The organism is Psychromonas arctica, assembly GCF_038155225.1.
Taxonomy (GTDB): domain Bacteria; phylum Pseudomonadota; class Gammaproteobacteria; order Enterobacterales; family Psychromonadaceae; genus Psychromonas; species Psychromonas arctica_B.
The window spans coordinates 1-57671 of the sequence record NZ_JBAKBA010000023.1 but is presented as its reverse complement, the minus strand read 5'-3'; the positions used below and the strand labels follow the sequence as shown (position 1 = coordinate 57671).

51 protein-coding genes and 1 tRNA gene (1 of these 52 running past the window's edge) are annotated in these 57671 nt (G+C 36.4%); 26 read left to right on the top strand and 26 right to left on the bottom strand.

Annotation, left to right across the window (positions count from 1 at the left end; genetic code table 11):
- Together V6255_RS10985 and V6255_RS10980 are read left to right on the top strand one after the other, a co-directional pair.
- A protein-coding gene (locus V6255_RS10985) for an energy-coupling factor transporter transmembrane component T (RefSeq protein ID WP_341628199.1) crosses the window boundary here: on the top strand, positions 1-535 show its 3' portion. The gene continues 302 nt to the left of window position 1, outside the view; only the last 535 of its 837 coding nucleotides appear in the window; its start codon lies beyond the left edge, outside the window; the stop codon is at positions 533-535.
- Between the two features lie 167 nt (positions 536-702).
- Positions 703-1488: a siderophore-interacting protein gene (locus tag V6255_RS10980; protein ID WP_341628198.1), complete on the top strand. Its 786-nt coding sequence runs from the start codon at positions 703-705 to the stop codon at positions 1486-1488.
- A 50-nt stretch (positions 1489-1538) separates the two neighbouring features.
- On the opposite strand, the gene V6255_RS10975 is transcribed toward V6255_RS10980, so the two are convergent.
- Positions 1539-1811 carry a SelT/SelW/SelH family protein gene (locus V6255_RS10975; protein ID WP_341628197.1) on the bottom strand — a complete coding sequence of 91 codons (273 nt, stop codon included), beginning with the start codon at positions 1809-1811 and terminating at the stop codon, positions 1539-1541.
- 12 nt (positions 1812-1823) lie between these two features.
- Positions 1824-2210, bottom strand: a complete 387-nt coding sequence (locus V6255_RS10970; protein ID WP_341628196.1) for a SirB2 family protein — start codon at positions 2208-2210, stop codon at positions 1824-1826.
- A 166-nt stretch (positions 2211-2376) separates the two neighbouring features.
- Between V6255_RS10970 and V6255_RS10965 the strand changes: the two genes are divergently transcribed.
- From V6255_RS10965 to V6255_RS10920, 10 genes are all read left to right on the top strand, one after another.
- The gene (locus tag V6255_RS10965; RefSeq protein WP_341628195.1) at positions 2377-2853 is read left to right on the top strand and encodes an NYN domain-containing protein; all 477 of its coding nucleotides are present in this window, start codon (positions 2377-2379) and stop codon (positions 2851-2853) included.
- A gap of 186 nt (positions 2854-3039) precedes the next feature.
- A complete protein-coding gene (locus V6255_RS10960; protein ID WP_341628194.1) occupies positions 3040-3387 on the top strand; it encodes a NirD/YgiW/YdeI family stress tolerance protein in 348 nt (115 codons plus the stop codon).
- 1037 nt (positions 3388-4424) lie between these two features.
- The gene (locus tag V6255_RS10955) at positions 4425-5633 is read left to right on the top strand and encodes an ABC transporter substrate-binding protein (RefSeq protein WP_341628193.1); all 1209 of its coding nucleotides are present in this window, start codon (positions 4425-4427) and stop codon (positions 5631-5633) included.
- 234 nt (positions 5634-5867) lie between these two features.
- The gene (locus V6255_RS10950) at positions 5868-6737 is read left to right on the top strand and encodes a branched-chain amino acid ABC transporter permease (RefSeq protein ID WP_341628192.1); all 870 of its coding nucleotides are present in this window, start codon (positions 5868-5870) and stop codon (positions 6735-6737) included.
- 8 nt (positions 6738-6745) lie between these two features.
- Entirely contained in the window at positions 6746-8560 is a 1815-nt protein-coding gene (locus tag V6255_RS10945; RefSeq protein ID WP_341628191.1) for an ABC transporter permease subunit, read from the top strand.
- Positions 8553-9251, top strand: a complete 699-nt coding sequence (locus V6255_RS10940) for an ABC transporter ATP-binding protein (RefSeq protein ID WP_025563241.1) — start codon at positions 8553-8555, stop codon at positions 9249-9251. The genes V6255_RS10945 and V6255_RS10940 overlap by 8 nt, the downstream gene beginning before the upstream one ends.
- A gap of 2 nt (positions 9252-9253) precedes the next feature.
- On the top strand, positions 9254-9415 hold the full coding sequence (locus V6255_RS10935; protein ID WP_341628190.1) for a hypothetical protein: 162 nt from the start codon (positions 9254-9256) through the stop codon (positions 9413-9415).
- On the top strand, positions 9402-10766 hold the full coding sequence (locus V6255_RS10930; RefSeq protein WP_341628189.1) for an amidase: 1365 nt from the start codon (positions 9402-9404) through the stop codon (positions 10764-10766). Before V6255_RS10935 ends, V6255_RS10930 begins: the two co-directional genes overlap by 14 nt.
- Positions 10767-10974: 208 nt before the next feature.
- A complete protein-coding gene (locus tag V6255_RS10925; RefSeq protein ID WP_341628188.1) occupies positions 10975-12126 on the top strand; it encodes a transporter substrate-binding domain-containing protein in 1152 nt (383 codons plus the stop codon).
- A gap of 25 nt (positions 12127-12151) precedes the next feature.
- Entirely contained in the window at positions 12152-12757 is a 606-nt protein-coding gene (locus tag V6255_RS10920; protein WP_341628187.1) for an ANTAR domain-containing response regulator, read from the top strand.
- A gap of 124 nt (positions 12758-12881) precedes the next feature.
- Here V6255_RS10920 and hemB read toward each other — a convergent pair whose 3' ends face one another.
- The 8 genes from hemB to ubiE all read right to left on the bottom strand — a co-directional run bounded on the left by hemB (position 12882) and on the right by ubiE (position 19674).
- The gene (gene hemB, locus V6255_RS10915; RefSeq protein ID WP_425355923.1) at positions 12882-13892 is read right to left on the bottom strand and encodes a porphobilinogen synthase; all 1011 of its coding nucleotides are present in this window, start codon (positions 13890-13892) and stop codon (positions 12882-12884) included.
- 120 nt (positions 13893-14012) lie between these two features.
- Positions 14013-14798, bottom strand: a complete 786-nt coding sequence (locus V6255_RS10910; RefSeq protein ID WP_341628186.1) for a TatD family hydrolase — start codon at positions 14796-14798, stop codon at positions 14013-14015.
- Positions 14798-15595, bottom strand: coding sequence for a twin-arginine translocase subunit TatC (gene tatC, locus V6255_RS10905; RefSeq protein ID WP_160063532.1), 798 nt, complete (start codon positions 15593-15595; stop codon positions 14798-14800). The genes V6255_RS10910 and tatC overlap by 1 nt, the downstream gene beginning before the upstream one ends.
- A gap of 3 nt (positions 15596-15598) precedes the next feature.
- Positions 15599-16060, bottom strand: coding sequence for a Sec-independent protein translocase protein TatB (gene tatB / locus V6255_RS10900; RefSeq protein ID WP_341628185.1), 462 nt, complete (start codon positions 16058-16060; stop codon positions 15599-15601).
- A gap of 143 nt (positions 16061-16203) precedes the next feature.
- The gene (gene tatA, locus V6255_RS10895) at positions 16204-16431 is read right to left on the bottom strand and encodes a twin-arginine translocase TatA/TatE family subunit (protein WP_025563249.1); all 228 of its coding nucleotides are present in this window, start codon (positions 16429-16431) and stop codon (positions 16204-16206) included.
- A 142-nt stretch (positions 16432-16573) separates the two neighbouring features.
- A complete protein-coding gene (gene ubiB / locus V6255_RS10890) occupies positions 16574-18214 on the bottom strand; it encodes a ubiquinone biosynthesis regulatory protein kinase UbiB (protein ID WP_341628184.1) in 1641 nt (546 codons plus the stop codon).
- Positions 18215-18871 (bottom strand): ubiquinone biosynthesis accessory factor UbiJ, encoded by a 657-nt coding sequence (locus V6255_RS10885; RefSeq protein ID WP_341628183.1) that lies wholly within the window; start codon positions 18869-18871, stop codon positions 18215-18217.
- Positions 18872-18918: 47 nt separating this feature from the next.
- Positions 18919-19674: a bifunctional demethylmenaquinone methyltransferase/2-methoxy-6-polyprenyl-1,4-benzoquinol methylase UbiE gene (gene ubiE / locus V6255_RS10880; RefSeq protein ID WP_341628182.1), complete on the bottom strand. Its 756-nt coding sequence runs from the start codon at positions 19672-19674 to the stop codon at positions 18919-18921.
- 677 nt (positions 19675-20351) lie between these two features.
- Here ubiE and pgi point away from each other — a divergent pair.
- Both pgi and V6255_RS10870 read left to right on the top strand, forming a co-directional pair.
- On the top strand, positions 20352-22004 hold the full coding sequence (gene pgi / locus V6255_RS10875; protein WP_341628181.1) for a glucose-6-phosphate isomerase: 1653 nt from the start codon (positions 20352-20354) through the stop codon (positions 22002-22004).
- Positions 22005-22210: 206 nt separating this feature from the next.
- Entirely contained in the window at positions 22211-23215 is a 1005-nt protein-coding gene (locus V6255_RS10870; RefSeq protein ID WP_341628180.1) for an NAD-dependent epimerase, read from the top strand.
- 137 nt (positions 23216-23352) lie between these two features.
- Here V6255_RS10870 and V6255_RS10865 read toward each other — a convergent pair whose 3' ends face one another.
- Complete coding sequence (locus V6255_RS10865) at positions 23353-24402, bottom strand: glycosyltransferase family 9 protein (protein WP_341628179.1); 1050 nt, start codon at positions 24400-24402, stop codon at positions 23353-23355.
- A 103-nt stretch (positions 24403-24505) separates the two neighbouring features.
- On the opposite strand from V6255_RS10865, the gene V6255_RS10860 reads away from it, so the two are divergent.
- Positions 24506-25210, top strand: coding sequence for a 3-deoxy-D-manno-octulosonic acid kinase (locus V6255_RS10860; RefSeq protein ID WP_341628178.1), 705 nt, complete (start codon positions 24506-24508; stop codon positions 25208-25210).
- Between the two features lie 14 nt (positions 25211-25224).
- Here the strand turns inward: V6255_RS10860 and pseI are convergent, their stop codons facing one another.
- From pseI to waaA, 6 genes are all read right to left on the bottom strand, one after another.
- Positions 25225-26274 (bottom strand): pseudaminic acid synthase, encoded by a 1050-nt coding sequence (gene pseI, locus V6255_RS10855; protein ID WP_341628177.1) that lies wholly within the window; start codon positions 26272-26274, stop codon positions 25225-25227.
- A complete protein-coding gene (gene pseG, locus V6255_RS10850) occupies positions 26271-27800 on the bottom strand; it encodes a UDP-2,4-diacetamido-2,4,6-trideoxy-beta-L-altropyranose hydrolase (protein WP_341628176.1) in 1530 nt (509 codons plus the stop codon). Before pseG ends, pseI begins: the two co-directional genes overlap by 4 nt.
- Positions 27801-27808: 8 nt before the next feature.
- On the bottom strand, positions 27809-28489 hold the full coding sequence (pseF, locus tag V6255_RS10845; protein ID WP_341628175.1) for a pseudaminic acid cytidylyltransferase: 681 nt from the start codon (positions 28487-28489) through the stop codon (positions 27809-27811).
- A gap of 2 nt (positions 28490-28491) precedes the next feature.
- Entirely contained in the window at positions 28492-29652 is a 1161-nt protein-coding gene (gene pseC, locus V6255_RS10840) for a UDP-4-amino-4,6-dideoxy-N-acetyl-beta-L-altrosamine transaminase (protein WP_341628174.1), read from the bottom strand.
- 2 nt (positions 29653-29654) lie between these two features.
- Entirely contained in the window at positions 29655-30668 is a 1014-nt protein-coding gene (gene pseB / locus V6255_RS10835) for a UDP-N-acetylglucosamine 4,6-dehydratase (inverting) (RefSeq protein WP_341628173.1), read from the bottom strand.
- 279 nt (positions 30669-30947) lie between these two features.
- A complete protein-coding gene (gene waaA, locus V6255_RS10830; RefSeq protein WP_341628172.1) occupies positions 30948-32210 on the bottom strand; it encodes a lipid IV(A) 3-deoxy-D-manno-octulosonic acid transferase in 1263 nt (420 codons plus the stop codon).
- A gap of 103 nt (positions 32211-32313) precedes the next feature.
- Between waaA and V6255_RS10825 the strand changes: the two genes are divergently transcribed.
- The 6 genes from V6255_RS10825 (at position 32314) to tkt (ending at position 39040) form a co-directional block, all read left to right on the top strand.
- Entirely contained in the window at positions 32314-33363 is a 1050-nt protein-coding gene (locus V6255_RS10825; protein WP_341628171.1) for a CDP-glycerol glycerophosphotransferase family protein, read from the top strand.
- A gap of 202 nt (positions 33364-33565) precedes the next feature.
- Positions 33566-34678 carry a glycosyltransferase gene (locus V6255_RS10820; RefSeq protein WP_341628170.1) on the top strand — a complete coding sequence of 371 codons (1113 nt, stop codon included), beginning with the start codon at positions 33566-33568 and terminating at the stop codon, positions 34676-34678.
- 20 nt (positions 34679-34698) lie between these two features.
- The gene (locus V6255_RS10815) at positions 34699-35775 is read left to right on the top strand and encodes a glycosyltransferase family 52 (RefSeq protein WP_341628169.1); all 1077 of its coding nucleotides are present in this window, start codon (positions 34699-34701) and stop codon (positions 35773-35775) included.
- Positions 35776-36046: 271 nt separating this feature from the next.
- Positions 36047-36358, top strand: coding sequence for a thiosulfate sulfurtransferase GlpE (gene glpE, locus V6255_RS10810; protein WP_341628168.1), 312 nt, complete (start codon positions 36047-36049; stop codon positions 36356-36358).
- A gap of 101 nt (positions 36359-36459) precedes the next feature.
- Positions 36460-36810, top strand: coding sequence for a DUF6572 domain-containing protein (locus V6255_RS10805; RefSeq protein ID WP_341628167.1), 351 nt, complete (start codon positions 36460-36462; stop codon positions 36808-36810).
- Between the two features lie 241 nt (positions 36811-37051).
- Positions 37052-39040: a transketolase gene (gene tkt, locus V6255_RS10800; RefSeq protein WP_341628166.1), complete on the top strand. Its 1989-nt coding sequence runs from the start codon at positions 37052-37054 to the stop codon at positions 39038-39040.
- Positions 39041-39426: 386 nt separating this feature from the next.
- Here the strand turns inward: tkt and ilvD are convergent, their stop codons facing one another.
- From ilvD to V6255_RS10780, 4 genes are all read right to left on the bottom strand, one after another.
- Positions 39427-41265: a dihydroxy-acid dehydratase gene (gene ilvD / locus V6255_RS10795; RefSeq protein WP_341628165.1), complete on the bottom strand. Its 1839-nt coding sequence runs from the start codon at positions 41263-41265 to the stop codon at positions 39427-39429.
- 101 nt (positions 41266-41366) lie between these two features.
- A complete protein-coding gene (gene ilvM / locus V6255_RS10790; protein WP_341628164.1) occupies positions 41367-41624 on the bottom strand; it encodes an acetolactate synthase 2 small subunit in 258 nt (85 codons plus the stop codon).
- Positions 41621-43267: an acetolactate synthase 2 catalytic subunit gene (ilvG, locus tag V6255_RS10785; protein ID WP_341628163.1), complete on the bottom strand. Its 1647-nt coding sequence runs from the start codon at positions 43265-43267 to the stop codon at positions 41621-41623. Before ilvG ends, ilvM begins: the two co-directional genes overlap by 4 nt.
- Positions 43268-44314: 1047 nt before the next feature.
- Positions 44315-44785, bottom strand: a complete 471-nt coding sequence (locus V6255_RS10780) for a hypothetical protein (RefSeq protein WP_341628162.1) — start codon at positions 44783-44785, stop codon at positions 44315-44317.
- Positions 44786-45310: 525 nt separating this feature from the next.
- On the opposite strand from V6255_RS10780, the gene V6255_RS10775 reads away from it, so the two are divergent.
- Positions 45311-46825 carry a YifB family Mg chelatase-like AAA ATPase gene (locus tag V6255_RS10775; RefSeq protein WP_341628161.1) on the top strand — a complete coding sequence of 505 codons (1515 nt, stop codon included), beginning with the start codon at positions 45311-45313 and terminating at the stop codon, positions 46823-46825.
- 57 nt (positions 46826-46882) lie between these two features.
- Here V6255_RS10775 and V6255_RS10770 read toward each other — a convergent pair whose 3' ends face one another.
- From V6255_RS10770 to pepA, 4 genes are all read right to left on the bottom strand, one after another.
- Positions 46883-47776, bottom strand: coding sequence for a transporter substrate-binding domain-containing protein (locus V6255_RS10770; protein ID WP_341628160.1), 894 nt, complete (start codon positions 47774-47776; stop codon positions 46883-46885).
- Positions 47777-48444: 668 nt separating this feature from the next.
- Positions 48445-51303: a valine--tRNA ligase gene (locus V6255_RS10765; protein ID WP_341628208.1), complete on the bottom strand. Its 2859-nt coding sequence runs from the start codon at positions 51301-51303 to the stop codon at positions 48445-48447.
- On the bottom strand, positions 51303-51791 hold the full coding sequence (locus V6255_RS10760) for a DNA polymerase III subunit chi (protein ID WP_341628159.1): 489 nt from the start codon (positions 51789-51791) through the stop codon (positions 51303-51305). The genes V6255_RS10765 and V6255_RS10760 overlap by 1 nt, the downstream gene beginning before the upstream one ends.
- A gap of 32 nt (positions 51792-51823) precedes the next feature.
- Positions 51824-53338, bottom strand: a complete 1515-nt coding sequence (gene pepA, locus V6255_RS10755) for a leucyl aminopeptidase (RefSeq protein WP_341628158.1) — start codon at positions 53336-53338, stop codon at positions 51824-51826.
- Between the two features lie 185 nt (positions 53339-53523).
- Between pepA and lptF the strand changes: the two genes are divergently transcribed.
- Together lptF and lptG are read left to right on the top strand one after the other, a co-directional pair.
- A complete protein-coding gene (gene lptF, locus V6255_RS10750; protein WP_341628157.1) occupies positions 53524-54642 on the top strand; it encodes an LPS export ABC transporter permease LptF in 1119 nt (372 codons plus the stop codon).
- Positions 54643-55707 carry an LPS export ABC transporter permease LptG gene (lptG, locus tag V6255_RS10745; RefSeq protein WP_160063474.1) on the top strand — a complete coding sequence of 355 codons (1065 nt, stop codon included), beginning with the start codon at positions 54643-54645 and terminating at the stop codon, positions 55705-55707.
- A gap of 213 nt (positions 55708-55920) precedes the next feature.
- On the opposite strand, the gene V6255_RS10740 is transcribed toward lptG, so the two are convergent.
- A complete protein-coding gene (locus tag V6255_RS10740) occupies positions 55921-56475 on the bottom strand; it encodes an RDD family protein (protein ID WP_341628156.1) in 555 nt (184 codons plus the stop codon).
- 182 nt (positions 56476-56657) lie between these two features.
- On the opposite strand from V6255_RS10740, the gene V6255_RS10735 reads away from it, so the two are divergent.
- Positions 56658-56742: transfer RNA gene (locus tag V6255_RS10735), tRNA-Leu, on the top strand.
- A gap of 340 nt (positions 56743-57082) precedes the next feature.
- Positions 57083-57640 (top strand): YbhB/YbcL family Raf kinase inhibitor-like protein, encoded by a 558-nt coding sequence (locus V6255_RS10730; RefSeq protein WP_341628155.1) that lies wholly within the window; start codon positions 57083-57085, stop codon positions 57638-57640.
- Positions 57641-57671: the final 31 nt, after the last annotated feature.

Sequence of the window (57671 nt, the reverse complement as noted above, 5' to 3'; positions counted from 1 at the left end):
AACTGTATTGCTACCGTTGGGTTTTTATTCTATCACGCAAGAAACCTTGTTCTATTTAGTGACGATCACGTTAAAGTATTTCAGTATGTTTCCTATCGCGTTAGTGTTTGTGTTTACAACACATCCTACTGAATTTTCTGCGAGTTTGAATCGATTGGGTGTGCCCTATAAAATTGCCTACGCAGTGAGTTTAACCTTACGTTATTTACCTGAAATCAAGAAAGACTACGTGAATATTATGCATGCTCAACAAGCGCGTGGTATTGAGTTGTCTAAGAAGGCTCCTTTCTTTGCGCGTTTAAAAAGTTTAACCAGTATTTTAGGGCCGTTGATTTTTAGTAGTTTGGATAAAACAGAAGAGATTTCAAATGCCATGACATTACGTGGTTTTGGCCGTCATCAATCACGTACTTGGTATAGTTTAAAGCCTTTGGCTACAAAGGATTGGCTGTGTTTGTTGAGTATTTTGGTTTGCGTCTCATTAGCTATTTTAAAACGACTCTTTGAAACGCAGTTGTTTTGGTATCCTTTTTAATACACCTTATCTCATAAGTGAAGTAATTCAATCTACCTAATAGCTGTCTCTATTTAGCTGTAAAATAAGATCTTATTGGGTTGCCAAACTTTTCTTTATAATGATAATCTAAGTTTAAATCTAAATGAAAACTATTATCGAGTGTTGAAATGGTATCAAGTAAAAAAATGTCAAAATCCCAACCTAAGGCTAAACCTCAACCTAAAAAAGCGACTGTGATTAAAACAGAAAAAATATCAGCCAATATGCAACGTGTGACGCTTCATGCTGATGAGTTTAAAGGCTTCCCTGAACACTGTGAAGGAAGTTATATAAAGCTGCTTTTTAATGCACAGGGAAGCACGGATCCAAGCGCGCTTGCAGAAGGTGAGCGACCTGTTATGCGTACTTATACCATTGCTGAATTGTCTCGAAGCGAATGTACGATTGATGTGGATTTTGTTCGCCATGAAACGTCCGACTCTGGCTGTGGGTTTGCTGCACGTTGGGCGATGAATGCGGTGGTTGGCGACAGTATTTATGTTGGCGGCCCTGGGCTTATTCTCGATATTAATAGTGATGCCGATTGGTTCTTTGCGGTGGCAGATATGACTGCGTTACCTGCGTTATCTGCAAAAATTCGCAACTTACCTAAAGATGCCAAAGGGTATGCGGTGATCAAAGTCATTGAGCCTGATGATATACGGTCAATTCAAGCGCCAGAAAATATTCAGGTTATGTGGTTGTTAGGGGGAGAGTCGCTTATTGAAAAAGTACAAGTGTTACCTTGGTTACCGGGGAAAGTGTCGGCTTGGGTTGCTTGTGAATTTGACGATATGCGTACATTACGCGGTTATTTCCGTAATGAAAAAGAAGTTGAGAAAGACAATATCTATATCAGCAGCTATTGGAAATCAGGTGTCACTGAAGATGGGCATAAAGTGATGAAAAGAGAAGATGCTGAGGCAAACTAATCTTATCAATCACTTTATTATGCAGTAATTACGGCTAGATGTGATTACTGCTATTTTCTATCGATACAACCTAAGTTTCTATCGGGCGCGACAATATCTCTCACCAATTTTTTAAGTTCGGCTATTTCGGGAAATCCCCCCATTTCTTTGCGCGACCAGATAAGTTGACCATTTGCTGTAATTTCAAAAATACCACCTGTTCCCGGTACTAATGAGAGTTCATCAACTTCTTCTTCAAAGGTGCTTAAGATCTCTTGTGCCATCCAACTAGAACGCAGTAACCAACGGCATTTCTTGCAATATTTAATCTCTATTTTATTCATATGAGTATCCTCTTAGCCTAATAAAATGGTTTGCTTCAATATTGCTATTTTTACTGCAATTATTACCCAGCCTATGGCGAAAATAGTACTTAATAATTGTGTTGGTAAAGTCGACGCGCGATAAAGGGCAATGTAAGCCAAAATAATATAGGCGATAAGGCAGAATACTTTTTCAGTTAACCAGTTATCAACTAGTGGTGATTGATGAATGATAAAGCAGAGCATAATAGCTGAGATTAATAAGAAGGTATCAACAATCCTTGCTAACATTTTAGCCCATTTTTGTTGGTGGATTGGTTTATGGATAAACATTAAAGCAGCACGAATAATAAAAAATAACACACTAAAAGCGACTAGTGTGATGTGTAGATGTTTAATCGGTAGGTAAAAATTTTCCATGAAAATTATCCAAAATAAGAGGGTAATGTACTTTACGCGTTTTATTCAAGAATGTTAATTTCAATTAACGGTATTGTCTTTTTACTTAATCAAACAATAAGCTTGCTGAAAAGATTGAAAAGCCTCATATTCTATTCATTAACTTATCGAATCTAGGTCATTTTCAATGAAAAAAATTGCAGTTTTTGCTGACGTTCAAAACATGTATTACACCACGCGTCAGGCTTATGGGAAGCAGTTTAACTACCGTAAGTTATGGCAAAAAATAGAAGCTCAAGGTGAGATTATTTACGCCTATGCTTACGCGATTGATCGAGGTGATAACCAACAACAGAAATTCCAAGAGGTTTTAAAATACGTGGGATTTGATGTAAAACTTAAACCTTTTATTCAACGTAGCGATGGTACAGCAAAGGGCGATTGGGATGTGGGAATTACCATTGACGTAATGGAAGTTGCACCTTCAGTCGATACGATCATTTTACTAACAGGAGACGGTGATTTTGCTATTTTGTTGGATAAAGTGAAAGACGTATATCACGTCACCACAGAAGCTTACGGTGTGCCTAAGTTAACGGCAAAAGCATTAATAGATGCTTGTAGCGTATTTCATCCTATTGAAAGTGAACTGTTATTAAATTGAGCTGGTTTGAACTTCAACCTTTAAATTAAACTTGAACGATCATTAATACCATTAGTCATAAATAATGAGTCCTTTAATCAACTTTTAATTTTAACTTATTGTTTAAATAACAATTATTAGTTAATAAAGTCAATTAGATTAAAGACTACTTTCACTTTTTATTTCTTTTAAAGAATGAGGATATTTATGTTTAAAGGTTTAATCGTAGTTCTATTCACTAGTTTATTTTCTCTTAGCGCTTTTGCTGCATTTGTTGGTCCCGGCGCTACCTCAATACAAACCTTGAGCGTTAAAGAAGCTATTGAATTAGCAGATGATAGTAAAGTTGCGTTACAAGGTAAGTTAATTAAACAAACGTCTTCAGAGCTCTATTTATTCAGAGATGAAACCGGTGAAGTGATGGTTGAAATAGAAGGTAAAGATTTCCGCCATATTACCGTGACACCTGAAGATAAAATCCGTGTTACCGGTGAAGTAGATAGCGATTGGTCGGAAACTAAGATTGATGTTGAACATTTAGAGCTTCTTAAATAATACCGATTACATTAAATAAGTGATCTAAATTTTGCGCAGAAAAAATGATTTAGTTTAAGGCGTAAATTGAGGCCTTTCTAAGATTAACTTCGTTAATCGTCTGTTGGAGAATTAACTAAAAAATATTAATTCTTAATAGTTCCCTTTACTAAATTTACAATGAAAAAATAAATCATTTTAACCAATAAAATAGATCAATTAATTAGTGTGATTGCTATAAGCTTTAATAAGTTTAAAAGAAAAATGCCGCTTTATTAAAGCGGAATTTTTAGTTATTCAGAGCACATTATTATATTGTTATTTTGGATTCACTGTTATACCGATGACCGTTCAAAGTGCCTTGTTATCGTTAGTTTGGGCTCCAAATCAAGGCGCAACATGAAACAACATGATAACGATGGCGAGCCCTTATCGAAAGTGGCAACGTGGAGTGGATTTTCAAGCTAACGACCCACAGGGCAAGCAACGAAGTAAACACCTTTGTTGTTAGAAAATGTCGATTTAACCTGTTAGATCTTTCACTATATGCCTAGCATTTTTTCTCTTCATCATTTGCTGAATGTTGCACTCTGAATGGCAACGGATACATATTAAATCTGTAATCTAAACATCGCACCCAAGAGTTAAACTTAGAGCATAAATTAACATAAGTAGCTCTTTGGTTTGTCAAATTTAGAAGAATAAGCTGGAGTAGTCAGCAAAGCTGAACAATGATTTGCAATGATTGATATTAGCTTGCTTGTGTCATTTTAAAAATAAAAGGTTACCTGAAAAGAATTAGAAGAACTGTTTCATTTTATAGTTAATCACTACTTTCAATTAATGAAAATATGATTATTTATGAATATAAAGTGTTTTATTCTGTTGATTAAAGAATTTAAATAAGATAGGGTAATTGCTCTTAATTTTTATTTTTATGTGAATTAAGCAAAGAATCAGCGACGCAGCTGAATAAATACAAAGTTTTAAACTTTGATTTATTCAGCTGCGTTTTTTTTTGCCTTAAATTTATAATTTAGCTAAGGAAGGACTAAGTAATGAAAAATTATATTATCAAAAGTATGTTTGTATGTGGTGCAGTTTTTGGAGCCAGCTCTACATTTGCAGATGTTAATGTCGGTGCTATTTATGATGTTACAGGTAGTTTTAGTATATTTGGAGTAATGCAAAGTAACGCAGTGAAATTAGCGATTGATGATATTAATGCTAAGGGTGGTTTGCTTGGAGAGAAGCTTAATTTAATCACTTATGATACACAATCGGAGTTGAGTAAATATACGCAATATGCGAATACCACTGTGCTTCGAGATAGACCAGCAGTTGTGTTTGGCGGCATGACAAGTTCATCTAGAGAAGCCATACGCCCTATTTTTAGAAAAGCTAATATTCCATATTTTTATAGTACTTTGTATGAAGGTGGTGCTTGTGACAAGCAAACATTTGTAACGGCTCCTTCAGCTTCTCAACAAATTAAACCATTGGTTGAATGGGCAATAAAAAAATATGGCCCGAAAATGTTTATCATGGCTCCTGATTACAATTATGGGACTATTTCTGCTCTTTGGTATCACGAATACGCAAAACAATTTAATGGTGAGGTTGTTGGAGAAGATTTCCTTGCACTTACCGTTACTGATTATACCCCTACTATTCAAAAAATTCAGCGAGCTAAACCTGATTTCGTTGTTGCTATCCCAGTCGGTCCAAATCAAGTGGGCTTTTTAGAGCAATTTACTTCAGCTGGCCTGAAAGACAGTATTCCAGTTGTATCGTCAAATTATAGTACTGCTAATGAGCAAGTATTACTTACGCCGAATGCAGGTAAAGGTATTGTCTCAAGCCATGTCTATTTTTCGAGTTTAGATAATCCTGAAAATAAAGCCTTTTTAAAGAAATGGACTGAAGTTTACGGAAAGGGTCAAACTATTTCACCTGAAGCTGTTACGGCTTGGAATGCCGTTCACCTTTGGGCTAACTCTGTTGAAAAAGCAGGAACATTTAAATCAAAATCTGTATACACAGCGTTAGAAAGTGGCGAAATTAACTTTAAGGGACCAAATGGTGATGTAAGTATGGAGCCCGGTTCTCATCATGTTAAGCAAAATACATATATAGCAATGGGAGATGACAACTATGGTTTTGAAGTTTTAGAAACTTTTAAAGCCGTTGCTCCTAGTTATGAAAATCAAAAATGTGACCTTATTGCGAATCCAAAACTAGTCAAACATTTTACACCAAAGGCTTAAATATTAACTGATCATGAAAATATGAATAAGCTTACAGCCATAGATTTTAAGTAAAATTCTCATTTATACATAGTGAATTTATTTCAATGGAACAAGGTATTCATTTTGATTTTAAAAGAATTGAAAATATACCTTAGCCGGCATCTTTAAAGGTGTTGGACACTAGTAGGCTTATTCTATTTTATTTAATTATTAATGATCTTTTTAAGCAAATAATTATAAATAAGGAAATTTATGGAACTCGATTATTTGGCGACCATATTATTATCGTCATTATCAAGCGCATCTATTTTGTTAATCGCTGCGATGGGATTGGCTGTTGTTTTTGGGTTAATGGGGGTCATTAATCTCGCTCATAGTGAGTTTTTAATGATTGGTGCTTATGCTGCTCTGACTGTTACTAAAGCAGGCGTCCCTTATATTTTATCTATCCCTATCGCCGTAATGATTACTATGTCTATTGGTGCCATAGTCGAGATGCTTATTGTACGTCGTTTATACGGTAGATTATTCGACACTATGCTAGCTACTTGGGGACTTAGTATGTTTTTCATGCAGCTTGTTGTGGTGATTTTTGGTACGAGTACTGTAAGTGTTGCGACTATCCCTCAATTTAATGTGAGTATTGGTGAATACAGCTTAGATGGATATCGACTTCTGATGATCTTAGTTGCTGCTCTTATGTTTTTGTTTGTTTATCTGTTGATGACAAAAACGGTGTATGGAATGAAAGCGCGTGCTTCTATTCAGCAACCTGAGATGGCACAAGCGATAGGTATTGATTCTAATCGAGTTAATACGCTTACTTTCTCTATCGGATGTGGACTTGCTGGTTTTGCTGGGGCAATTTTATTACCGCTGGTTCCTGCTACTCCAACAATGGGACTTGCTTTCGCAGTAAAATCATTTTTAGCTGTTGTTGTTGCCGGACCTGTGGCGCTAACTGGAACCGTACTAACTACTTTAGGTTTAAGTGGCGGCTCTTCAATTACAGCCAGTTTCCTATCTTCAGTTATTGGTGAAGTTTTCTTTTTTCTTATCACTGCATTACTACTTTGGCTATATCCATGTGGAATATCAGCTAAATGGCGTAGAAAACTTTAGGAAATATTATGACTTTATCAGAAAAAATTTATCAATCAGCAGGTTTAATCTTACCTGCTATTGCTACGCTTGCCGCACTTGTTGTTGCTTTTTTAATTGATCCTTACCTTGCTTTTGTTTCTACGTCTTGGCTTATATTTGGTCTGTTAGGAATGAGTCTTGATATTGTATGGGGAAGAGGAGGACTACTAAGCTTAGGTCAAACTGCATTTTATGGCATGGGGGGATATTTCGGCAGTATTGCTGCTATTAATTTCTCAGAGCTTACAGGAAATTCAATTATTTGGGCTTTGCCTATTGGTAGTCTTTTTGGTGCGTTATCAGCAATGTTGCTAGGTTATGTGATCTTTTATGCTCGTATGGGGGAATTACAAAGTACTATTTTATCTTATACATTCACTTTATTGCTTTGGTCGGTAATACAAACTTTTAAAATCGATATCGGAAGCGCTTCTGTTCTCGGAGATAGTGGTTTATCTAATATTCCTGGCATTGTTATTGGCTTTGGAGCTGAAGCTGAATCATTGGGCCCAAATCAAGCGTTAATGACGGTCATCATTATTGTTGCAATACTCTATTTTTTAACTCGTCAATTAATGCATAGTCACTTTGGACGTATTATTGATTGTATTCGAATTGATAGCAGTAAAACCGAATTGCTTGGCTATGATGTTCGAAAATATCAACTACTTAATTTTATCTACGCAGGTGCAATAGCTGGACTTGCAGGCACTCTTTATGCGCTTTGGTCAAATTTTTTAAGTCCTTCTGTCTTCTCTATTCAAGAAGCTTTTCTTCCGCCTATTTATGTTTTAATTGGTGGTTTAGGGACGCTTGCTGGCCCTTTTGTTGGCGCATTAATGATAGGTATTATGTCCTTTGTGCTAGGGGGGGCTGCTGGTGGACAAACGACCTTGATTTTAGGCATGACGCTGATACTACTCGTTCTGTTTCTTAAAAATGGGATTTTAGGATCATTAGATTCCTTATGGCGAAAATTTTTACCTGACCCTAATGCTGCGGCTAGACATACAAATTCGGTTAAAATTGATGTTGAAGTCTTAGAGCAGATTCTTATTGATGCTGAAAAACAAGCTGGCCCAGCAAAAAACTTCTCAACCACTCAACTGTTTAAAAAATTCGGTGGTGTCATACCTGTTAATAAAGTTGATCGTAACTTTATACCAGGCAAACCATATTCATTGATTGGTGCGAATGGCGCAGGAAAAAGTTCTTTTTTAAAAACCTGTGTTGGAATATATCAGCCTGAAAGTGGTGTGGTTAATTTAGGCGACGACAACATTACTTCTTCACCCATTTTTGAACGTGTTAAAAAGGGAATGGGAGTTAAAAATCAAAAGCCTCAAGTATTTGGTGACCTTTCTGTCATAGATAATCTTTGGATTGCAGCCTACTCACGTACTCATGATCAACAGATAGCTTTAGATATTAGCCATAAAGTGCTTTGTATGTTGGGATTTGAAGAGCAGTTAGGTGTAAATGCATCAGCTCTTTCTCACGGTCAACAACAATGGCTCGATATTGGTATGGTCTTATGTTTAGCACCGCGCATCATTTTATTAGATGAACCCGCCGCAGGTATGACGAAAGAAGAAACTCGAGAACTATCACTCCTTATTCGCACACTTGCCTTACATACAACAGTAGTAGTCGTTGAGCATGATATGGATTTTGTAAGTACTTTAGAAGGGCATGTCACAATGTTACATCAAGGAGAAGTCTTTGCCGAAGGAAATATCCAGGAGTTACGTAAGGATGAACGCGTACTTGATGTTTATTTAGGGAGACGAAAACATGTTTAAGATACTTAATGCGACTGGAGGATACGGTAAAACAACGATAATTCGTGATATTTCTTTAGAGGTCAAGGCTGGAGAAATTGTTGCTTTATTAGGAAGAAATGGTGTCGGTAAGTCTACCGTAATGCGTTATGCCGCTGGGTTGATACCTGCTATGGCGGGGCATGCTGAAATAGAAGGAATACCGATGCCTAATTCTCCTGCAAAGCGAGCAAAAATGGGGCTAGGGTATGTGCCTCAAGGGCGATTCGTATTTCCTCGAATGACAGTGATTGAAAATATCGCCGTCGCTGCTGCATCAAATGGTTATAACCCCAAAAATACCGTAGAGGAACTTATGGAAGATTTCCCTATTTTAGTTCCTAAAGCAAATGAACTTGCAGGTGGGCTTTCTGGTGGGCAACAACAAGTTTTAGCACTTGCTCGGGCACTTGCTACTCGACCTAAAATTTTATTATTAGATGAGCCGACAGAAGGGGTACAACCTTCGATTATTGATGAAATGTCAGGTGTTTTAAAGCGTATTAATAAAGAAAATAACATCGCTATTCTTGTTGCAGAACAAGATTTAGATTTTTGTTTATCTATCGCTACACGGGCCTATGTGATGGACAAAGGAGAGGTTCATATGGAAATTGATCGAGATAGTTTACGTGCAAATAAAACGTTACAAAAAGAATTGTTAGGAGTTTAAAAATGAGTGATAAAGAAGTAAACGTGCCATTAACCGTTGAACAAAAACAAGAAATTGTCGATATTCTAGAGCGAATTAGGGCTGGGTTAAATATTCCTCTTGATTCACAATTTGAAGAGCCTGCTCATATTTTCAACCCAGGAGTTTTCAATGCTAAAAAATAATAAAAACTTAACAGAGCAATGTGCGGATCTCGCTTCTGGAAAGGAAACATCGGTCTCATTAACCATGAAGGCACTTGATAAAGCTGAGGAGTACTCATATTTAAATGCATTTGTCGTTCTTGATAGAGAAAAATCATTAGATCAAGCAGTGGCTTCAGACAAACGTCGAGCAAATGGAAACTGCCTTAGCCCGATTGATGGTGTTCCAATTGCAGTTAAAGATAATTATCTCACTAAAGATTATCCTACTACAGCATGCTCAGGCGCTTTGCCATTAGAACCAAGTGGACAAGATGCAACAATCATTGCTAACTTGCGTGAAGCAGGTGTTGTTATTTTTGGTAAAACCAATATGGATGAATGGGCATTTAGTCCTACTAATGTTAATTCTAATATTGGTCCTGTACTAAATCCCCATAATACAAATCATGTTACTGGTGGGAGTAGTGGTGGATCTGCTGCTGCTATCGCTTCTGGTATTGTTTCTGCTGGATTAGGAAGTGATACTGGTGGTTCTATTAGAATGCCTGCAGCTGCTTGCGGTATTTATGGTTTTAAACCTAGTTATGGACGAGCATCCCGACATGGTGTTCTACCGTTAAGTTGGTCACTCGACGCTCCTGGACCTTTAGCGAGTTCTTTAAAAGATATTGAGTTGTTATTACCCTATTTTTTAGGTGAAGATTCAAAAGATTTATCTACTGTTTCTTCGGCTAAATTTGAAGTAGTAGAGCATAACGAAGCAATTAATGTTATTCACTTAACTGGCGAAGGGTTAGAACGAAGTGATGAAATTGATACTGCTGTAAAGAGAGCGCTTGAAGCTTCATCTGCAGTAGTGAAAGAAGCTGGGCTATCTCATGTTGATAATTACTATGAAGCTTGGGAAGCGATTATCTTTAGTGAAGCGGCATCTTATCATCAACCTTTATTGAAAAAAAATCCGGGAGGGTTTTCATCAGGACTGAGGGCTAAGTTAGAAGCTGGCTCGCAACTCTCAGCATTAGATGTATTACAAGCTCAAAGATTGCGTAGTCAATTAATGCATACCTTTGCCTGTGAGTTAGGAGACTGGGATATCATTGTAACACCGACTTTACCGGTTACTGCACCAACTTTAAATGAGGAAGAACAAGAGTTTGGTGGAAAAAAAGTGCATGCTCATAAAAGTATGTTGTGGTTTTGTGTATTAGGTAATATGACTGGTTATCCTTGTGTGACAATTCCTATTGGCCTCTCTAAATCAGGGTTACCAATTGGGATGATGTTAATGGGAAAACCAAATGAAGATGAAAAACTATTAGCGATTGCTATCAAACTTGAAAGTGCTTTAAAGAAACATTCGGTATAAATTAAAGAAGCATTTAATCATTGCTATTGGTTTAGTATAAAGAACCTAAACAAGTTCGATAATGAATAATGCCTTTAAAGAAAAGTATTTCCTAACCTTTTTAAAGGCAGTTTCTTATCAATCAACAGCAATCGTTATTGTTGATTTAATATACTGAAACCTAAACAGTTAATTACTATCTACAAATAATTTAAATAGAGCTACTTTTATGCAAGATACAGTAAAAAATACTGAGTATGAAAAAAGAACTATAAAAATTGGTGTTCTTTTCTCTCAGTCGGGACCTATGGCTGTTTCTGAATCTTCTCACCTACGTGGAGTATTATTGGCGTGTGAAGAAGTTAATAATAATGGTGGGATCGGAGGTAATAAATTAGAACCTATTATTTTAGATCCTGCAGGAGACGATTTACTGTATGCTAAAATGGCAACAGAGTTATTACTAAAACATCGAGTTAATGTTATTTTTGGCTGCTGTTTATCTTCTAGTCGAAAAGCAGTACTTCCGATTATAGAGCGTTTTAATGGGATCCTATTTTATCCTTCTGTTTATGAAGGGTTCGAATACTCTCCTAATGTTATTTATGGAGGAGGCGTACCTAACCAATTAGTATTGCCGTTATTAAAATATATTTTTAATAACTACGGTAAAAACATTGCACTAATAGGTCTCGATTATTTATACCCAAGAGAAATTAACCGTGTGGTTAATGAGTTCTTGAATGCCAGTGGCGGTAAAGTAGTAGCTGAAAAATATCTAAATTTCTCTGCTGATGCTGCGGACCTTAGATTAAATTTGAATGATATTCTAAAAAATAAACCAGATGTTATTTTTTCTACGGTTGTTGGTTTAGATAGTATTAATTTATATAGTGTTTATGCAGAATTAGAGTTCGATGGTGTAAAACCTCCTCTTGCTTCTTTAACTGCAGTTGAATCTAGTATTCAAGCTTTAGAGTTAGATAAAAGGGAAGGGCATATATCCGTCGCATCTTACTTTTCTTCATTAGAAACGGAGGCTAATAAAGCTTTTATTAAAAAGTTCAAAACGCGTTTTGGAGAAGATACAAGTCCTTGTGTGTTTAGTGAAGTGGCTTACTCTCTTGTTAATGTTTTTGCTAATGCTTTATTATCTGCAAAGTATGACGACACTGAAAGTATTCTAGCAGCGCTTTCAGAGGCTCCAATTGAATCACCTGGTGGCGATCTTTTTTTAGATTTAAATACGAACCACCTTACTTTAAGGCCTTATGTGGCAAAGTCGAATAGAGAAGGAAGTTATGATATTTTATGGGAATCACCATCTGTAATTAAAGCGGATCCTTATTTAATCGCTTATGACCGTTCTATTGAAGTTTAAATTATCATTGAGGTATAGGTAACTAATGAGTAGCTCTTCAGCTAAAGATTATCAATTAATTCGTCGTTTAAGACAAATGCGTGTTCTTGTGATACACCCAGATGATTCAGATAGAAAGATATTAATTGATCATATTAAGCGAATAGGTTGCAATATTGATTATGTTTGGCCAGCTCCAAAAGTGCTTGAACAAGATATAGATGTTGTTATTTTTTTAATTGATAATAAAAATAACAAAAACTCTATTTCTTGGATGGCCAATGATGAAAGTGTTGCACGTATTGGTGTTATTGCTTATGAAACACCTGAAATATTAGTTGAGTTGGATTATTTTCATGTGCATGGCGTTATTTCGAAACCTATTCGTATTTTTGGTTTATTAGCAGTGTTAACGACAGCGATAAGTTTTTCTAAGCATGAAAAAAGATTAAAAAAACGCATTAACTCCTTAGACGAAACGTTAAAAGGAAGGAGAAAGGTTGAGCAGGCGGTAGCAATATTATCTGAATTGAAAAATATAACAGAGCAAGAGTCTTATAAATTTTTGAGAGAACAATCAATGATAAAAAAATGTTCAATAGCCGATATTGCAGACTCAATAATCGATGATCATTCAATGTTGAATTTGTAATTATTTTTGATGTAAGTTTAAATTTGGTTAATAAGAGCGATTTTAAATCATTAATAAATAACAGAGGACATATCTTAAATATGGCTCCCATTATTTATTAATGTGGATTGATTTTATAAATTAACTACTTACTTTCTTCTTTCAGCCATTGAGCAACTTGCTTTGCAAAGTAGGTTAAAATGCCGTTTGCTCCTGCGCGTTTAAAGCATAATAAAGACTCTAAAACACATTCTCTTTCTTTTAACCAACCGTTATCAATAGCCGCTTTATGCATCGCGTATTCACCACTCACTTGATAAGCAAATGTTGGCACTTTCAATTCGCTTTTAACACGGCGTACAATATCTAAATACGGCATACCTGGTTTAACCATCACCATATCTGCACCTTCTTGTATATCTAATGCAACTTCATGAATCGCTTCATCGCTATTCGCGGGATCCATCTGATAAGTTGATTTGTTAGCACCTTTTAAGTTACCTGCACTGCCTACTGCATCGCGGAAAGGGCCATAGTAGCTAGAGGCATACTTCGCACTGTAAGCCATGATTTGTGTGTTAATAAAGCCTGCGTTTTCTAGTGCTTCACGGATAGCACCTATGCGACCATCCATCATGTCTGAAGGGGCAACGATATCTGCACCTGCTTGAGCATGAGAAAGCGCCTGTTTAACTAGAATTTCAGTGGTGATGTCATTAAGTACATAGCCTTCACTATCAATAATGCCGTCTTGACCATGTGTTGTGAAAGGGTCTAATGCAACATCAGTGATCACGCCTAATTCAGGACAGGTTTCTTTAATGCACATGACTGCGCGCTGAGCTAAGCCATTTTCGTTATAAGCTTCTTCAGCCATTTCAGTTTTAATTTCACTCGGTGTTACTGGGAATATCGCTACTGCAGGAATACCTAAAGCCGCTAATTCTTTAACTTCAATTTCTAATAAATCTAATGATAAACGTTCAATTCCCGGCATTGAAGGGATTGCTTCACGGCGATTAGTTCCTTCTACAACAAACATTGGATAAATTAAATCATTAACCGTTAATTGATTTTCTTGTACTAAACGGCGTGAGAAATCGTGTTTGCGTAAACGGCGTAAACGACGAGCAGGAAAAGATTGAGAAACGGACATAATGCCTCCTATGTTGTTATATATTTAGTCTTTAATACTTAATTTAGTTAATGCTTTGGCTATATTAAACATTGAGCAGAGCTGGAATACGGAGCAGAGCTGAATATAAAGCAACAAACTTTATTGAGTTAAATTAAAAAAAGACTGTGTTGTTTTTTCGGTATTACTTAAAAATGTTGAAAGTGATTGCTGACGAGCATGTGCAATGGTTTGAGCAATATAAGGCAAATACTTCGGCTCATTGCGACTTGATTTTGGCTTAGGGCGCATTGAACGAGGTAATAAATAAGGACTGTCTGTTTCAATCATTAAACGGTTATCGGGGATCATTTTTACCAATTCTAGTAAATGTGCTCCTCGGCGTTCATCGCATATCCAACCCGTAATGCCAATATGTAAATCTAAAGCTAAACAACGCTCGAGTTCTTCTTGAGTGCCTGTAAAGCAATGTAATACTGCACTAGGTAGTTGTTTGATGTAAGGTGTTAATAGCTCAATAAAGCGTTGATTAGCATCGCGTTCATGCATAAAAACAGGTAACTGATATTCGACTGCTAATTCTAGTTGTTGTATAAACGCTTTTTCTTGTTCTGCAGGTGTTGAGAAGTTTCGATTGAAATCCAGCCCACATTCGCCAACAGCCTTTACTTCAGGTTGCGTTAATAATTCACGTAATTGCACTACCGATTCTGCTGTCATTGAGCTTGCATCATGCGGGTGAATACCCGCTGTACTGTAGATGAAACCAGGGTTTTCTTTGGCTAAAACTAACGCTTTCTGACTTTCAACAATATTAGTACCCGTTACCATTAACTTGGTGAGGCCTGCTTGTTTGGCATTGTCAATGACGGATGCTAAGTCTTTATCAAAACGCTGATTAGTTAAGTTAACGCCAATATCAATCATTAGTTTTTTGGCTCTTTGTGGATAGTGTTTTCTTCTGGATCTAGCTCATCATCTGACGCTGGCTTTTTCACATAAAAGCGCGAAAATAATAAACCTAATTCAAATAAAATAAGCATTGGTACAGCTAATAAGGTTTGAGATATCACATCTGGAGGCGTTAATAACATACCAAAAATAAATGCGCCGACTACAATGTAAGGTCGTTTTGCTTTTAAAGATTCAGGTGTTGTTGCACCCGTCCAACATAGTAATAACGTGGCAACGGGTATTTCAAACGCTAAACCAAAGGCAAAAAACAACTTCAATACAAAGTCTAAATAACTGCTGATATCAGTGGCAATGGTCACGCCTTCAGGTGCCGTGCTGGTAAAGAATGAAAATACCAAAGGAAACACAACGTAATAAGAAAATACCATGCCTAAGTAAAACAGCAATGCGCTGCTAATTACTAATGGAGCAACAAGTTTTTGTTCGTGTTTATATAAACCAGGCGCAATAAAAGCCCATACTTGATATAAGATCGCAGGTATTGCGATAAAAATAGAGAGTACGATGGTCAATTTAATTGGCGTGAAAAAGGGCGTTGCGACACCTGTGGCAATCATGCTTGAGCCTTCAGGAAGCTGACTGGTTAACGGAATGGCAATATAGTGGTAAATATCATTAGAAAAATAAACCAAGCTAAGGAATATCGCTAACACTACGACAACGACCTTGAGAATACGATCGCGTAATTCTAAAAGGTGTGTAATTAATGGCAAACTATGTTGTGCCTGATCTGACGCTTGCTCACTCATTAATTATTTTTCCTGATGAGGTATTGTTTTTGAAGGTGTTTGATCTGAAGGTTTTTCTTCTGAAATGATCGGTTCTGACTTTTCATTTTCTGTTAAAGCTTGTGTGTCAGTTTCGGCTGCTTTTGCTTGTTTTTGAGATTTAGCTTGAGCGTTCATTAAATCATCAACGTTGTTTTTATAAGGACGTGTTAATTGTTCAACACTCTCTTTCATTTCATCGATCGACGCTTTTAAATCAGGATCTATTTTATCTAAGCCTTGTTTACTGGCTTTGATCATACTCTCATTCATTTCATGTAACTCAAGCTCTTGAGATATTTCATTTTTTACTGAATTAGCCATACTTTTAGCAGTATTAACCCATTTCAAAACAGTACGAATAGCGATAGGCAAACGCTGAGGCCCCAGTACGACTAATCCTATTACGGAAATCAACATGATTTCCCAAAAGCCAATATCAAACATTAATTAATACACCTTGTTGCGGGTCATTGTTATAACCGCCTTTTTTAAGAATATATTTCTCATTAGAAGTTTATAAGCGCCTATAACTCACCATTATGTAAAGATGACTGTAAACATCACAGGCTACTTTTAAAATCAATGGTTTAGTCTTGTTTGCTTTTTTCAGCTTCAGTCTTTTGCTCTTCTTTGAAGCTAGCATCAGATTTCTTATCTAATTCAGGAGAAGAGGTATCTTCTTCTTTAATTGCTTTTTTAAATCCTTTAATTGCACCCCCTAAATCACCACCAATACCGCGCAGTTTTTTAGTGCCAAATAAAACAATAACAATCACTGCAATAATTACTAATTGCCAAATTCCGATACCGCCCATAATATATTTCCTATATGTAAATAATGTTGTAAGTCATTGTGTATATTGATTTAAGCAGACTTTATAAATAAAGCCTGTTTACGTAAATAATCCATTAAAGTTAATCAATGTTAGTCGCATTTTTTATCAGCCACTAAAGATATTAAGATTTGTTACTAAACCGCCAAGCAATTACCCATGATACTACTGCTGGAATCGTTAAATACAAGTTAAAACTATCATCAGACTGTAGATAGAATAAAGCAGTAATAATACTCAGCGTAACCGCTAAAGAGGTTATCACTTGGTTTTTACTGTTTTTTTGCTGTTGATCATTAAAACGCTGCATTAACAATTGTTGCTGTTGTTGTATTTGTTTAGTTTGCGCTAGATTGTGATAAACCAATTCTGGGATATCTGGTAATTTTTCTAACCAAAAGGGCGCTTTCACTTTTAGTTTGTTAAACAGTGTTTGAGGGCTAACTTGCTCTCGCATCCAGTTTTCTAAAAAGGGTTTTGCGGTGTCCCATAAATCTAATTGTGGGTATAATTGACGACCTAAACCTTCGATATAAAGTAACGTTTTTTGTAACAAAACTAATTGAGGTTGCACTTGCATATTAAAGCGACGAGCGGTATTAAATAAATTTATTAATACGTGAGCAAATGAAATTTCTGATAATGGTTTTTCAAAAATAGGTTCACAAACCGCGCGTATAGCAAATTCAAATTCTTCCGCAGGTGTATCTGCTGGCACCCAACCTGAGTCGATATGTAATTGTGCTACTTGTCTGTAATCTCGATTGAAAAAGGCTAAGAAATTTTCTGCTAAATAGCGTTTATCTTCGTTGGTTAATGTTCCTACAATGCCACAGTCAATACCTATCCAAAGTGGATCTTCTGGGTGTTCGTAAGATACAAAGACGTTACCTGGGTGCATATCAGCATGAAAGAAACTATCTCGAAATACTTGCGTGAAAAAGGCTTCTACGCCGCGTTCTGCAAGTAGTTTTAAATTGGTATTTTGTGCTTTTAATGCCTCAATATCTGATACTGGAATACCATATATACGTTCCATGACTAATGCATCTTTAGTGCAATAATCTGAATAAATTTCAGGGACATATAACATTTTAGAGTTTAAGAAATTACGGCGTAATTGAATTGCATTAGCACCTTCACGCATTAAATCTAATTCATCGATAATAGTTTTTTCGTACTCTCTGATCACTTCAACAGGACGCAGACGTTTAGCGTCTTTTAAAAAACGTTGCATTAATGAAGCCATCCACTTCATTAATTGAATATCAGCGGCAATGGTTTTAGCAATACCAGGTCTTGTTACTTTAATGACAACTTCTCTGCCATCTTCCTTAAGTGTTGCTGTATGAACTTGTGCTATTGATGCTGAAGCAAGCGCAACTTCATTAAAGTTATCAAAAATCTCGTTAATTGGACGTTGAAAAGATTTTTCTATTTGTTTAATCGCTAAATCACCAGAAAAGGCCGGTACATTATCTTGTAAGTGCGCTAATTGGTCTGCATAAATAGGTGCCAATAAATCACGACGAGTCGACAGCATTTGCCCTAGTTTTATGTAGATAGGCCCTAATGATTGTAAACTTAAGCGCAGACGTTCAGGTAACCCCATCTCTTTATGTTGATTACGTAACCAAAATAAACAAATTCGTAAAATCCAATAACTTTTAGGTATTTGTGCTTTAGGGACTAAATCAATTAAACCATATTCAATAAACGTTTTATTTATCTGATATAGGCGCGATAATTCTGTTATTTTTATCATTTATTTTCCAGCTAGTGAGTTAGTGCCGAGTCGTTTATTAGACTTTGCTTCTAACTGCTCTAGCTTATTGTTAAGGCTTAGTAATAATGTATCTGCTTGTGCTTCTAGTATTTTGACTTGCTCGCAAAAGTAAGCAACTTCTAATCCGCTAGGAGCCAGTTTAATCTCTTCTGTTACATATAAAGCCGTTTGTTTTTCAACTTTATTAAATTGAGCCAATGTACCTTGATGGATCTTTTTAGCGTGATAACAAAGTTTGTGTGCAATGACATCTCCGACCTTATGAGATAGATGTTCTTCCCAATCGATATCCATATCCGTCAATAATTTTGCAAACTGCTGTACTAATTGAATATCGCCATCAACTTCTAGTTGCCCTGTTTTAATTAAGTGCGTTAGTTGATGATTATCTTGCAACTTATTTAAGGCACTAAAACTGACTCGAATATTACAATCAGCTTGGCCTTCAAATTTATTTAATACATCGACTTGTCGATCTGAAATAACAAAATACAATGGGAAATTAAGTTCTTTTAAGCTTGCATAGATGATAGTGCCATTAAGTTGTTTACGTTTTATGACAGCGCTACTATCTAATTGATGTAATTGATTTACACCTGTTTCTAATAAACCGCACAGTAAGTTAGTTAATGGCATGTTGACTCTCGTTATAGAAGTGACTGGTTAATGTTTGCAATATCGGATTAGTATTTATAACCACGATGTAGAGCGACAATACCTGCACTTAAATTAAAGTACTCTGTCCCTTCGAAACCGACATTATTCATCATCTCTTTAAGCGTATCTTGATCTGGATGCATACGAATGCTTTCAGCTAGATATTGGTAACTTTCACTGTCGTTCGCAATTAATTTACCTAGCTTAGGCAAAATATTGAACGAGTAAAAATCATAGAATTTTTCAACTGGCGAATAAACTGGTTTTGAGAATTCTAATACCAGTAAACGACCACCAGGCTTTAGCACTCGGTAAATAGAAGCTAAGGCTTTATCTTTGTCAGTCACGTTACGTAAACCAAACGCAATCGTGATTAAATCAAAGTGATTATCTGGAAATGGTAACTCTTCAGCATTAGCTTGAACGTAACTTACGTTTCCTTCAATGCCCATGTCGCGCAACTTAGTACGGCCTACTTTCAGCATCGAATCATTAATATCAGCTAAAATCACTTGGCCTTGTGCACCCACAATACGTGAAAACTTTGCGGTTAAATCACCTGTCCCACCGGCTAAGTCTAAGACTTTTTGACCTTGGCGAACACCAGAGCAGTCAACGGTAAAGCGCTTCCAAATGCGGTGGATACCCATAGATAACACATCATTCATGATGTCATATTTAGCGGCAACGGAATGGAATACGTCGGCCACTAATTCAACTTTTTTATCTTCTTCAACGGTTTTGAAACCAAAGTGAGTCTTATTGTCTGGGGTTTCTTGCATGGTTATCTCTTTACCTTCCGGATAAAAATTATTGCTTGATTAGATATCATTGCATGATAGCAATTTTTCAACAATATTTGGATCTTTATTGTTTGTCTAATTTTGTACTTTAAATCATTGATTTTATTTTTAATGTTACGCTTTATTACAAAGCTTTACTAAATTATTGGATATTATACCCATTATCAATCAAGAGGCATTATTCAGTCGTTAACTCGATCCTCATAACTCGAACATAAAGACAAGGCGTAACATGATGACAATGTCCAATCCTTATCGAATGTTATAACACGGTATTGGTTTTCGAATTAGCGACCCGCAGGGCAAGTAGAGAGGCAATCACCTTCGATTGTTATACATTGTCATAGAGTCTCGATTTAATCCGTTAGATCTTTACCTCTATGCCTAGATTTTTTACCTCACGACTTACTGATTTTTACATTTTGAACGATGACGAGTATATATTTGTTTAATAAATCAAATCAGAGCATATTGATTATATCGTTAATTATTAACAGAGTTATTTAAGTCTCTTCACATAAAAGGTACATTAGTTGTTCTATCACATTGTTTTACCTTTTTTATCAATATTTAATGATCAGTGTGACTGTTGTTATAAATGAAAATACGTTATAACCATTCATAAAGCTTTAATATCATAAACTTGGGAACTTCTTATGTTGAAAAATATCCAACCGACACAAACTGCTGCTTGGTCAACGCTACAAAGCCTATTTGATGACCATGCTGATATGCAAATATCTGAATTATTTGCCGAAGATTCACAGCGTTTCGGCACCTTTTCTCGCCAATTTGACGAAGACTTCTTATTAGATTTCTCTAAGAACTTAATTACCGAAGAGATATTAGCTAGCTTGATCGATCTTGCTAAAGAAGTGGATTTAAGCGAGGCAATTAAAGCGCAATTTTCTGGTGAAAAAATTAATATTACAGAAGGGCGAGCGGTATTACACACTGCATTACGTAACCGCAGTAATACACCCGTGTTAGTTGATGGCGAAGATGTGATGCCTAAAATCAACGAAGTATTGGCTCAAATGAAAGCGTTTTGTGCAAAAGTACATTCTGGTGAATGGTTAGGTTATACAGGCAAGCGTATTACGGATGTAGTAAATATTGGTATTGGTGGTTCTGATTTAGGTCCATTCATGGTCACTGAAGCCCTACGCCCTTATAAAGTCGAAGGTATTGAAACGCATTTTGTGTCTAATGTTGATGGCACTCATATTGTTGAAACGTTAACCAAAGTAGACCCTGAAACCACTTTATTTTTAATCGCTTCTAAAACGTTCACCACACAAGAAACCATGACCAATGCGCATAGTGCGCGAGATTGGTTTTTAAATTTTGCACAGGATGAAGCGTTTGTTGCTAAACATTTTGCTGCGCTTTCGACTAATGCAGATGCAGTGACTGAGTTTGGTATTGATACGGCTAATATGTTCCAATTCTGGGATTGGGTCGGCGGACGTTACTCTATTTGGTCTGCGATCGGATTATCTATTGCATTAACCGTTGGCTTTGAAAACTATGAAGAGCTACTTGCTGGTGCACATGAGATGGATCAGCACTTTGCGACGACTGAATTTGAAAATAATATTCCGGTCTTATTAGCGGTTATCGGTATTTGGTATAACAATTTTTATGGTGCCGAGTCAGAAGCTATTTTACCTTATGATCAATACATGCACCGTTTCCCTGCTTATTTTCAACAAGGCAATATGGAATCTAACGGTAAATGTACCGACCGTAATGGTGACCCTGTAGATTACCAAACGGGACCGATCATCTGGGGTGAACCTGGTACTAATGGTCAACATGCGTTTTATCAATTGATTCATCAAGGTACAAAATTAATCCCTTGTGACTTTATTGCACCAGCCGTTAGCCATAACCCAGCGGGCGATCACCACGCTAAATTGTTATCTAACTTCTTTGCACAAACTGAAGCATTAGCCTTTGGTAAAACCAAGATGCAAGTGGAATCTGAGTTTAAGGCTGCTGGCAAATCAGCAGAAGAAGTGGCTGATTTAGTACCTTATAAAGTATTTGAAGGTAACAAACCCACTAACTCAATTTTAGTTAAGAAAATTACGCCTAAAACATTAGGGCAGCTAATCGCAATGTACGAGCAGAAGGTCTTTACGCAAGGCGTTATCTGGAACATCTTCACTTTTGATCAGTGGGGTGTTGAATTAGGTAAGCAATTAGCCGGACAAATATTACCTGAGCTAAGTAATAACGATTGTGTAGAAAGTCACGACTGTTCAACGAATGGGTTGATCAATGCTTGGAAAGCGTGGAAGTAAGTTATTAACATCGTGTTTTAACTTTAAAGGCTCTAGTTTTTAAATTTGACCACTTTATTTAACGGTTATCGCGTATTATTTAATACGCGATAACCGTTTTTTTGTCTTTGTATTTTACTCATTGTAGATAAGCCATTACTATAGCGGCTTTATATGATTGAGTTTATGTCGTTAATACAATCATGTGTACATTTATGGAGTTCAATATGAAATACCTTGTAACAGGTGCGGTTGGTTTTATCGGAAGCGTTGTCGTCGAACGTTTAACTGCAGCGGGTCACCAAGTCATTGGTATTGATAATATCAATGACTATTATGATGTTGCGTTAAAAGAAGCTCGTTTAAACCGTATTAAAAATCCATTATTTCAATTTATTAAATTAGATTTAGCTGATCGTGAAGGCATTAAAGGTTTATTTGCAGCTCAACAGTTTGACCGCGTAATTCATCTTGGCGCACAAGCGGGTGTTCGTTACTCGATTGAAAATCCATTGGCTTATGCAGATAGCAACTTAGTGGGACACGTCAATATTTTAGAAGGGTGTCGTCAAAATAAAGTAGGTCACCTGATCTATGCATCATCAAGCTCTGTGTATGGTTTAAACGCAAAAGTACCTTTTTCAACTAATGATTCAGTAGACCATCCTATCTCTTTGTATGCTGCGACTAAGAAATCAAATGAATTGATGGCACATACGTATTCTCATCTTTACGATATTCCAACGACAGGTTTACGGTTCTTTACCGTTTATGGTCCTTGGGGACGTCCAGATATGGCACCGTTCATCTTTACTAAAAAGATTCTGGAAGGTGAAACGATTGATATCAATAACAATGGCGATATGTGGCGTGACTTTACTTATATTGATGACATCGTAGAAGGTGTTATTCGTATCGCAGACGTTGAGCCTGTTAAAAATCCTGATTGGACAGTTGAAACAGGTAGCCCAGCAACGAGTTCCGCACCTTATGCTGTTTACAATATAGGGCACGGCTCACCAATCAGCTTAATGGATTTTGTACAAGCGATTGAAAGCGAACTAGGCATAGAAGCGAAGAAAAATTTCCGTGGAATGCAAGCAGGCGATGTATATCAAACCTATGCTGATACGACTGACTTATTTAAAGTGATAGGTTACACACCTGCAGTCACAGTGAAGCAAGGTGTTGCTGAGTTTGTTAAATGGTATAAAGATTTTTACGCTAAGTAATTTCTATGGTAATTCGGTTATTAGTGATAAATCGAATCTAATGAATATAATTTTTTTAAGGCTAACTTTTGTTAGCCTTTTTACTTTCTGGCTTGTCTTTTTTAACACGTAAGCCTGCTACTAAAAATCTAAAATCATTAATGATCAGAGCCTGTTATGGCAGTAAATTGTTCAATGACCTGTTCAGTGGAGATATCTTGCATAATGTGTTCACCTTTTGCACGTGCACTCCAAGGTAGTTCAGATAACGATTTTTTATGTTGCTCTTGTACATGTTGTTCATAAACACTAATCACATATTCAGCACTTAAATAGGGGCCTGTTCGTAATGGATTACTGTGTCCATACAAACCAATAACAGGCGTGTTTTGTGTTGTTGCAATATGTGCAGGTCCTGAATCAGGCGCTAGCACTAACGAAGCTTCTCTTAAGGTCGCAGTGAGTTGCTTTAACGAAGTTTGACCGATTAAATTGATCGCCTTGTGCTGCATTAGTGTTTGTATATTTTCACCTAACAGTACTTCACGAGGCGCAGGGGAACCACATAATACCACCTCAAAACCTTGCGTGATGGCATAATCTGCCACTGCAGCATAACGCTCTGTTAACCAGTTTCGTTCATCTTTACTTGCAGCAGGGCTGATAATAAATAATGGTTTATTATGTGGGCTTATTGTTTGAGCGAATTTAATGTCTGAAGATGAAAGTGGGATATTCCAAGTTGGTGATGTTTTTTCAATACCTAAGTAATAGGCGAACTCAAAGAAGCTATCTAAAACATGTTGTGAAGCTGTATCTGAAATTTTTTGGTTAGTGAATAACCATTGTGCTTCTTTCGCACGTTTAAAATTAAAGCCCACTTTATATTTAGCTTTAATACCTAGCGTTAGCGCACTTGCTCTCAACGCGAGTTGCATATGTAATAATGCATCAAAGCGGCGTCCTGATAGCTGCTTCCAAATAGCTTTCATGCCGGAGTAGCCCGTTTTTTTATCAAAAATAATCACTTCAACATCAGGTAAATCATGTAATAACTGCGCTTCTATTTTCCCCATGATCCAGGTTACCTTGGTGCTTGGCCATTGCTTTTGAATTGCTTGTACCATAGCAACAGCATGACATACATCGCCAATAGCTGATAAACGTAGAAGACATATCGATTTAGGTGCTGTTGAAAATAATGGCATAGTAGTATGATATTCCAAGTGATTTTATTCAGTATACAATACTAACGTTATTTTAGGTTTCAATATTTTTGGAGTCGCGAGTATTTATTAAAAGGTTAACAAGATGTTCAACATTATTCAAAGCCAAGGTGCATATACCATTTACAATGAAAAGTTGATTGATGATGTATCTGAATGTTTTGAGCCACAATATTGGCAAAATAAAGCGAAGGTTATCGGTAGCGCGCAAGGGCGTGGGACGACTTGGTTTGTTGAGCTTGATAGCATACAAGCAGCATTACGTCATTATCGACGAGGTGGATTATTTGGAAAAATAGTATCTGATAGTTATTTTTTTACTGGTTATCAAAAAGCGCGAAGTATCGCAGAATTTCATTTATTAAATCATCTACAAGGGCAAGGCGTTAATGTGCCAACACCCATTGCCGCTAATGTTAAACGTTGTGGTTTTTTATACCAAGCTGATATCTTGTCAGAAAAAATTCCAGATGCAACAGATCTCGTTGACCTATTACAACAAAGAAAATTAACGAAACATGAATATTTAAATATTGGTAAAGAAATTAAAAAACTGCATCAAGCACAGGTAAATCATACTGATTTAAATATCCATAATATTTTATTAGATAAAAATGGCCGTGTTTGGATTATTGATTTCGATAAATGTTATCAACAAGTTGGAGAAGATTGGAAAGAGGTCAATTTACAACGTTTATTGCGCTCTTTCCGTAAAGAGCTTAAAAAAAGATCCATTAACTGGAATGAAGCCGATTGGCAGTCTTTAATCCTTAGTTATAAACATTTTTAATATACTTAAATATATTAATCAAACATTGTGTCTTTTAATGGTGTGCCTGCTTTAATATCTATTTTAGCTTTTTTATTCAATATTGAATCATAATATTTAGGTGCTAAACCAAAACCTGGTCTGATGCTTCGAATGTTTTGAGGTGTCAATTCTTCACCATAATTAATGTCTTCCACAACGTATAAAGAACGACGGAACTTAACGTTACCTTTTTCTGCTTCTGTTCGTTCATAGTTTACATTTCCCAATGCTTGCCACGCAGTTTTACTATCTTTACATAATTGTGTTAATTCTTTTGGCTCTAATGAGAAGCTGTCATCTGCGCCGCCACCATTGCGATCTAATGTGACATGTTTTTCAATTAAGCATGCACCTAGAGCAACCGATGCGACTGCAGTTGCATTATCAATAGTGTGATCTGATAGTCCTGATAGCACATCAAATCGTTCTGAAATATCAGTAATAGTTCGCAAGTTATATTGATCTGCTGGTGCAGGGTACCCACTAACGCAATGTAAAACTATTAGCTCTTCACAACCATTAGAGCGAGCGCAGTCAACTGCTTCTTGAATTTCTTCTTTATTTGCCATACCTGTCGACATAATCATTGGTTTACCTGTTTTAGCAACACGGGCAATTAATGGTAAGTCAATTAATTCAAATGAAGCAATTTTATAAGCTGGCGCATCTAATTTCTCTAATAATTCTACTGCTGTAAAATCAAATGGTGAACTAAAAATAGTAATATCGAGGTCTTTGGCTTTTGCAAATAATAATTCATGCCATTCCCATGGCATATGCGCTCCCTTATATAATTCATATAAAGTTTGCCCATCCCATAAACCACCGTAGATTTGAAAATCTTCTGAATCACAATCCATTGTGATTGTGTCATGCGTATAAGTTTGTAGTTTAATCGCATCAGCCCCTGCTTTTTTGGCTTCTTCCATGATTTTATAAGCACGATTGATATCACCATTATGGTTTGCTGATAATTCAGCAATAATATATGGAGGGAAATCAGGGCCAATTTTACGATCTGCAATTGTTATAAATGAATTCATATTTTTTCTCTCTGTAGTGAAGAGCGGATAAATGTATCGACTGCAACTTGTTCATATTTCGCACTAGTAAATAGACGCTGTGATGCGATATTTTCGGTCAAAACTACTGCTTGAATATCAATATTAGGATGTAACGAATCAATACTCTTTAATGCTTTTTTTGCATAACCTTGACCAAAGTAATTTGGGTCTATAAAAAGAGAAAGGAGATAAGGCTGATCGTCTCTTTTGTCTAACCGTAAAACACCTATATTTAAGCCTAAATGTAGAGATTCAATTATATAAAAATAATCTTCATGTTTTTTTAGTTTAGCTTTCATCCATTGTTCATGAGTTTCCCAAGTAGGAGTTTCCTTGGTAAGTGCATATTTACGTGTTTCAGGTAATAATTGCCAGTCAAATACTTGTTGGATATTTAATTCAGTTGCAGGTTTTAGTATTACTGAATTAGATAAATTACTGTTGATATTTTCAATGTAGTCTATCACTCGAAATAGACCTAACCCATCACATAGTGATAAGTTGATCGATTTCATTTCATCCCATTGCTTTAGTAATAAACTATAAGACGTGAGTAAATCAGCTTTTATAGTATTTAAAGGAATTTGAATTGCTGCACCAACCTTTACTAATCTTTCACTTATTGTTTTTTGGTTATCGGCTAATGGGATAATAAGGCTAGGAAGCCCTAAGCATGCCCTTTCCCAAGATGTTGTCCCTGGGGCTCCAATTGCTATATCGTGGTCTAACATGAGTTCTGCCATATTATCTACAAAATTAATATGCTTAACCCAATTGTTGTTGCGTGTACAAAAATTAATCACAGATTTATAATGAGGGGCTCTACTACTTAACAAAACAGTTACAAAAGGTTTATTAATCGTAATTAACGCTAATGCTTCAAGTGACTGCAATGTCGCATTAGGTTGATCAATACCTCCCATGCTTATTAATACTCTTGGCTGTAAAGGAAGATCTTTTGATAATAGGGCTGTAGAACGATAGTACGAAAAATAAGGGTTTAATAATGCAAAATGACAACCTGCTAAAATAACTTGATCAGCAGTTAAGTGTTTATACTCAGAGACATTGCGCAATAATGTTTGATCTAAAATAACTTCGGCATGATGCTCTCGGACTAAATCATCAATAGCAAAAATTTTACATGATAAGTGCTTTTTAATGTAAAGCTCCCACTCTATATTCAATCCATAATGATCTACAATGATTAAATCTATTCGCTCACACTGTTTGATTAAGCTATCTGCGTCTTCTTGCCATGATACTTGTAACCAAGCTGCATAATCGGCACTATCTTTAGGGGTTTTCCATTTGTAAGGGCAAATTAACTCTTTAACTTCAAATTCTTTTTGGCGAACAAAATCAATTAAGTCCCCTTGTTGAGGTCGAGAGGCAAAAGAGACTTGATGTCCTTTTTTGATTAAATTAGCAGCCAATACAAGGCAGCGCATGATATGTCCACTGCCAATATAATTAGAAGCATCCGCACGAATAACAATATTCATCAAATTGCCTATAACGTTTTAAATAAAGATTCAGCTAATTCCCAATCTTCAGGTGTATCTATATCCTGAACATGTTTTCGAGGAATTAAAATAGCTTTGGAATGTTCTGCAAAAATAGCTTTCCCCATTAAAAAAGCAGATGCTTTTCCCCAATAAAATTGCCCTGCATCATGATAAGTTTCTTCTAAGTCTTGGGACCGTGTATTAAGGTGCTCAGGATGCATCATTTTAACAAAACCATCAGAAGTCATTATAATCGCTCTTTGAATAGCAAATGGAAAAGTAGTCGCACTAAACGCGTATTCAACGTTATCACACGATATTAATCTTAACCCTTGTACGATATATTTAGGTTGAATAAATGGCGCGGTTGCATATACGCAACACACCAGTCTAATATCCCAATCTTGTTCGGTACACCAGTTAATTGCATGTTGCATAACATCAAGTGTTGTAGCAAAATCATCGGCAATGTTCGCAGGTCGAATGAATGGAACTTCAGCACCATACTGTAAAGCCACGTCAGCGATTTCTTGGTCATCCGTTGAAACAATAATTTTATCAAAGCAACCTGAATTTTGAGCCGCTTCAATAGAGTAAGCAATCATTGGTTTACCGTGAAATAGTTTAATATTTTTACGCGGGATACGTTTACTACCGCCTCGAGCAGGAATAATAGCAATATTCATTATTAACCTTGCAAAATTTTAGTTAATACAGAAACAACTTCATCTTGTTGTGTTTTACTCATTAGATGAAACATTGGAAGGGAAATTGCGTTTTGGTAATAACACTCAGCAACAGGGAAATCACCAAATTTAAAACCTAAGTTCCGATAATAAGGCTGAGTATGTACTGGGATATAATGCAGATTAACGCCGATACCATTTTCACGTAGTTCATTAAACACTTGTTGATGTGTTTTGGTGATTTTATCTAAGTCTAAACGGATAACAAACAAATGTAGCCCTGAATAAGTGTCTGGCAATTGATATGGAAGTCTAATAGGTAAGTCCAGCATTAATTCATTATAACGATGTGCCAATATATGACGGGCTGCAACAAATTCACTTAATCTTTTTATTTGAGAAACGCCAAGAGCAGCTTGCAATTCAGTCATTCGATAGTTATAACCTAATTCAACTTGTTGGTAATACCATCCTCCATCAGACTCTCCAATCATTAGTTCAGGATCTCGAGTAACACCATGGCTCCTAAATAAATTCATTTTAGTTGCCAGTGTTTTGTCATTTGTTAAAGCAGCACCACCTTCAGCGGTGGTAATTATCTTAACTGGATGAAAACTAAAAACAGTAATATCAGAATACTTACAAGCCCCAATGATAGAGTTTAGGTATTTCCCTCCAATAGCATGAGAAGCATCTTCAATAATCTTAAAGTCGTACTCTAGAGCTAATGCATGTATCGCTTTCATATCACAAGGTTGGCCACATAAGTGAACGGCAACAAGCACTTTAGGTAATTTACCTTGCTTTTCGGCAATGATTAATTTTTCTTTTAACTTTATTGGACAAAGGTTGTATGTTTTATCATCAATGTCGACAAAGTCGATATTTGCTCCACAATATAAACCGCAGTTTGCTGAGGCGACAAAGGTAATAGGTGTAGTCCAAAGGTAATCGCCTTTACCAAGCCCTAATGATAAGCAGGCTATATGTAATGCAGAAGTTGCACTATTAACTGCAAATGCATATTGAGCACTTGTAAAGTCCATTAACAACTTTTCAAACGCAGGTACTTGAGGCCCTTGAGTTAAAAAGTCGGACTTCAGAACTTCAACAACAGCATCAATATCTTTTTGAGTAATTTCCTGTTTACCATAGGGGATCATATTTATGCCTTAAATTCTGGATCTACATGTTCAACGATGAGTTTGCGTAAACCTTCAATAGTTTCCCATTCTGTATTAGTACCTGAATTATATTTAAATCCAAAAGGTACTTTTTCTGCTTTATGGTGTTGCATATAATCTGCTTCAGTATAGGTATAAGAAACTGATGGTAAAATTGCGTAATAAGGACCTAAATCAATCGTATTAAGAGAGTCAGTATCAGTAATCATCTCCTCATGTAACTTTTCACCTGGACGAATACCAACATCTCGAGTTTCACATTCTGGAGCGACAGCTTCTGCAATATCTAATATTTTATAAGAAGGTATCTTAGGAATAAATATCTCACCACCAAGGTGATTACCTAAAGCAAACATCACTAAGTTAACACCATCTTGAAGTGATATATTAAAACGTGTCATTTCTTTATGAGTAATAGGTAAAATCCCTTCTTTACGTTTATCTAAAAAGAAAGGAATAACTGAGCCACGTGATCCCATCACATTACCGTAACGTACTACACTAAAACGAATATCTTTAGAGCCACGAATATTATTTGCTGCTGCGAATAATTTATCTGACGCTAATTTAGTCGCACCGTACAAGTTAATCGGAGCGCAAGCCTTATCTGTAGATAAAGCAACAACATCATGCACACCACATGAAAGTGCTGCATGAATCACATTTTCCGCACCATCGATGTTAGTGCGAATACATTCAGTTGGGTTGTATTCAGCAGTATCTACTTGTTTTATTGCTGCTGCATGTATGATGACATCTACCCCTTCACAGGCTTGAGTCAGGCGTTCTTTGTCGCGAACATCACCTATGAAAAAACGTAATTGAGGAAAATCGTAAGAAGGGTATTTTTGTTTAATGATAGATTGTTTCAATTCATCACGAGAATAAATAATAATTTTTTTTACTTCTGGATAGCGAGCTAGAATTGTTTCAATGAATTTTTTACCGAATGAACCTGTCCCACCCGTAATTAATACTACTTTATTATTTAACATTTTATCTGCCCATTTATTATATTGTTTTTTGTAAAACATTTTTTAAATTAATATCTATTTAAAATGTCTTATTGTTGATGTTATAAGCTGAAGTATTTGTTCTATGTTTGAGAATGGAAAGTCAAATAATATCAAATACCTAATTGCGGTAAAAATTTAATTTCAGTTATACACATACTTAGTTTATGTTTGTATCTATTATAAAGTACATATTTTTAAATTATACATATGTCATCATATTAAAGTAGTTTTGTTACTTACTTTTGTGTATTGATTAAATCACAAATAATTTAGGGTTTTTTGTAACGCCCCTTTGCTTGTACTCACTATATCTAAAGCTGACTCTCCTAAACGTTGTTGCAATGTTTTATCATTTATTAATTGTTTAACTTCATTGGTTATCGTTTCGCTATCATTACAAACCTTACATGCATCAACTGCAATTAATTGTTCTGTTATTAATTTAAAATTATAATAACTTGGGCCCGTTAAGCAAGGCTTACCTAATGCAGCAGGTTCTAATAAATTATGTCCACCGATCTTGTCTCCAAGAAGACTACCACCCATAAAACAAATATCAGCAGCACCAATAAAAGTCAGCATGTCCCCCATCGTGTCTCCAATAAATACTTGTGTTTCAGGAACAATTAATTGTTGGCTAGTTCGACGTTGTGTTTGAAAATCGTATTGCTCACTCAGTTGCACCACATCATTAAAGCGCTCTGGATGTCTTGGTACAATAATTAACAATAGATCTTTTATTGTTGTTATTAGTTTTTGGTGTGCAGTTAATATGATTTCGTCTTCGCCTTGATGAGTACTCGCAACTACCCAAACCGAGCGGTTGATACCAATACTTTCTCTTAATGCTTTTCCTGATTGAATAACTGCCGGAGAAATATCTATATCAAACTTCAACGAGCCAGTAACCTGCACTTTGTGATTATTAATGCCTAGGGCGATAAAACGATCTGCATCCTCCTGTGTTTGACATAATATTTGACTGATAGGGGGAGAAATCAAATTAAATACAACTTGAAATCTTTTATAACGCAGAAATGAACGCTCTGACAATCTTGCATTAATGATAGTTATTTCAATATTATGCTGTGCAGCTGTTGTGAGAGTATTCGGCCACAGTTCTGTTTCCATAATGAATAATTTCTGTGGTTCGATAAGGCTTATAAAGCGACGAACTGCCCATGAGAAATCAATAGGCATATAACGATGTTGTACAAAGACTCCTATTTTGAGGGCTTGTTCCGCACCTGTACTGGTGGTTGTGGTCACAACAATAGCATGTGTAGGGTAACGTTGATGATAAGCCTTTATCAAAGGAGTCGCAGCAATTGTTTCGCCTACTGAAACAGTATGAAACCACACTACATGATCACTAGAGTCAGTTAATTTTGGTGTAAACCCAAAATGTTCAAGCCAACGTTTCCCAAACTTAGGCTTATTAGGTTTTGATTTATAGAGAGAATAAAGGAAAAAAGGGGAAACGATCACAAGTAAAAAACTATAAAACCATCGAAGAATCATTGTTAGCCCTAACTGTTCAAGTAAAAATATATATCATATATAAATTCCACGATATAATCATTGATACTTGACTATTGTTTTATTATTACGGAATACGCTACGAATGCTTCCCCAAAAATACCTAATGTACATTTCTCAAAACTATGCCTATGCAATGTTACGACCGATACAGGCTGAAATACATGAAAGAGGAGATAGTGTTAGATGGTTTTTAGAGGGCAATGAAGTCTCTGCCAAATACTTAGTATCTGATGAAATACAATTAAATAGTGTTGAAGAAGTTAATGAGTGGGGGGCTGATTTTGTTTTAGCACCTGGCAATGTAGTACCTAGTTTTATTTCAGGACTTAAGGTCGCTTTATTTCATGGGTTTAATTCAGGTAAGCGAGGTAATGATGCGCATTTTAAAATCCGTCAGTGTTTTGATATGTATTGTACCCAAGGTCCAAATACAACAGAACGGTTTTTAACGTTATCAAAGCAATACCAAACCTTTACCGTAAAAGAAACAGGATGGGCTATGCTAGATCCTCTGTTTACAAAAATAGATCCAAATCCTTATTTTATTGAAACGGACGACCGTCCTACACTTTTATTTTGCTCTACCTTTTCCGAGGAAAGCTCTTATGCTGCTGAGCTATTTCCCGCCATTAAAAAGTTAAGTAAATTGTCTAGTTATCGATGGTTGGTACAGTTTCATCCTAAAATGCCTATTGAGATTGTAGAAAAATATAAAGCCATTCAAAATGAAAATTTGCAGTTCATTGAAACTGATGATGTGATTCCTCTTTTACAAGCAGCAGACCTAATGATATGCGATACATCATCAATTATGATCATGTTTTTACTACAAAAAAAACCAGTGATTGCTTATAAAAATAAAACAACCAATGACAGTTATATCCATATCGACACTATAGATGATATTGAGAAGTCGATTAAAATAGCCCTAGATAGATCAGAAGATCGTTTACATAAAATTGAACACTATTGCTCTCAAACTCATCCCTATGATGATGGTCAATCAAGTCAACGAGTTATTGATGCATGTCAATTATTGCAAAAAGATGGAATTGAAAATATTAAACCTAAACCGTTAAATTTAATCCGACAATTTAAGTTACGTAAAAAACTAAAATACTGGAAAATTTAATTAGTTTAAAGACTCCTATACATATCCCTATTAATGAGATTATTACAGTTAAAAATGGCACGTTTATATGTGATATTTATTGTTTTTTATATGAACAATGGCAGATGAAAAGAAAATATTTGAATTTAATATGACAATTTTTGTTATTTGACTCAAATAAATAAGGTGCATGACATTATTGTAATTAAAAGGAAAAATGAGTATGAATAAAAAGCTAAAAGTTATTAACATGCTGGCAGTAACGCACCATAGCAGAGAAAATATTAATCCTATTAGACCAGAAGCGTCACAAGTTATTGGGCTTCACCTATCAGGAAAAGTGAAGGTGACGGCATTATGTAACCCTAATTCGACTCTCATACCTTTTTATGAACAACATGGGATTGAAGTGCTCACTGATCCTTTAGATAAAAAATTATCACTTTCTACGATTCAAAAAATTCGCCAACTTATTCACGAAAAGAATATCGATATTTTGCATCTATTCAACAACATTGCTTGTTGTAATGGTGCGATGGCTGCCATTGGTACTAACGTTAAAGTTATCGCTTACCGCGGACAAACTGGCAATATGAGCCGCCTTGATCCTGCCAGTTACTTAACATTACTACATCCTCGTCTAGATAAAATAATTTGTGTTGCTAAAGCTGTTGAGTTGGAATTAAAAACACATTTAGGAAGGCATAAAGACAAAGCGGTTACCGTTTATAAAGGTCATGATACTTCTTGGTATCAAAATCCTAAAGCAGATCTGTCGTCTTTAGGTTTACCTGAAGATAGTTTTATTATTTCTCTCGTTGCTAATTTAAGGCCTCGAAAAGGTCTACCTGTCTTAATGGAAGCACTATCTTTATTACCTAATGATACAAACCTTGATGTACTTTTAGTTGGTGCAGATTCCACTTCGCCTAAAATTCAGGCTTTAATCCAGTCTAGTGGCCGTGTTGGGCGGGTTCATGCTTTAGGTTATCGAACAGATGCACCAGAGGTAGCTGCTGCATCACATTTGACAGTATTACCTACAACAAAACGTGAGGGATTATGTCGAGCGGTACTTGAAGCAAACTCCTATGGTATTCCTGCAATAGTGTCTGATACTGGTGGTAATGCAGAGTTAGTTAAAGATGGACATACTGGTATTGTAGTCCCCCCCTCTGAACCGCAATTATTAGCTAACGCTATACTTAAGCTATATAACGATAGAGAACTTTGCTCTCTTTACGGAAAAAATGCGAAAGAAAGAGCCCAAAATAAATTTAATGTAGAGCAAGGTGTCAATGCTACGTTTGATGTTTATCAGAAACTATTGAAGTAGTTAATTAAATTGGAAGGTTAATGAATATTTTTTTATGCTCAACTGTAAGACATTTATTATTTGCTTTATTAAAAGGTTTATCCAAACCAGAAAAAATATCTTACATTCTAATGATTACAGATCAACAAAATATAGATATAGACAGTTATGATTTACTGACATTGCCCGAGCATATTCAAGTTATCTTTATCAAACGAAGTGACATTAATAAAAGTTTGTTAAAATATAAAAGAGGTCGAGGAATTAAGTTCTTATCCAACTTTAATGTTCATACATCATCGACACTACAAAATTATTTTAAAAAGCTATTGTTTACTAAGTTAATTCCTATTGTTAATGATGTTACTCAGTTAGATAATACAAATCTTTATTTGTTTAATGATAGGAATAAATTATCTCGTTTACTAAGACTAGCATTTGATAAATATTCTATTATTGAAGATGGAACAGGAAATTATAAAGGCATTAAATTCAAGCTGTTAGAAAGAGCAATAAATATACTTAAAGGTAATAAACAAAAAAAACGTTATTTTGGTGATGATTGTCGATGTGAATGCATTTATTTATTAAACCCTCTTGGAGGGCCTGAATATTTAAAAGACAAAGTAACTTCAATTGATTTTATTCAAGCCGATAATGTTCATAAATATTGTATGCCATTTTTTAAAGCAGAGGGAATAGGCTGTAATATTAATTACATTTTAGCCACTCAGCCTATAGGTGTGTTTGCAGACCTTAAGCTAGATTTTAAAGTTTACAATAAAATAATTAAAATATTTAGAGATAACGGTTTAAAGCTTTTTATAAAAACACATCCTAGAGAGTCAATACAAGAATTTAAAAATAAATATATTGGAGTTGATTTCATTGAGAGTAAGGTGCCTTTAGAATTAGTTATTTTCAGTAATCAAACCAAATGTCATATTATTTCTTTATGCTCAAGTGCTGGATTAGGTTTTGAAAATTACTGCGAACGAGTGACACTTATTTCTGATGACGAACATGAAAATTTAAAGAAAATATTAGATACTTGGAAAAATGATGAGGCAATTTTAGATAAAGTCTTAAATAAAAGCTTCTTAAGATTACTTTCCTAATAGACTGGTATAGTTATTGTATTTTTTAAAAAATTAACCCCTTTGTATATAAAAGATTAATTTTTAAAAATAGTAATGTTAAATATATATTACGAAATAATTTTAAGGAGGGCTTTTAAAAGTAATTTATAGAAATTTTTTTCGTTTGCGGTGCTCTATATTTTAGACAAGGGCGTAGTGAAATATAAAAATTTTTAGTGAATAATAAGCATAGACATACTAATAATTAGTATAATCGAGTAAATAAAATTTTAATATTAAAAGGAATAACATGCCCACATTTAAGTTAATAGAAATAGCTGAAACAAAGCTACGTTTAGACAATGAAGAGGCTGTTCTTGTGGACACGCGTGATGCTCAATCTTATGCAGCTGATCATGCCGAAGGTGCATTTAATTTAAATAATGACACTTTAAAAGAGTTTTTAGATAAAGTTGAGTTTGATACACCTGTTTTTGTGGTTTGTTACCATGGTAATAGTAGTAAAGGTGTCGCTCAATATTTGGCTGAACAAGGTTATGAAGACACCTACAGCGTTGAAGGTGGCATGGCTATGTGGCGTCAACTGTTTCCAATGACATAAATATTTTTATTCTTAGTTGTTAGTCGCATTAAGTTAAAACGCTATTTTTGAAAAATAATAGTAAAAGCAGTGTTCAAAAATTATAAAAGAAAAGGTTAGTGATGAGTGTAGTTGATACGGATAGCATTGATGCTATTGGCATGGAAAAAGAAGCTAAACGCGTATTCTTGAGTATTATTGATTCATTAGTTTGGGATCGTGATGATGTGCATTTATTTACACTGCAAGAAAAAATTAATACTTACTTATATTTCATTGAGTCAGGTGAATTGATTAAAGCATTACCGGATGCCGCTGGGTACGATATTGCTATCGAGTTAATTCTAAAACACATGCCCACTGATCAAGCGATTACCTTTTTTGATAAAACCACACAAATTTTATTAGATAAAGGCATTATTTTTGTTTTTGGTCCTAATAAAAATGCAGGATATGCTGAACAACAAAGTTAACCTAGCTCATATTTTCCATAAGGAATGTTAGCCCATTCCTTATGGAATTCAATCGCTTTTGCCTATTTCAGTCCCTCATACTCACTCGCTTTATCATTGCATATTCAAGTTGAACTTTATTTTGTTTAAATATGTGATCAAATTGTAACTTTACCATTGCCCCCGCTCTGGGTATTTGGGATAATCCGCGCCTCATATGCCCGCAATTTCCATTAATTCAAAATGTAATCAGGAGAAACAGATGCCTTCTCGTCAAGAGTTAGCTAACGCAATACGCGCCCTTAGTATGGATGCTGTCCAAAAAGCCAATTCAGGTCACCCAGGTGCACCAATGGGGATGGCTGATATTGCACAAGTGTTATGGACAGATTTTTTAAAACATAACCCAACTAACCCAAACTGGGCTGACCGCGACCGTTTTATTCTATCTAACGGCCATGGCTCTATGCTTATCTATTCTTTATTGCATTTAACAGGTTATGACTTGTCAATCGAAGACCTTAAAAGCTTCCGTCAATTACATTCAAAAACACCAGGTCATCCTGAATACGGCTATGCGCCAGGCATTGAAACAACAACCGGTCCATTAGGTCAAGGTATTACAAATGCTATCGGTATGGCGATTGCTGAGCGTTCATTAGCAGCTTCTTTTAACAAAGAAGGTCACGAGATTGTTGATCATCACACCTATACTTTCCTAGGTGACGGTTGTTTGATGGAAGGCATTTCGCATGAAGCTTGTTCTTTAGCGGGTACATTAGGCTTAGGTAAACTGATTGCATTTTGGGATGACAACGGCATTTCAATCGATGGTGAAGTAGAAGGTTGGTTCACTGACGATACACCTAAACGTTTTGAATCTTATGGATGGCAAGTGATTTCTGTTGACGGGCATAACCCTGAAGAAATTAAAGCGGCTATCATTTCTGCAAAAGCTGAAACAACTAAACCAACGATGATTTGTTGTAAAACGATTATTGGTTTTGGTTCTCCTGCTAAGCAAGGTACACACGATTGTCACGGTGCGCCATTAGGTCACGATGAAATCGAAGCAACACGTAAAGCGTTAGGTTGGAATCACGGTCCATTTGAAATTCCAGCTGATGTTTATGCAGGTTGGGATAACAAAGAACAAGGCCAAGCGGCAGAGCAATCTTGGGATGAAACATTCGCAGCATACGCAGCGGCTTACCCAGAATTAGCAAGCGAATACAAACGTCGTGTTAACAACGAATTACCTGCTGAGTGGGAAGCTAAGTCTTCTGCTTACATTGCTGACTTACAAGCAAACCAAGGTAACATCGCAACACGTAAAGCATCACAAAACTGTATCGAAGCTTTTGGCGCAATGCTACCTGAACTATTAGGTGGCTCTGCGGATTTAGCGCCATCTAACTTAACAATGTGGTCTGGTACTAAAGCTATTACTGCAGATGACGCAACAGGCAACTACTTACATTACGGTGTACGTGAGTTTGCAATGGCTGCGATCATTAACGGTATCGCATTACATAAAGGGTTTGTTCCTTACGGCGCAACGTTCTTAATGTTTATGGAATATGCTCGTAATGCATTACGTATGTCTGCATTAATGAAGCAACGTTCTATTCAAGTATTTACACATGACTCAATTGGTTTAGGTGAAGATGGTCCAACTCACCAACCTGTAGAGCAAATTGCCAGCTTACGTTTAACACCAAACATGAACACATGGCGTCCATGTGACAGCGTTGAATCTGCTGTTGCTTGGAAGTTTGCTATCGAATCAGTTGATGCACCTTCATCACTTATCTTTAGTCGTCAAAACTTGAAACCACAATCACGTGATGCTCAGCAATTAGCTGACGTTGCAAAAGGTGGTTATGTATTGCTTGATAGCGCTACACCTGTTGAAATCATCTTAATTGCGACAGGTTCAGAAGTTGAACTAGCAATGCAAGCTGCTGCTGAATTAACAGCTTCAGGTAAAGCAGTACGTGTTGTTTCAATTCCTTGTACTGAGCAATTTGAACTTCAATCTGCTGAATACAAAGAATCTGTCTTACCAGCAGCGGTTACTAAACGTGTTGCTATTGAAGCGGGTATCGCAGATTACTGGTACAAGTATGTTGGCCTAAACGGTGCAGTGATCGGTATGACAACATTTGGTGAGTCAGCGCCTGCTGATCAACTATTTGAAATGTTTGGTTTCACTGTTAAAAACGTAGTAGAAACAGCTAACGCTTTATAATTAGCTAGCTTTCTATTCGTTTAAAAAACCGCGTTTAACTAGTTAATAGTTAAACGCGGTTTTTTTATATCTAAAATAAAAAATTCTCTTCTACTTTAATACCGATTACATTAAATATGTTATCTAAATTTTGCGCTGGAAAAACAGTTCAATTCAATGCGAAAATTGAGCCTTTCGAAGATTAACTTCGTTAATCGTCTATCGGAGAATTAACCAAAAAATGTTAATTCTTTAATAGCTGTTTCCTTTACGAAATTTACAATAAGGAAGGGGCTGTTTTAACAAGTAAAATAGATAAGCTATTTATGGTGATTGGTATAAATCTTAGACATAAAAAAACCGGCTACGAATGCCGGTTTTTATTATAGATTTAATATCTCGTTATATTATTTAAGCTTGCTTAAATCACGTACAGCACCTTTATCCGCTGATGTTGCCATCATTGCATAAACTTTTAATGCAGCTGAAATAGGGCGGATACGGTCAACAGGTTTCCAACCGATAGTATCTTGCTTAGCGCGACGCTCAGCGAGTACTTCTTCAGATACTTTTAAGTCCATTGCACGCGTTGGAATATTGATATCGATGATGTCACCGTTTTCAATTAAACCAATTACGCCGCCTGCTGCTGCTTCAGGTGAAACATGGCCAATTGACAGACCAGACGTACCACCAGAGAAACGACCATCAGTGATTAATGCGCACTGTTTACCCAATCCCATTGATTTAAGGTAAGACGTTGGGTAAAGCATTTCTTGCATACCTGGGCCACCTTGTGGACCTTCGTAGCGAATAACAACCACATCGCCAGCAACCACTTTACCACCTAGAATTGCTTCAACAGCATCATCTTGGCTTTCATATATTTTAGCTGGACCAGTAAACGTTAGATTATCATCATCAACACCTGCCGTTTTAACAACAGCGCCATCAACCGCCATGTTCCCAAATAATACTGCTAAACCACCTTCCGTGCTGAATGCGTTTTCTAGTGAACGAATACAACCATTTTTACGGTCATTATCCACTGTATCCCAACGACAAGATTGGCTAAATGCTTTTACTGTACGGATACCTGCAGGGCCTGCACGATAAAAATCGATAATCGCTTGGTCTTTAGTTTGCATGATATCGTAATGAGCAAGCTGCTCTTTCATGGTCGGGCTTAGGATAGTAGGGATTTCGCTATTTAATAAACCCGCTCTATCCAACTCGCCTAAGATAGCCATTACACCACCAGCGCGATGTACATCTTCCATATGGTATTCAGGTGTAGAAGGTGCCACTTTACAAAGCTGTGGGATACGACGAGACATTTTGTCCATGTCTGCAACGGTAAAGTCTAATTCAGCCTCTTGTGCACAAGCTAATAGATGTAAGATCGTATTAGTAGAACCACCCATTGCAATATCTAGTGCCATTGCATTTTCAAAAGCAGGGCGACCTGCGATAGAGCGTGGCAATACTGAGTAGTCATCTTCTTGGTAATGACGTTTTGTAATTTCAACAATACGACGGCCAGCTTCTAAGAATAAATTCTCACGGTCAGCATGTGTTGCTAACATTGAACCGTTACCCGGTAGTGATAAACCTAATGCTTCTGTTAAACAGTTCATTGAGTTTGCTGTAAACATACCAGAACAAGAACCACATGTTGGACATGCACTACGTTCTACTTTTTCAAGATCTTCGTCTGATACGTTTTTATCAGGGCCCATTACCATCGCATCAACTAAATCTAGTTTAATGATTTGATCTGAAAGCTTAGTTTTACCTGCTTCCATTGGTCCGCCTGATACAAAGATAACAGGGATGTTTAAGCGTAATGCCGCCATTAACATTCCCGGTGTGATTTTGTCACAGTTAGAAATACAAACGATCGCATCTGCACAGTGAGCATTCACCATGTATTCAATTGAGTCTGCAATCAAGTCACGTGAAGGTAGGCTATATAACATACCTGAGTGACCCATCGCGATGCCATCGTCTATTGCGATTGTATTAAATTCTTTAGCAATACCACCGGCTTTTTCAATTTCACGTGCCACTAATTGACCCATGTCTTTTAGGTGTACGTGGCCCGGTACAAATTGTGTGAATGAGTTTGCAATCGCGATGATTGGCTTTCCGAAATCATCATCTTTTACGCCAGTTGCGCGCCATAATGCACGAGCACCTGCCATGTTACGACCATGTGTGGATGTTTTTGAACGATAAACTGGCATTCTTATTTCCTTAAACTGCTTGCGACCAAGTAACTTGGCCTTGATAGTAATAATAGTTAGTTGCAGTAAAACAGATAATCCTTAAAGGGACAATCTACAATTTACGCACTTGCTTTAATGTTTTCTGGTTGTTGTAGTAGGGTGATCCCTATAACACCAACGACTTTGTCAATTTGCTTGGTTAAGAGACTGATATCTCTTTCGCTACAAACCGTTAAATTAATTTGAGTTATTTGTTGGTTGTTATCAACTTCAGCATTAATATTTTGTAGTGTAAAACCTCGATGGCGACAGACACGTAATAAACGTTCTAAAAGTTCTGGACTATTTTTAGCTTGAATTGTTAATGCATTCATCATTCTACACTCTCCATCATTCTGTCATTGGGTGCGCCAGGCGGGACTAATGGCCACACATTTTCTTCTTCAGAGATTGATACATGCAACAAATAAGGTCCATCACTATTTAATAAACGTTGTAATGCTTGGTCTATTTGCGATTTTTTCACAATGGTTTCACCAGGAATATCAAATGCACTGGCTAAGGTCACGAAGTCTGGGTTATCGGTTAAAATGGTCTCGCTATAACGACCATTAAAGAACAATTTCTGCCATTGTCGAACCATGCCTAAACGTTGGTTATCAATGAGTAATATTTTAACTGGCAATTTTCTACGTTTAATCGTGCCTAGTTCTTGCACGTTCATCATAAATGAACCATCACCAGAAACAGCGATCACGGTATCATTTGGGCGAGCAACTTGTGCACCAACCGCTGCTGGAACACCAAATCCCATTGTGCCTAGACCTGAGCTTGAAATATGATTTTCAGGACGATCTACGAACATATGTTGTGCAACCCACATTTGATGTTGACCTACATCGCTGCATATTACTGTATCAGCAGGCATTTTTTCTGCTAATTGACGAAGTAACGCAGGTGCAAAAATAGGTTCGCCAGGGTGATCATAACGACTTACGTGTTCAACTTTCATTTCTGCCACATGTTGTTGCCATGCAGTAATATTCGGTCTTATTGCAATAGCTGGCAGTACTTGTTTTAAATCATCAGTCATTGATAGGGTAACTTGACGTAATTTATCAATTTCTGCTGCATCAACATCTAAATGAATCACTTTTGCATTCGGTGCAAATTCATCTAGTTTACCTGTTACTCTGTCATCAAAACGCGCGCCAATGGCAATAAGCAGATCACATTCTTGAATGGCTAGATTAGAGGCTTTACTACCGTGCATTCCTACCATACCCATAAAATAAGTGGAGTCATGTTTAATGCAACCAATCGCTTTCAATGTACATACGCTTGGTATATCTGTTTTAGCAATAAAGTCTCGTAATTCACTGACTGCATTTGCCATTCCCACACCACCACCGATGTAAATAAGTGGCTTTTGAGATTCGCTGATCATTGTTTTAGCTTGCTGGATAATTGCACTGTCCAGTATTTTTTCTGGCTTAATTAATTTAGCAAGTGCGTGTGTAACGCTAGGGCCTACCTGAATATCTTTTGGTATGTCGATTAAAACAGGGCCGGGGCGACCCGTTATTGCAATTTCAAAAGCTTGTTCGATTACAGCCCCTAATTCTTCGGCCGTTTGTACCATAAAACTGTGCTTGGTACAGGCTAATGATAAACCTAACACATCAACTTCTTGGAATGCGTCAGTGCCAATTAAGTGCGTTGGAACCTGTCCGGTAATTGCAATGATAGGAATGGAATCTAGCAAAGCATCGGCTAAACCTGTGATGAGATTAGTTGCTCCAGGGCCTGAAGTAGCAATACAAACACCAACTTTACCTGTTGAACGTGCATAACCGATTGCAGCCATTGCAGCACCTTGCTCATGACGACATAGTAGATGGTCAACGCCACCATCATAAAGCGCATCGTAAAGAGGCATGATGGCTCCACCTGGATAACCAAACACTTGTGTTACGTTTTGTTCTTTTAAAGCCTGTACAACAAAATGTGCACCGTTCATGGGTTCTTCCTGAAATAATGATGGTCAATCAATCGTTTGTAAAAAGGGGCGAGATTGATTTTTAAAAGGGTGCTATTTATAGCAAAAAAGCGCTTATCAAACAACTTTTGTCACATTTTTAAGCAGATTGTGGAGCATATATTTACCAGTAAGTTGTTAAATATAAAATAAGCACTGATACCAGCCTTTGGGTTGCTTAGTTTTATTAAAATCAAAAGCGGATTGACCACAAGGGGGTGAGAAGATTTGGTCGAGTTTTTATATAAATCAAATAGAAAGAAGGCGTTATATTTTTTTGTTCCTTCGTGTTCTTCGTGAAGCGCAGCGCTTCGTGGTTAATGTTATTTTTTTTAAATCAAAAGCGGATTTACCATGAAGGTGCGAAGGGTGAAGAAGGTAAGGTCAAAACCTTTATATAAGTAAAACATTAAATATTGTATTTTTTTAAAAAATATTTTTAATGTTTTGATTTTCCTTTATTTTCCTTGATGTTCTTCGTGAAGCGCAGCGCTTCGTGATGATTTCTGTTTTAAAATCAAAAGCGGGTTAGCCTCGAAGGGTTGAGAGGGTTAGGTCGAAGCTTTATATAAATCAAGAAAGCTTTATATTTATTTGTTTCTTCGTGTTCTTCGTGAAGCGCAGCGCTTCGTGGTTAATGTTATTTTTTTTAAATCAAAAGCGGATTTACCATGAAGGTACGAAGGGTGAAGAAGATAAGGTCAAAACTTTTATATAAGTAACACACTAAATATTGTATTTTTTAATGTTTTTATTTTCCTTCGTGAAGCGTAGCACTTCGTGGTGATTCCTGTTTAAAAACCAACAGCTAATTAACCTCAAAGGCACGAAGAGTGGAGAAAGTTAGGTCAAAATCTGTAAATAAGTGAATCTTTTATTTTTGACTTTCCTTCATGTACTTGGGAGAAAATCGCGCTTTGCAGTGATAGATGTTTAAAAATTAAGGCTTATATGGCAAACATAAAAAAGACCTCTAACTGCTAGAAGCCTTTTTTAGGATTAATAACAAAATAACAAAATAACAATAAATTATCTAAACGCTTTTGTTGGCGTTTCAGCTTTACTCTTTGTGTATTCTGCGACGGTTAATTGTTCAAAAGCTAATGCTATCCAACTGCTCATTAGCATATCGTAATGCTGTTCAACACCACTACAACCGACAACGATATTGCCATATACAAACGAACCGTAAAATAAAATGTCGTCATCTTGTAATGCAGAAGGGTGTTTATTTTGAATATCAACATTAGCACAACCATTACGCCAAGCTTGGTGAGCTTTTTTTCTTGCTAACTTATCAAAAGGGATGGTCCATTCACTTGGGGTTCCTAGTGATTGTTCAACTAAAATTGCGTTATCAAAGTCTGATTCCCATGGTTTTAGCGTAGGATCCATGATTACAATGTGTAGCTCTTTTCGATTAGTTCGTTCAAATAATTTAAGTATGGCTGGTGTTACTAAATCGATAGCATCTAATGCAATTTCTTTATTGCTTCTCATTCTAAACTTCCTCACTCGATGATTCATTCGTTATTGTTTAAGTTGTCATACGATACTATTTAATATAAAAAAATACCGTGAAGAACCACCCACTTTAAATACCCTTTAATTCAAACCCAAATTGTCTAAATAACCTCAATTCTGGTTAATGAAAATAGAATTGTATTTAAAATCATAAGGTTATATTTTTTACTAGTCAGTACTGTTAATTTTGCTAAGTTCAAGGCGAATTATTGAAGTAATAACGGGTTATTGATAGATAATTTAACGCAGAAATCCACGGAAATAGCAGTGGTTGTATCGCTTTGCCTATCCATAACTGAGGTTAAATAATAACTATCTAACTGAAGCTAATAAAACGAGTGTATTGAATCCTTAGTTTATTTAGGGTGACTGTTTTACATCTCAATTCACGTAATAAACTTTATTGTTGTGCTATTTTTTGCTGAATAATTTTTGACTTCTATACTTGATTGAATACTCAGTTAATTAATTTTTTAACTAATGAATATCAAAGGGAGTTATATGGCATTAGCAAGATTAGTTTGTCGTTCTATTTCAGGAGTGGATGCACCTGAAGTTGAGGTTGAAGTACACCTTGGAACAGGGTTGCCAGGCTTCTCTTTGGTAGGGTTGCCAGAAACATCGGTTAAAGAAGCTAAAGATAGAGTGCGTAGCGCTATTTTAAATAGTAACTTTAAGTTTCCGAGTAAAAGAATCACAGTCAATTTAGCACCTGCTAATCTGCCTAAAGAAGGTGGTCGATTTGATTTAGCTATCGCTATTGGCATTCTTTTAGCTTCTGATCAAATAAAGTGTCCTGAAATATTAAATTTTGAGTGTTATGGGGAATTATCTTTATCTGGTGAATTGCGAAGTGTAGATGGCATTATCCCTTGTGCGTTGGCCGCCAAGCAACAAAAACGACAAGTTATTGTCTGTACTGATAATGAACATGAATGCGCATTAACTGGTGCACAAGGTTTTGTCGCAAAACATTTGATTGATGTCTGCGCTTTTTTACAACAACAATTAACATTACCTTCAGCGGAGCAAAGTGAAGCGCCGCCAGCTAAACATTCTCATCTCGATTTCAGTGATGTATTAGGGCAAGAGCAAGCTAAAAGAGTATTAGAAGTCGCTGCAGTAGGTTCTCATAATTTATTGCTGATCGGTCCGCCTGGAACAGGAAAGAGTATGTTGGCAGAGCGGTTTATGACGTTATTACCCAATTTAAAAGAGCAACAAGCATTACAAACGGCGGCGGTGTACTCTGTTTGTGGTAAACAACGTGATGATTGGTTCTCACCTCCTTATCGAGCTCCGCATCATAGTGCATCAGCAGTTGCATTAGTGGGGGGCGGTGGGAAACCTAAACCGGGCGAAATCTCTCTTTCTCATCATGGCGTTTTATTTCTTGACGAATTGCCTGAATTTCCAAGGCAGGTGCTAGATAGTTTACGTCAACCAATGGAAAATCATAATGTGACTATTTCTCGAGCTGCTAACCAAGTTACTTTTCCCGCTCATTTTCAGCTTATTGCCGCTATGAACCCAAGTCCTTGTGGTCATATTTCTGGTCAGTTAAGGCGTAGTACACCGGATCAAATTTTGCGTTATTTAAATCGTTTGTCTGGCCCTTTTTTAGACCGTTTTGCATTAGCGATTATGGTGCCTTTATTACCTAAGGGAATGTTGGCTGAGTCACAGCAAGGTAAACATAATTCAACAGAAAAGAGTGCTGATATTAAAGCAAGGGTTTTAGTGGCTCGTAATATTCAACTGCAACGTCAAGGTAAGTTAAATCATTATTTATCTAGCCAAGAAGTTAATGTTTATTGTGTGTTAACCACAGAAGATGCTCTTTTTCTAGAGCAAGCGATTGAAAAAATGGGATTGTCTATTCGAGCTTGGCATAGCCTTTTGAAAGTGGCTCGAAGTATTGCTGATTTACAGCAACAAGCTGATATTACTAAAGGACACCTTTGTGAGGCATTAAACTATCGAGCGATGGACCGTTTGTTAAGTAGCTTCAATTAATAGATATTCATTAATGGTGTTCTATTAAGTGAAGTTACTTAATATTTTTAAGATTATTTATAACGGTAACCAAGGAATCGCATTAATAGAATGCAGTGATTTATCAGGTAAAAAAGGATTTTCAAGGTGAAAAACCTTACGTGTACCTAAATGTAATTTTTCAAGTTTATCTTTATAGTAGTCTTCTACTAACTTAGCTAATACGCCATTTTCTTTAAGTGTTGTTAAGCCTGTTGTTAGTCTTTTTGCTAAGTCAGGGCGACTTTCATTAACAAAAAAGAATAATGGAAGTGGATAATGAAAGAGTAAATTATTTTCGGCTACAAAATTAGCATTTGCATGTTGTTCAAGTTCATCACTAATTTCATTGACTCCCCGTAAAAAGCAATCAAATCGTTGCTTTTCTAACTGCCTAAATAATAAAGAATACTTATAAGATGTTTGAACTTTTAATCCATTTTTTTCTAATATTTTAGTATCAGGCCAATCTTGTTGTTGCCCAATTTTAATATTTCTATCAATGAAGTCTTGTTTGCTTTTAATGTTAGAGAATTTATCTTGATCGTTTTGTCTAATCAAGCAAACTCGATAACCTAGCAACCCTTCAATCAACGGGATACGGACTGCAATTGCACCTTTTTCTCTACTCGCGCTACTTGCAAGATGAGCAATATCTAACTTTCCTTTATATTTTTTAGATAGTTTAGAGACAGCTCTTCTTTGCTCCATTGGTATTGAAGAAATGATTTCATAATCACCATACTCTGCTTTTGTAATATCAAGCGCTTGTTTGAGCATAACCATAATTATTTTAGTTGGATTATCAACGGTATGCTGCCATACAATTATTTTTGATGGTAAAACAGGTGAACCGAGTTCTTCTTTTGCATAACTGAATACTGAAAAAGTGAGAGTAAATAGAGCGAGTATTAAAGTGCTTGATCGATGCATGTTCTTGTCATTAAAAATTTAAAGTAAAATAAGTGTAGGTCAGTTTAGCGTATTGAGCGTTATACTTTTTTTGTTAATTTAAGTATTAGTTTGAATATATACCCGTTACCATTCAAAATACAAAATTCAGCAATCAGTGAAGTGAATAGATTCTAGACAGATAGAGGAAGATCTAACGAGTTAAATCGATACTTTCGAACAACAAAAATGCTTATTTCACTGCTTGCCTTCTGGCTTGTTAGCTTGAAAACTAACTCTGCGTTGCCACCTTCGGTAAGGACTCGTCATTGTCATTATGTTGTGCCTTGATTTGGAGTCCAAGCTAACGACTGAACAAAGTACCTTGAACGTTAACGGATATCGTCGTTAATACAAGAGTTTTAATGTTATTGCTTAACTTATATCAGATTCGATAAATAGCTGATCTATTTTTCTTGCTAAAATAACTCACTTCTTTGTTGTAAATTTCGTAAAATAAACAACCATTTAGCTAAATTTATGCCTTAAACTAAGTCATTTTTCCTGCGTAAAATACAGATCACTTATTTAATATAATTGGTATTATATTTAGTGAAAATGAAGCTTAAAATAAATAGAAAGCATAAAAAAAGGGACTTAAATAAGTCCCTTTTTAGGTTTGTTTAATGGCAAATTAATAAACTATTACATTATAGTGCTTTGATTGTCTCAATTTGCTCATTGAGTTTGTCACAAGTTGTTTGGTATTCAGCTTGTTTCGCTTTTTCTTTTGTAATAACCGCTTCTGGTGCATTACTCACAAAACGTTCGTTACTTAGTTTACCTGATACTTTAGCTAGCTCTTTAGTTGCTTTCTCAAGCTGTTTTGCTAAACGTGCTAGTTCTGCTTCTGCATCAATCAAACCAGCCATTGGGATCAGTAATTCTAACTCACCAATTAACGCTGTAACAGAAGCTGGTGTTTCTTTGCCTTCAGCAACAAAAGTAACTGTTTCTAATTTCGCTAATGCACCTAAGAACGCTTCATTATCAGCAAAACGACGTGTGTCTTCTGCGCTTGCATTTTTAACTAATACATTAAGCGGTACTTTCGGGCTGATATCCATTTCACCACGAATGTTACGCACTGCATCAATCACTTGTTTAACCCATTCAAGGTCAGCCACAGCTTGTTCATCAACCTGTGCAGCATCGTATTCTGGGTAAGCTTCAAGCATGATAGTTTCACCACCTTGACCCGTTATTGCTTTCACACGTTGCCAAATTTCTTCAGTCATAAACGGAAGCATTGGATGTGCAACACGTAATAATGTTTCTAATACGCTGATTAATGTATGGCGAGTACCACGCTGTTCATCTTCATTGCCTTTGAATAAAACAGGCTTAGTTAACTCTAAGTACCAACCACAAAATTCATTCCAGATAAAATCGTAAAGAATGTTTGCAGCGATATCAAAACGGTATGTGTCTAATGCTTGGCGGAACTCTTTGATCATATTTTGCAATTGACCTTGGATCCAACGATCTGCAAGGCTAAATTGCATTGCTTTGTTTTCACCAAAACCGAAATCTTGCTCTTCAGCATCCATCAATACATAACGGCTTGCATTCCATAGTTTATTACAGAAGTTACGGTAACCTTCAAGACGATTCATATCCCAATTGATATCACGGCCTGTTGAAGCCATTGCAGCTAATGTAAAGCGTAATGCATCTGTACCATGTGCTTCGATACCGTCTGCAAATGTTTTACGTGTATCTTTTTCAATTTTCTTAGCAAGCTGTGGCTGCATCATGTTGCCAGTACGTTTTGTCACTAAGCTTTCTAGGTCTAAACCATCGATCATATCTAAAGGATCTAATACGTTACCTTTAGATTTAGACATCTTATCGCCATTCTCATCACGAATCAGACCGGTGACATAAACAGTTTTAAAGGGGACTTGTGGTGTGCCATCTTCATTTTTCATAAAGTGCATGGTCATCATGATCATGCGCGCAACCCAGAAGAAGATAATGTCAAAACCTGTTACTAATACGTCAGTAGAGTGGAAGGTTTTAAGATCCATAGTTTGGTTTGGCCAACCTAGAGTAGAGAACGTCCATAAACCAGAAGAGAACCACGTATCTAATACATCATCATCTTGGTTTAAAACAACACTCTCATCTAAGTTATGTTTGGCACGTACTTCGGCTTCATCATGTCCAACGTAAACTTTACCTGCTTCGTCATACCAAGCAGGGATGCGGTGTCCCCACCATAATTGACGAGAAACACACCAATCATTTAGGTCATTCATCCACGAGTTGTACATGTTTTCATATTGTTGCGGTACAAATTTAATATCGCCATTAGCAACCGCTTCTGTTGCTGTTTTAGCTAAAGGTGCAACACGTACATACCATTGGTCTGTTAGCATTGGTTCAATCACAACACCACCACGGTCTCCGTAAGGTACTGTTAAGTCATGGTCTTTAACTTCTTCTAATAAACCTAGTGCATCTAATTCGCTTACCACTAGTTTACGTGCAGCCTCACGTGTTAGCCCTTGGAATTGTGCTGGTAAATCAGTTGGGTAATCTTCGCTCTTTTCACCGTTGGTATTAAATACTTCAGCGCTTTCACGAATACAGGCTTCAAAGGTTAAAACATTGATCATTGGTAATTTGTTACGTTTACCGACTTCATAGTCATTAAAATCATGCGCAGGGGTTATTTTTACACAACCTGTGCCTTTTTCCATATCGGCATGATCGTCACCAATAATTGGGATTTCACGATTAACGAAAGGTAATAAAATGCTTTGACCAATGAGATCTTTATAACGTGGATCTTCAGGGTTAACAGCAACGCCTGTATCACCTAATACTGTTTCTGGTCGAGTGGTTGCTACTACGATGTAGTCTTTACCATCGGCTGTTTTAACGCCATTAGCTAATGGGTAGCGGAAATGCCACATAAACCCTTTAACATCTTTATTTTCTACTTCTAAATCTGAAATAGCTGTTTGTAATTTAGGATCCCAGTTTACTAAACGTTTACCACGGTAAATAAGGTCATCATTATACAAATCAACAAAGGTCTTTTTAACGGCTTCAGAAAGGCCATCATCCATGGTAAAGCGTTCACGATCCCAGTCTACAGAGGTCCCTAAACGACGCATTTGACGTGAAATGTTGCCGCCAGACTCGGCTTTCCAATCCCAGATTTTTTCGATAAAAGTTTCACGACCTAGCTCTTTACGCGTTTGGCCTGTTTCTGCAAATAATTTACGTTCAACAACCATTTGTGTTGCGATACCTGCATGGTCTGTTCCCATTTGCCACAACGTGTTTTTACCTTGCATACGTTGGTAACGGATTAACGTATCCATGATCGTATCTTGGAAAGCATGACCCATGTGTAAACTACCAGTGACATTTGGTGGTGGGATCATGATGCAGAAGCTTTCTTTATCAGTATCGCCGTGTGGTTTGAAGTAACCTTTTTCTTCCCAGGTTTGGTAATTTTTTTGCTCAATCGCACTTGGGTTGTATATCTTTTCCATCATTTGTCTTCTGTCTGGTTAGTTAACTCTTGGGATGCTGTTTTAACATCTTGAGTAGAGAGGGTGTGGCCTAATTTTTTATAAGCACTGTAGCGCATTCGCGCATTAATTTTTAGTTGTTCTTGTGCTGGCACAAAATCAATAATTTGTTGGAAGTTTAAATTAAATTCCGGAATGTTTTGGCTGAGGTTAATTAATACAGCGCGGGGATGCTGTGGAGCAAGCCAACTGATCTCAACCGGAGACCCATAACGTGGGCCTTCTCCTACTAAATTATGCGGTACAAAGCTGTCACCATCAAATTGCCATAAATATTCATCAACGGTAAAAGCATCTTGTTGATTTTCAGTATAAATAAATACTTTTTTATTTTGTTGGTAATAATAAGACGCCAGTTGGCAAGCTTGCACAAAATATGTTGGCAAGCTTGCTTCAGCTGTTGAAACAAAAGCATCCTCTGAATGAATATAAAAGAGAACTTGGCTCATTATTGATTCAACTTGTTGTTAATAGTTGACATTTAGACGTCTAGTTCCGCTATTTCTTGTTCACTACGGTTAATCACAAATTGTGTTAACAACGGAACAGGGCGGCCTGTCGCACCTTTATTAGCACCTGAGCGCCAAGCTGTGCCGGCAATATCCAAATGTGCCCAGTTATAAGCTTTAGTGAAGCGTGACAAGAAACAAGCAGCAGTAATTGAACCTGCAGGACGACCACCGATATTTGCCATATCAGCAAATGGGCTGTCTAGTTGCTTTTGGAAATCATCATCCATTGGTAACTGCCATGCTTTATCGCCGGTTTGGTTTGATGCTCCCAAAATTTCGTGAACCATGCCTTTATGCGGACTCATTAGTGCACTGATGTTATGACCTAATGCCATAATACAAGCACCTGTTAAGGTCGCTACGTCGATAACACATTCTGGGTCAAAACGTTCTACATAAGTTAATGCATCACATAATACTAAGCGGCCTTCAGCGTCAGTATTTAATACTTCAACAGTGAGGCCTGCCATCGTTGTTAGGATATCACCAGGACGGTATGCTTTGCTTGATGGCATATTTTCAGCGCCTGCAATGACACCAATCACGTTAATACCTAAGTCTAGCTGAGCAATCGATTCTAATGCACCAAAGACTGATGCAGCGCCGCCCATGTCGTACTTCATTTCATCCATGCCAGCGCCTGGTTTTAGTGAAATACCACCAGAGTCAAAGGTTAACCCTTTGCCTACCAATACAATAGGCTTTTGATCCGTTGGACCGCCTTGATAATTGATAATCGACATGTAAGCTGGGTTAGCCGAACCTTGCGCTACCGCTAAGTAACTGTTCATGCCTAATGCTTTCATTTGCTCTGTATCAACCACTTCGGTTGTGATTTTATCAAAACGTTGATCAAGCTCTTGTGCTTGCTGACTTAAATACAGCGGAGTACAAATATTTGGAGGCATATTGGCTAAGTCTTTACATAACTTCATACCTGCTGATACAGCTAATCCATGTTGTAATGCTAATTCAGCACGCGTTAATTCTTTGCGACTCGGTACGTTAAACGTTAATTTACGTAATGGACGTCGTGTATTGTCTTTATTGGTTTTAAACTGGTCGAAATTGTATAGGCTATCTTGTGTTGCTTCTATTGCTTGGCGAACTGCCCAGTAGGTATCTCGACCTTTAATATGCAACTCAGATAAGAAACAAACGGCTTCAAGTGCGCCTGTGTCATTTAATGTTGAAATGGTTTTTTCAATGATCTGTTTGTATTGTGTTTCAGTTAGCTCACGCTCTTTACCGCAGCCAACCAACAATACTCTTTCGCTCAATACATTAGGTACATGGTGTAAAAATAATACCTGCCCCACTTTACCTTCAATATCACCGCGACGTAATAATGCACTTAAATAACCTTCGCTGATTTCATCTAAAACTTCAGCTGCATGAGATAAACGTCGAGGTTCAAAGACACCAACAACAATACATGCGCTGCGCTGTTTTTCTGGGCTACCACTTTTTACGAGAAATTCCATATGTATCCTTAAAACGATTATATTGAGATTAACTGTGCTATTTTTGTAAAAATGCAGTTATCATTGGTTATTGTGGATCTTGAAACGTAATATAAACTTACTAAAATAGCAATTTTACCGCAATTGTTTGCTTAATCCACTATTTTACCGCTTTTGTAGCATCTTATTTCACATTGGAGATCAGCTTGATTATTCTTCGTTATTTAATGTTAGAAACATTTAAAAGCCAAGTTGGCATTCTCTTTGTTTTAGTTCTTATATTTGTTAGTCAAAAATTTATTAGCATTCTTGCTCTCGCCATTAATGGCGTGATACCTGCAAATTTAGTATTAACGGTTTTATATTTAAACATGCCCACATTGGGAACGTTAATGTTACCTATTAGTTTCTACCTTGCGATATTATTTGCGCATGGTCGGTTACACAGTGAAAGTGAAATGGTGGCGTTAACATCTTGTGGTTACAGTCCTAATAAAGTATTGAAAGCAACATTGATGTTGTCATTATTCACGTTTGTTTTTGCTAGCTTTAATAGCTTATATTTGGCTCCTGCAGCTGAAGATGAAATGGTTTCAGTTATTGAAAAAGCAGAAGCTAACGCAGGAACGGCAACCTTAATCGAAGGACGTTTTCATAAAGCCTCTGGAAATGGTGGGGTGGTTTATGTTGAAAAGTATGAAAAAAATAAAACGCTCGTAAATGTTTTTGCCGCTCATTGGCCAAAAGAAGAAGAAGGGATATCTCCTTCAGTGATCACTGCTAAAACGGGTAACGTTGCCAATAAAAAAGATGGTACCTGGTTGACCTTAAAAGATGGCCAACGTTACGCTGGTATTGTGGGTAAGAATGAATTTGAGAACTCTCAATTCTCTACCTACCAAGTACATATTGCCAATGAAGCTGTTGAAAGCAAAAAACGTAATGTAGATGCTCTACCTACATCAGCGTTAATTGGTGCTACCGATCCTCGCTCTCAAGCTGAATTACAGTGGCGCATTGCTATTCCTGTATCTATATTATTAATTACTTTTATGGCTGTTCCTATGGCTAAAGTTAACCCTCGTCAAGGGCGTTATGCAAAACTATTACCGGCCTTAGCGCTCTATTTAAGCTTCTTCTTATTATTAAGTGCTTCAAAGAGTTTGATTGAAGATGGTGCTATTCCCTATTTTGGTATATGGGCGGTACAAATATTATTCTTTGCTATTGGTGTCGTATTGCACTTACAAACTATCGGAAAGTTTAATGTTAAGCCGAAAAAAGAAAAATCGAAAAAGGCTGAACCGTCTAAGGTGGATAAATAAATGGGTATTTTAGACCGATACATTGGCCGCACTATCTTTGCCGCAACATTTCTAAGCCTATTTGTATTGATTGGTTTGAGCAGCATTATTAAATTTGTAGAGCAAATGAAGAGTGTTGGAACAGGTGCTTATACTGTCTTTTCTGCTGCTTACTTTGTGCTATTAAAAATGCCTGTAGAAATAGCATTGTTCTTTCCTATGGCTGCTCTAATTGGCGCGCTTATTGGATTGGGGTCATTGGCAAGTAGTAGTGAGTTAGTAGTCATGCAAGCTGCTGGTATGTCTAAGTTTCGTATTGCAAACTCAGTATTGAAAACGGCAATACCAATGGTTATTGCGGTTATGTTATTAGGGGAGTTTGTTGCACCTCAAACTGATAAAGAAGCCTACTTTATGCGAGACCAGTTAAGAAATGGCAGTGAAAAAGTAGAGAATAAATATGGTATTTGGGCAAAAGACGCAGATTCTTTTATCAGTATTGGGCGAATGAATAGCAAAGCAGAACTTTACAACGTACAACTTTACTTTTTTACTAAAGACTTAACATTAGAATATGCAATGGTTGCCAATAAAGCGACTTATCAAGGGGGGTCTTGGTTATTACAAGATGTCAGTAAAACCACTTTCTTTGAAGATAAAACAGCCGTTGAAAGCTTTCCTGAATTTACTTGGAAAACTGAATTAACACCGAAAAAATTTGAAGTCATTATTAGTGAACCAGATAAAATGTCAATGCGTGACATATATGGCTATATCACTTACTTAGAAAGTAATGATCAAGATGCAAATACGTATTGGTTGACGCTTTGGCGTAAAGCCGTATTGCCTTTTACTGTAGTCGTCATGATGTTGCTATCTGTTTCATTTATTTTTGGTGGGCTAAGAACTGTTCCAATGGGAACTCGTTTAATCTTTGGGATAGCGAGTGGTTTTGCATTCCATGTGTCTGGAGAGTTGTTTGGTCCTGCAAGTTTAGTCTTTGGGTTACCTCCTATATTAGGGGCGGTATTGCCAAGTATATTGGTATTGCTAATTGCTATGTACTTATTAAGAAAACAAACTTAGAAAAATAATGAGCAGTCAGTTGTTAGACGTTTGTTAATGGTAAATGTCTAGTAACTGACTGTTGCACAGATAGTAAGGCGTTAAGTTACGACTTCTATCGCTAAATAGACTTAGCAAGTAATGACTGCCTAGTAATGGTTGTCTAGTAATGATTACCAAGTAAGTGCTTTCTACTTAGTAATCAACTAGTAAACACTGCATAGTGAAAATGATTTATTTCTTATCTTCATCCATAAATGCCATGCCTTTAAAGCCTTTCCAATTACTTAATTCTTTTGTCATCACAATCACTTCACACTCTCCCCATAAGTCTTGAAAAGCATTACGGTCTTTTAACAAGGCCATAATATTACCTAAGCCAAAAGCAGATGTTGATAACCTGATTAAAGACTGAGTAAAACTGATATTACTACCATCGCTATTTTGTACTCGTAAGCGCCATGCTTTCATGCCGATGGTTTGTCCTGCTTGGCTCCAGAAATAAGTAAAAAAACCAATAATGACAACCGATAAGTAAATTAAGAAAACTAAGCTTTGTCCTAAATAATCAGCAGTATCTTTATAAACACTTAAATCAATAGCACCGACTTTATTGGCAATGACAACCGCTATTAACGCCAATATAGTTGCCAGCATTAATACGGCACCAAGTGCAAATAAATCGTAGATATAGGCACCTAAACGTTTAAAAAATGATGCACGCTCACAACTTTGGTATTGTTCTGCTAGGCTCAACTCTGCTGTTTTTGTATTGTTATGCTTGACCATGATAATCCCTTAAAAGTTTGAAAAAACAGTGTAACAAATGACTAATCGCTTGGCATTTTATTTATTTAAGTATGATTTTGATTCTTTACAGGCAAAGATCGATTGCTTTTTAATCGCTTACACTTTTTGTGATTGAAAATCCTTGTTTGTAGAAGAAGCATAGGTATAATCTTTGTCACTCAGCCCGAGTGGTGAAATTGGTAGACGCGACGGATTCAAAATCCGTTTCCGAGAGGAGTGACGGTTCAAGTCCGTCCTCGGGCACCATATACAAACAATAAAGCCCCGATACTTTAAAAGTATCGGGGCTTTATTGTTTGTATATTTTAACTTTTTCTCTTTATTTTCATAAACTTTCTCTAATTCATGTCTTAATTACAAATGAAAAACACCCTAAATCCTCCGAGTATAAGTTATCAATGTATTGAAATATAAGGGGTTTTATCATCATAATTAGGTTTATATTTTCTATTTTAAAATGGAAGAGGGGGAGGACTTCGTTTTAATTAATTAACATAATCCCATCTACATAATTGTCACACATTTAATCATTATTCTAGCTAAAGTTAATTACCTTATATGCCATGTTAATTTATTGGAGTTTTAAATGATAAAAAATCCACAGGTCTTTTTATTAGTTGGAGCATGCTCGTTTATACTAAGTGCTTGTGATGTTAGTAATCAAAATTCGTTGCTGCAATCGAATGAAAATAGTTTTGTATTAACTAGTTCTGTAATGAACGACGGAGGTTATTTACCGATCACATATACTTGTGACGGTGAAAGCATTACTCCACCTTTTAGTTGGAACGGTGCACCACAAGGAACGAAGTATTATGTAGTAATGATGTATCACAACGCACTAGATGGAGTACATTCATATTGGAATATGTACAATATTGAGGCAAGCAACTCGTATATTGAAAGTGATCAAGTACTTGGTGAAATGGGTACTAATAACCTAAATGATTTAAATGAATACAGTTCGCCTTGCTCTCAAGGGCCTGGGTATAAAAACTATACTTATACGATTTATGCTTTATCTGAGGCGGTTATTTTAAGCAATCAAAGTAAAGTTGATCGAGCTACGCTTTTAGCTGCGATAAAAAATATTACTTTAAGTTCTGCTGAAATGAATGTGATACCATTCCGCCTAATTAGTTGATCAGATTCATCCAATCCCTAGTGCACATTTT

Coding starts and splice junctions, on each gene's coding strand:
- V6255_RS10730 (WP_341628155.1), top strand. CDS start 57,083: ATGATAAAAAATCCACAGGTCTTTTTATTAGTTGGAGCATGCTCGTTT.
- pepA (WP_341628158.1), bottom strand. CDS start 53,338: ATGGAATTTCTCGTAAAAAGTGGTAGCCCAGAAAAACAGCGCAGCGCA.
- V6255_RS10865 (WP_341628179.1), bottom strand. CDS start 24,402: ATGCCATTATTTTCAACAGCACCTAAATCGATATGTCTTCTACGTTTA.
- V6255_RS10925 (WP_341628188.1), top strand. CDS start 10,975: ATGCAAGATACAGTAAAAAATACTGAGTATGAAAAAAGAACTATAAAA.
- ubiB (WP_341628184.1), bottom strand. CDS start 18,214: ATGATAAAAATAACAGAATTATCGCGCCTATATCAGATAAATAAAACG.
- pseB (WP_341628173.1), bottom strand. CDS start 30,668: ATGTTAAATAATAAAGTAGTATTAATTACGGGTGGGACAGGTTCATTC.
- V6255_RS10740 (WP_341628156.1), bottom strand. CDS start 56,475: ATGGTCAAGCATAACAATACAAAAACAGCAGAGTTGAGCCTAGCAGAA.
- V6255_RS10910 (WP_341628186.1), bottom strand. CDS start 14,798: ATGATTGATATTGGCGTTAACTTAACTAATCAGCGTTTTGATAAAGAC.
- pseC (WP_341628174.1), bottom strand. CDS start 29,652: ATGATCCCCTATGGTAAACAGGAAATTACTCAAAAAGATATTGATGCT.
- hemB (WP_425355923.1), bottom strand. CDS start 13,892: ATGTCCGTTTCTCAATCTTTTCCTGCTCGTCGTTTACGCCGTTTACGC.
- V6255_RS10815 (WP_341628169.1), top strand. CDS start 34,699: ATGAATATTTTTTTATGCTCAACTGTAAGACATTTATTATTTGCTTTA.
- tkt (WP_341628166.1), top strand. CDS start 37,052: ATGCCTTCTCGTCAAGAGTTAGCTAACGCAATACGCGCCCTTAGTATG.
- V6255_RS10960 (WP_341628194.1), top strand. CDS start 3,040: ATGTTTAAAGGTTTAATCGTAGTTCTATTCACTAGTTTATTTTCTCTT.
- V6255_RS10760 (WP_341628159.1), bottom strand. CDS start 51,791: ATGAGCCAAGTTCTCTTTTATATTCATTCAGAGGATGCTTTTGTTTCA.
- tatC (WP_160063532.1), bottom strand. CDS start 15,595: ATGAGTGAGCAAGCGTCAGATCAGGCACAACATAGTTTGCCATTAATT.
- V6255_RS10970 (WP_341628196.1), bottom strand. CDS start 2,210: ATGGAAAATTTTTACCTACCGATTAAACATCTACACATCACACTAGTC.
- V6255_RS10885 (WP_341628183.1), bottom strand. CDS start 18,871: ATGCCATTAACTAACTTACTGTGCGGTTTATTAGAAACAGGTGTAAAT.
- glpE (WP_341628168.1), top strand. CDS start 36,047: ATGCCCACATTTAAGTTAATAGAAATAGCTGAAACAAAGCTACGTTTA.
- V6255_RS10775 (WP_341628161.1), top strand. CDS start 45,311: ATGGCATTAGCAAGATTAGTTTGTCGTTCTATTTCAGGAGTGGATGCA.
- V6255_RS10860 (WP_341628178.1), top strand. CDS start 24,506: ATGTTCAACATTATTCAAAGCCAAGGTGCATATACCATTTACAATGAA.
- V6255_RS10975 (WP_341628197.1), bottom strand. CDS start 1,811: ATGAATAAAATAGAGATTAAATATTGCAAGAAATGCCGTTGGTTACTG.
- V6255_RS10950 (WP_341628192.1), top strand. CDS start 5,868: ATGGAACTCGATTATTTGGCGACCATATTATTATCGTCATTATCAAGC.
- tatA (WP_025563249.1), bottom strand. CDS start 16,431: ATGGGCGGTATCGGAATTTGGCAATTAGTAATTATTGCAGTGATTGTT.
- ubiE (WP_341628182.1), bottom strand. CDS start 19,674: ATGCAAGAAACCCCAGACAATAAGACTCACTTTGGTTTCAAAACCGTT.
- V6255_RS10920 (WP_341628187.1), top strand. CDS start 12,152: ATGAGTAGCTCTTCAGCTAAAGATTATCAATTAATTCGTCGTTTAAGA.
- V6255_RS10935 (WP_341628190.1), top strand. CDS start 9,254: ATGAGTGATAAAGAAGTAAACGTGCCATTAACCGTTGAACAAAAACAA.
- pgi (WP_341628181.1), top strand. CDS start 20,352: ATGTTGAAAAATATCCAACCGACACAAACTGCTGCTTGGTCAACGCTA.
- V6255_RS10955 (WP_341628193.1), top strand. CDS start 4,425: ATGAAAAATTATATTATCAAAAGTATGTTTGTATGTGGTGCAGTTTTT.
- V6255_RS10770 (WP_341628160.1), bottom strand. CDS start 47,776: ATGCATCGATCAAGCACTTTAATACTCGCTCTATTTACTCTCACTTTT.
- pseI (WP_341628177.1), bottom strand. CDS start 26,274: ATGAATTCATTTATAACAATTGCAGATCGTAAAATTGGCCCTGATTTC.
- ilvD (WP_341628165.1), bottom strand. CDS start 41,265: ATGCCAGTTTATCGTTCAAAAACATCCACACATGGTCGTAACATGGCA.
- V6255_RS10965 (WP_341628195.1), top strand. CDS start 2,377: ATGAAAAAAATTGCAGTTTTTGCTGACGTTCAAAACATGTATTACACC.
- lptG (WP_160063474.1), top strand. CDS start 54,643: ATGGGTATTTTAGACCGATACATTGGCCGCACTATCTTTGCCGCAACA.
- V6255_RS10980 (WP_341628198.1), top strand. CDS start 703: ATGTCAAAATCCCAACCTAAGGCTAAACCTCAACCTAAAAAAGCGACT.
- V6255_RS10945 (WP_341628191.1), top strand. CDS start 6,746: ATGACTTTATCAGAAAAAATTTATCAATCAGCAGGTTTAATCTTACCT.
- V6255_RS10940 (WP_025563241.1), top strand. CDS start 8,553: ATGTTTAAGATACTTAATGCGACTGGAGGATACGGTAAAACAACGATA.
- V6255_RS10930 (WP_341628189.1), top strand. CDS start 9,402: ATGCTAAAAAATAATAAAAACTTAACAGAGCAATGTGCGGATCTCGCT.
- V6255_RS10825 (WP_341628171.1), top strand. CDS start 32,314: ATGCTTCCCCAAAAATACCTAATGTACATTTCTCAAAACTATGCCTAT.
- pseG (WP_341628176.1), bottom strand. CDS start 27,800: ATGAATATTGTTATTCGTGCGGATGCTTCTAATTATATTGGCAGTGGA.
- pseF (WP_341628175.1), bottom strand. CDS start 28,489: ATGAATATTGCTATTATTCCTGCTCGAGGCGGTAGTAAACGTATCCCG.
- V6255_RS10765 (WP_341628208.1), bottom strand. CDS start 51,303: ATGGAAAAGATATACAACCCAAGTGCGATTGAGCAAAAAAATTACCAA.
- ilvG (WP_341628163.1), bottom strand. CDS start 43,267: ATGAACGGTGCACATTTTGTTGTACAGGCTTTAAAAGAACAAAACGTA.
- tatB (WP_341628185.1), bottom strand. CDS start 16,060: ATGTTTGATATTGGCTTTTGGGAAATCATGTTGATTTCCGTAATAGGA.
- ilvM (WP_341628164.1), bottom strand. CDS start 41,624: ATGATGAATGCATTAACAATTCAAGCTAAAAATAGTCCAGAACTTTTA.
- V6255_RS10820 (WP_341628170.1), top strand. CDS start 33,566: ATGAATAAAAAGCTAAAAGTTATTAACATGCTGGCAGTAACGCACCAT.
- V6255_RS10805 (WP_341628167.1), top strand. CDS start 36,460: ATGAGTGTAGTTGATACGGATAGCATTGATGCTATTGGCATGGAAAAA.
- V6255_RS10780 (WP_341628162.1), bottom strand. CDS start 44,785: ATGAGAAGCAATAAAGAAATTGCATTAGATGCTATCGATTTAGTAACA.
- V6255_RS10870 (WP_341628180.1), top strand. CDS start 22,211: ATGAAATACCTTGTAACAGGTGCGGTTGGTTTTATCGGAAGCGTTGTC.
- waaA (WP_341628172.1), bottom strand. CDS start 32,210: ATGATTCTTCGATGGTTTTATAGTTTTTTACTTGTGATCGTTTCCCCT.